Annotated in this window: 55 protein-coding genes and 2 pseudogenes (2 of these 57 running past the window's edge); 29 read left to right on the plus strand and 28 right to left on the minus strand. The window is 62.6% G+C overall.

Translation table 11 applies throughout. From position 1 onward, the window contains the following. The 12 genes and pseudogenes from nadD to KCG88_RS29485 all read left to right on the plus strand — a co-directional run. A protein-coding gene (nadD, locus tag KCG88_RS29430) for a nicotinate-nucleotide adenylyltransferase (protein ID WP_011063673.1) crosses the window boundary here: on the plus strand, positions 1–40 show its end. It extends 605 nt beyond the left edge of the window; only the last 40 of its 645 coding nucleotides appear in the window; the start codon falls outside the window, past its left edge; it ends in the stop codon at positions 38–40. A gap of 75 nt (positions 41–115) precedes the next feature. After that, a pseudogene (gene rsfS / locus KCG88_RS29435) lies at positions 116–523 on the plus strand (ribosome silencing factor); the annotation flags it as partial. A gap of 9 nt (positions 524–532) precedes the next feature. Then, positions 533–1,000: a 23S rRNA (pseudouridine(1915)-N(3))-methyltransferase RlmH gene (rlmH, locus tag KCG88_RS29440; RefSeq protein ID WP_011063671.1), complete on the plus strand. Its 468-nt coding sequence runs from the start codon at positions 533–535 to the stop codon at positions 998–1,000. 12 nt (positions 1,001–1,012) lie between these two features. Then, positions 1,013–2,908: a penicillin-binding protein 2 gene (gene mrdA, locus KCG88_RS29445; protein WP_047289464.1), complete on the plus strand. Its 1,896-nt coding sequence runs from the start codon at positions 1,013–1,015 to the stop codon at positions 2,906–2,908. A 31-nt stretch (positions 2,909–2,939) separates the two neighbouring features. Continuing rightward, a complete protein-coding gene (rodA, locus tag KCG88_RS29450) occupies positions 2,940–4,043 on the plus strand; it encodes a rod shape-determining protein RodA (RefSeq protein WP_015637169.1) in 1,104 nt (367 codons plus the stop codon). 17 nt (positions 4,044–4,060) lie between these two features. Further along, a complete protein-coding gene (gene mltB / locus KCG88_RS29455) occupies positions 4,061–5,071 on the plus strand; it encodes a lytic murein transglycosylase B (protein ID WP_011063668.1) in 1,011 nt (336 codons plus the stop codon). Further along, complete coding sequence (locus tag KCG88_RS29460) at positions 5,071–6,069, plus strand: septal ring lytic transglycosylase RlpA family protein (protein ID WP_047289461.1); 999 nt, start codon at positions 5,071–5,073, stop codon at positions 6,067–6,069. Before mltB ends, KCG88_RS29460 begins: the two co-directional genes overlap by 1 nt. A gap of 186 nt (positions 6,070–6,255) precedes the next feature. Continuing rightward, on the plus strand, positions 6,256–7,413 hold the full coding sequence (locus KCG88_RS29465) for a D-alanyl-D-alanine carboxypeptidase family protein (protein WP_047289459.1): 1,158 nt from the start codon (positions 6,256–6,258) through the stop codon (positions 7,411–7,413). An 81-nt stretch (positions 7,414–7,494) separates the two neighbouring features. Then, complete coding sequence (locus KCG88_RS29470) at positions 7,495–7,770, plus strand: DUF493 domain-containing protein (protein ID WP_011063665.1); 276 nt, start codon at positions 7,495–7,497, stop codon at positions 7,768–7,770. After that, on the plus strand, positions 7,770–8,417 hold the full coding sequence (gene lipB / locus KCG88_RS29475; RefSeq protein ID WP_011063664.1) for a lipoyl(octanoyl) transferase LipB: 648 nt from the start codon (positions 7,770–7,772) through the stop codon (positions 8,415–8,417). The genes KCG88_RS29470 and lipB overlap by 1 nt, the downstream gene beginning before the upstream one ends. 1 nt (position 8,418) lies before the next feature. Beyond that, entirely contained in the window at positions 8,419–9,441 is a 1,023-nt protein-coding gene (lipA, locus tag KCG88_RS29480; RefSeq protein WP_047289456.1) for a lipoyl synthase, read from the plus strand. A gap of 151 nt (positions 9,442–9,592) precedes the next feature. Further along, positions 9,593–10,540, plus strand: coding sequence for an LD-carboxypeptidase (locus KCG88_RS29485; RefSeq protein ID WP_047289454.1), 948 nt, complete (start codon positions 9,593–9,595; stop codon positions 10,538–10,540). Between the two features lie 46 nt (positions 10,541–10,586). Here the strand turns inward: KCG88_RS29485 and KCG88_RS29490 are convergent, their stop codons facing one another. From KCG88_RS29490 to leuS, 5 genes are all read right to left on the minus strand, one after another. Continuing rightward, a complete protein-coding gene (locus tag KCG88_RS29490; protein WP_047289452.1) occupies positions 10,587–11,909 on the minus strand; it encodes a lytic murein transglycosylase in 1,323 nt (440 codons plus the stop codon). Between the two features lie 63 nt (positions 11,910–11,972). Then, the gene (arfA, locus tag KCG88_RS29495; protein WP_015637164.1) at positions 11,973–12,134 is read right to left on the minus strand and encodes an alternative ribosome rescue factor ArfA; all 162 of its coding nucleotides are present in this window, start codon (positions 12,132–12,134) and stop codon (positions 11,973–11,975) included. A gap of 112 nt (positions 12,135–12,246) precedes the next feature. Continuing rightward, positions 12,247–13,284 carry a DNA polymerase III subunit delta gene (gene holA / locus KCG88_RS29500; RefSeq protein WP_011063659.1) on the minus strand — a complete coding sequence of 346 codons (1,038 nt, stop codon included), beginning with the start codon at positions 13,282–13,284 and terminating at the stop codon, positions 12,247–12,249. Between the two features lie 39 nt (positions 13,285–13,323). After that, the gene (gene lptE / locus KCG88_RS29505) at positions 13,324–13,929 is read right to left on the minus strand and encodes an LPS assembly lipoprotein LptE (RefSeq protein ID WP_210713669.1); all 606 of its coding nucleotides are present in this window, start codon (positions 13,927–13,929) and stop codon (positions 13,324–13,326) included. A gap of 89 nt (positions 13,930–14,018) precedes the next feature. After that, the gene (gene leuS / locus KCG88_RS29510; RefSeq protein WP_210713670.1) at positions 14,019–16,625 is read right to left on the minus strand and encodes a leucine--tRNA ligase; all 2,607 of its coding nucleotides are present in this window, start codon (positions 16,623–16,625) and stop codon (positions 14,019–14,021) included. A gap of 260 nt (positions 16,626–16,885) precedes the next feature. Between leuS and KCG88_RS29515 the strand changes: the two genes are divergently transcribed. Next, positions 16,886–17,206: a hypothetical protein gene (locus tag KCG88_RS29515; protein ID WP_210713671.1), complete on the plus strand. Its 321-nt coding sequence runs from the start codon at positions 16,886–16,888 to the stop codon at positions 17,204–17,206. Between the two features lie 126 nt (positions 17,207–17,332). After that, positions 17,333–18,094: a YdcF family protein gene (locus KCG88_RS29520; protein WP_019093820.1), complete on the plus strand. Its 762-nt coding sequence runs from the start codon at positions 17,333–17,335 to the stop codon at positions 18,092–18,094. 44 nt (positions 18,095–18,138) lie between these two features. On the opposite strand, the gene lnt is transcribed toward KCG88_RS29520, so the two are convergent. The 5 genes from lnt to miaB all read right to left on the minus strand — a co-directional run bounded on the left by lnt (position 18,139) and on the right by miaB (position 23,647). Next, entirely contained in the window at positions 18,139–19,662 is a 1,524-nt protein-coding gene (gene lnt, locus KCG88_RS29525; RefSeq protein ID WP_047289481.1) for an apolipoprotein N-acyltransferase, read from the minus strand. Between the two features lie 190 nt (positions 19,663–19,852). Beyond that, positions 19,853–20,692: an HlyC/CorC family transporter gene (locus KCG88_RS29530; protein ID WP_011063653.1), complete on the minus strand. Its 840-nt coding sequence runs from the start codon at positions 20,690–20,692 to the stop codon at positions 19,853–19,855. A gap of 42 nt (positions 20,693–20,734) precedes the next feature. Beyond that, complete coding sequence (ybeY, locus tag KCG88_RS29535) at positions 20,735–21,193, minus strand: rRNA maturation RNase YbeY (protein ID WP_011063652.1); 459 nt, start codon at positions 21,191–21,193, stop codon at positions 20,735–20,737. Further along, positions 21,186–22,205, minus strand: a complete 1,020-nt coding sequence (locus KCG88_RS29540; protein ID WP_011063651.1) for a PhoH family protein — start codon at positions 22,203–22,205, stop codon at positions 21,186–21,188. Before KCG88_RS29540 ends, ybeY begins: the two co-directional genes overlap by 8 nt. Positions 22,206–22,318: 113 nt before the next feature. Beyond that, a complete protein-coding gene (gene miaB, locus KCG88_RS29545) occupies positions 22,319–23,647 on the minus strand; it encodes a tRNA (N6-isopentenyl adenosine(37)-C2)-methylthiotransferase MiaB (RefSeq protein WP_011063650.1) in 1,329 nt (442 codons plus the stop codon). Positions 23,648–23,781: 134 nt separating this feature from the next. On the opposite strand from miaB, the gene KCG88_RS29550 reads away from it, so the two are divergent. Then, positions 23,782–24,108 carry a DUF1820 family protein gene (locus KCG88_RS29550; protein ID WP_007927079.1) on the plus strand — a complete coding sequence of 109 codons (327 nt, stop codon included), beginning with the start codon at positions 23,782–23,784 and terminating at the stop codon, positions 24,106–24,108. A gap of 77 nt (positions 24,109–24,185) precedes the next feature. Here the strand turns inward: KCG88_RS29550 and KCG88_RS29555 are convergent, their stop codons facing one another. The 4 genes from KCG88_RS29555 to KCG88_RS29570 all read right to left on the minus strand — a co-directional run bounded on the left by KCG88_RS29555 (position 24,186) and on the right by KCG88_RS29570 (position 27,699). Next, positions 24,186–24,740 carry a tetratricopeptide repeat protein gene (locus KCG88_RS29555; RefSeq protein ID WP_047289444.1) on the minus strand — a complete coding sequence of 185 codons (555 nt, stop codon included), beginning with the start codon at positions 24,738–24,740 and terminating at the stop codon, positions 24,186–24,188. 218 nt (positions 24,741–24,958) lie between these two features. Continuing rightward, entirely contained in the window at positions 24,959–26,242 is a 1,284-nt protein-coding gene (hemL, locus tag KCG88_RS29560; RefSeq protein WP_210713672.1) for a glutamate-1-semialdehyde 2,1-aminomutase, read from the minus strand. Positions 26,243–26,259: 17 nt separating this feature from the next. After that, positions 26,260–26,883: a thiamine phosphate synthase gene (thiE, locus tag KCG88_RS29565; RefSeq protein WP_047289442.1), complete on the minus strand. Its 624-nt coding sequence runs from the start codon at positions 26,881–26,883 to the stop codon at positions 26,260–26,262. Between the two features lie 18 nt (positions 26,884–26,901). Continuing rightward, positions 26,902–27,699, minus strand: coding sequence for a hydroxymethylpyrimidine/phosphomethylpyrimidine kinase (locus KCG88_RS29570; protein ID WP_210713673.1), 798 nt, complete (start codon positions 27,697–27,699; stop codon positions 26,902–26,904). A gap of 289 nt (positions 27,700–27,988) precedes the next feature. Here KCG88_RS29570 and KCG88_RS29575 point away from each other — a divergent pair, with 289 nt between their 5' ends. The 4 genes from KCG88_RS29575 to KCG88_RS29590 all read left to right on the plus strand — a co-directional run bounded on the left by KCG88_RS29575 (position 27,989) and on the right by KCG88_RS29590 (position 34,368). Continuing rightward, positions 27,989–30,355, plus strand: coding sequence for a 7TM diverse intracellular signaling domain-containing protein (locus tag KCG88_RS29575; RefSeq protein WP_210713674.1), 2,367 nt, complete (start codon positions 27,989–27,991; stop codon positions 30,353–30,355). A 74-nt stretch (positions 30,356–30,429) separates the two neighbouring features. Continuing rightward, the gene (locus tag KCG88_RS29580; protein ID WP_047289440.1) at positions 30,430–32,082 is read left to right on the plus strand and encodes an acyl-CoA dehydrogenase family protein; all 1,653 of its coding nucleotides are present in this window, start codon (positions 30,430–30,432) and stop codon (positions 32,080–32,082) included. A 100-nt stretch (positions 32,083–32,182) separates the two neighbouring features. Then, on the plus strand, positions 32,183–33,655 hold the full coding sequence (gene amn / locus KCG88_RS29585; RefSeq protein ID WP_015637154.1) for an AMP nucleosidase: 1,473 nt from the start codon (positions 32,183–32,185) through the stop codon (positions 33,653–33,655). A gap of 146 nt (positions 33,656–33,801) precedes the next feature. Continuing rightward, positions 33,802–34,368 (plus strand): pseudouridine synthase, encoded by a 567-nt coding sequence (locus KCG88_RS29590; protein WP_210713722.1) that lies wholly within the window; start codon positions 33,802–33,804, stop codon positions 34,366–34,368. Here the strand turns inward: KCG88_RS29590 and KCG88_RS29595 are convergent. Both KCG88_RS29595 and KCG88_RS29600 read right to left on the minus strand, forming a co-directional pair. Beyond that, positions 34,363–34,572, minus strand: coding sequence for a DUF2788 domain-containing protein (locus KCG88_RS29595; RefSeq protein ID WP_003228500.1), 210 nt, complete (start codon positions 34,570–34,572; stop codon positions 34,363–34,365). The genes KCG88_RS29590 and KCG88_RS29595 overlap by 6 nt on opposite strands. A 110-nt stretch (positions 34,573–34,682) precedes the next feature. After that, entirely contained in the window at positions 34,683–35,162 is a 480-nt protein-coding gene (locus KCG88_RS29600; RefSeq protein ID WP_011063640.1) for an Lrp/AsnC family transcriptional regulator, read from the minus strand. 416 nt (positions 35,163–35,578) lie between these two features. Between KCG88_RS29600 and KCG88_RS29605 the strand changes: the two genes are divergently transcribed. Further along, complete coding sequence (locus KCG88_RS29605) at positions 35,579–36,679, plus strand: DUF6515 family protein (RefSeq protein WP_210713675.1); 1,101 nt, start codon at positions 35,579–35,581, stop codon at positions 36,677–36,679. Here the strand turns inward: KCG88_RS29605 and KCG88_RS29610 are convergent. After that, positions 36,673–37,569 carry a cation diffusion facilitator family transporter gene (locus KCG88_RS29610; RefSeq protein WP_047289434.1) on the minus strand — a complete coding sequence of 299 codons (897 nt, stop codon included), beginning with the start codon at positions 37,567–37,569 and terminating at the stop codon, positions 36,673–36,675. The two genes, KCG88_RS29605 and KCG88_RS29610, sit on opposite strands and share 7 nt — an antisense overlap. A 27-nt stretch (positions 37,570–37,596) precedes the next feature. Next, a complete protein-coding gene (locus KCG88_RS29615) occupies positions 37,597–38,016 on the minus strand; it encodes a hypothetical protein (protein WP_011063637.1) in 420 nt (139 codons plus the stop codon). Positions 38,017–38,146: 130 nt separating this feature from the next. Here KCG88_RS29615 and hrpB point away from each other — a divergent pair, with 130 nt between their 5' ends. Next, on the plus strand, positions 38,147–40,666 hold the full coding sequence (gene hrpB / locus KCG88_RS29620) for an ATP-dependent helicase HrpB (RefSeq protein ID WP_210713676.1): 2,520 nt from the start codon (positions 38,147–38,149) through the stop codon (positions 40,664–40,666). A gap of 37 nt (positions 40,667–40,703) precedes the next feature. Here hrpB and KCG88_RS29625 read toward each other — a convergent pair whose 3' ends face one another. After that, positions 40,704–41,780 (minus strand): endonuclease/exonuclease/phosphatase family protein, encoded by a 1,077-nt coding sequence (locus KCG88_RS29625; protein WP_047337882.1) that lies wholly within the window; start codon positions 41,778–41,780, stop codon positions 40,704–40,706. An 88-nt stretch (positions 41,781–41,868) separates the two neighbouring features. Next, a complete protein-coding gene (locus KCG88_RS29630; RefSeq protein ID WP_019093827.1) occupies positions 41,869–42,531 on the minus strand; it encodes a YciC family protein in 663 nt (220 codons plus the stop codon). 181 nt (positions 42,532–42,712) lie between these two features. Here KCG88_RS29630 and KCG88_RS29635 point away from each other — a divergent pair, with 181 nt between their 5' ends. From KCG88_RS29635 to KCG88_RS29645, 3 genes are all read left to right on the plus strand, one after another. Next, positions 42,713–43,495 (plus strand): DUF2076 domain-containing protein, encoded by a 783-nt coding sequence (locus tag KCG88_RS29635; RefSeq protein ID WP_047337881.1) that lies wholly within the window; start codon positions 42,713–42,715, stop codon positions 43,493–43,495. A gap of 136 nt (positions 43,496–43,631) precedes the next feature. Further along, positions 43,632–44,111, plus strand: a complete 480-nt coding sequence (locus KCG88_RS29640) for an NYN domain-containing protein (protein WP_011063632.1) — start codon at positions 43,632–43,634, stop codon at positions 44,109–44,111. 27 nt (positions 44,112–44,138) lie between these two features. Then, a complete protein-coding gene (locus KCG88_RS29645; RefSeq protein WP_210713677.1) occupies positions 44,139–44,750 on the plus strand; it encodes a 3'-5' exonuclease in 612 nt (203 codons plus the stop codon). 10 nt (positions 44,751–44,760) lie between these two features. On the opposite strand, the gene KCG88_RS29650 is transcribed toward KCG88_RS29645, so the two are convergent. Further along, positions 44,761–45,207: an Lrp/AsnC family transcriptional regulator gene (locus KCG88_RS29650; protein WP_011063630.1), complete on the minus strand. Its 447-nt coding sequence runs from the start codon at positions 45,205–45,207 to the stop codon at positions 44,761–44,763. A gap of 161 nt (positions 45,208–45,368) precedes the next feature. Between KCG88_RS29650 and yedA the strand changes: the two genes are divergently transcribed. After that, positions 45,369–46,277 (plus strand): drug/metabolite exporter YedA, encoded by a 909-nt coding sequence (gene yedA / locus KCG88_RS29655; protein WP_047289426.1) that lies wholly within the window; start codon positions 45,369–45,371, stop codon positions 46,275–46,277. Here yedA and KCG88_RS29660 read toward each other — a convergent pair whose 3' ends face one another. After that, positions 46,278–47,327 carry an alpha/beta fold hydrolase gene (locus KCG88_RS29660; RefSeq protein ID WP_047289423.1) on the minus strand — a complete coding sequence of 350 codons (1,050 nt, stop codon included), beginning with the start codon at positions 47,325–47,327 and terminating at the stop codon, positions 46,278–46,280. Between the two features lie 77 nt (positions 47,328–47,404). Next, entirely contained in the window at positions 47,405–47,863 is a 459-nt protein-coding gene (locus KCG88_RS29665; RefSeq protein WP_041119988.1) for a hypothetical protein, read from the minus strand. Between the two features lie 215 nt (positions 47,864–48,078). Here KCG88_RS29665 and KCG88_RS29670 point away from each other — a divergent pair, with 215 nt between their 5' ends. Further along, a complete protein-coding gene (locus KCG88_RS29670; RefSeq protein WP_210713678.1) occupies positions 48,079–49,413 on the plus strand; it encodes a DEAD/DEAH box helicase in 1,335 nt (444 codons plus the stop codon). Positions 49,414–49,490: 77 nt separating this feature from the next. Here the strand turns inward: KCG88_RS29670 and KCG88_RS29675 are convergent, their stop codons facing one another. The 5 genes and pseudogenes from KCG88_RS29675 to KCG88_RS29685 form a co-directional block, all read right to left on the minus strand. After that, positions 49,491–50,723: a TIGR03862 family flavoprotein gene (locus tag KCG88_RS29675; protein WP_210713679.1), complete on the minus strand. Its 1,233-nt coding sequence runs from the start codon at positions 50,721–50,723 to the stop codon at positions 49,491–49,493. An 88-nt stretch (positions 50,724–50,811) separates the two neighbouring features. Continuing rightward, positions 50,812–51,834 (minus strand): UDP-glucose 4-epimerase GalE, encoded by a 1,023-nt coding sequence (gene galE / locus KCG88_RS29680; RefSeq protein WP_047289417.1) that lies wholly within the window; start codon positions 51,832–51,834, stop codon positions 50,812–50,814. A gap of 15 nt (positions 51,835–51,849) precedes the next feature. Next, positions 51,850–51,984, minus strand: a complete 135-nt coding sequence (locus tag KCG88_RS31175; RefSeq protein ID WP_263860858.1) for a hypothetical protein — start codon at positions 51,982–51,984, stop codon at positions 51,850–51,852. A gap of 152 nt (positions 51,985–52,136) precedes the next feature. Then, positions 52,137–52,382, minus strand: a pseudogene (locus KCG88_RS31055) (IS630 family transposase); the annotation flags it as partial. A 289-nt stretch (positions 52,383–52,671) separates the two neighbouring features. Beyond that, positions 52,672–53,592 carry a histone deacetylase gene (locus KCG88_RS29685; RefSeq protein ID WP_047337876.1) on the minus strand — a complete coding sequence of 307 codons (921 nt, stop codon included), beginning with the start codon at positions 53,590–53,592 and terminating at the stop codon, positions 52,672–52,674. Between the two features lie 75 nt (positions 53,593–53,667). Here KCG88_RS29685 and KCG88_RS29690 point away from each other — a divergent pair, with 75 nt between their 5' ends. The 3 genes from KCG88_RS29690 to KCG88_RS29700 form a co-directional block, all read left to right on the plus strand. After that, on the plus strand, positions 53,668–54,237 hold the full coding sequence (locus tag KCG88_RS29690) for a GNAT family N-acetyltransferase (protein WP_210713680.1): 570 nt from the start codon (positions 53,668–53,670) through the stop codon (positions 54,235–54,237). A gap of 101 nt (positions 54,238–54,338) precedes the next feature. After that, the gene (gene tesB, locus KCG88_RS29695) at positions 54,339–55,208 is read left to right on the plus strand and encodes an acyl-CoA thioesterase II (RefSeq protein ID WP_011063621.1); all 870 of its coding nucleotides are present in this window, start codon (positions 54,339–54,341) and stop codon (positions 55,206–55,208) included. Then, positions 55,205–55,287, plus strand: the 5' end (the start) of a protein-coding gene (locus tag KCG88_RS29700; protein ID WP_047289414.1) for an HAD family hydrolase. Its footprint extends 511 nt past the window's final position; only the first 83 of its 594 coding nucleotides appear in the window; its start codon is at positions 55,205–55,207; its stop codon lies beyond the right edge, outside the window. The genes tesB and KCG88_RS29700 overlap by 4 nt, the downstream gene beginning before the upstream one ends.

Consider the following 55,287-nt stretch of genomic DNA (forward strand, 5'->3'; position numbering starts at 1 on the left):
CTATATCGATGCACACGGGCTTTACCGTGCGCCGAACTGAAGGAGCGCTGCCGGCCTGTGCTGAGCGGCGTTCCAAACATACGAGCTAAACGAGTTTTATATGACTAACCAAGTAATGAAAGGCGAAGATCTGGTCAAGGTGGCTGTCGCCGCGCTGGAAGACGTCAAGGCCCAGGACGTCCTGGTGATCGATGTTCGCGACAAGCAGAGCATCACTGACTACATGATCATCGCTACCGGTACCTCCAACCGCCAGATCGGCGCGATGCTGGAAAAGGTCCGTGAAATGGTCAAGGCCCAGGGCGTGCGCCCATTGGGTGAAGAAGGCAAGGGCGACAGTGACTGGGTGCTGCTGGACCTGGACGACGTGATCGTGCACATGATGACCGCCTCGGCCCGCCAGTTCTACGACCTGGAACGTCTGTGGCAGGGCGCCGAGCAGAGCCGCGCGGCCGATGGCAAGCACCACAGCCCGGAGCATGGCCACGAGCACTTCACCAAGCTCAACAAAGACCAGCAATAAGGGACGGCTGTGCGCCTGCGTCTGATCGCTGTCGGTTCACGCATGCCCAAGTGGGTGGAAGAGGGTTGGCACGAGTATGCCAAGCGTCTGCCATCCGAGCTGGCGCTGGAACTGGTGGAAATTCCGCTCAATACCCGGGGCAAGAACGCCGACGTGGCTCGCTTTATCCGTCAGGAAGGCGAGGCCATGCTGGCCAAGGTCGGGCATAACGAGCGCATCGTCACCCTTGAGGTGCATGGCAAACCCTGGAGCACCGAGCAACTGGCGGTGGAACTGGATCGCTGGCGTCTCGATTCGCGCACCGTGAACTTCATGGTCGGCGGCCCGGAAGGGCTGGCGCCGGAAGTTTGTGCGCGGGCGGATCAGCGCTGGTCGCTGTCGCCGCTGACCCTGCCCCACCCCCTGGTGCGGATTCTCATCGGTGAACAGCTGTATCGCGCCTGGACCGTGCTGTCCGGGCACCCTTACCACAAGTAGCCCGCGCCCCTCATGTCCCAGCCGATCCGCATCAAGGACCACGAAAAAGACGCCCGTCTGGTGCGTGGCCGTGTCGTGTTCGGCGCCATCATGGTGGTTTGCCTGATCGGTGTGCTGATTGCCCGGCTGTATTACCTGCAGGTGATCCAGTACGACTATCACTCCACTCTTTCGGAGAACAACCGGGTCCACGTGCAGCCGATTCCACCGACTCGCGGGCTGATTTTCGACCGCAATGGCGTGGTGGTGGCGGACAACCGGCCCAGCTTTAGCCTGAGCATGACCCGCGAGCGTTCCGGCGACTGGCAGCAGGTGCTCGACGTGATCGTCGAGGTGCTGGAGCTGACTCCGGAAGACCGGGTGCTGTTTGAAAAGCGCATGAAGCAGGGGCGTCGGCCTTTCGAGCCGGTGCCGATCCTGTTCGAGTTGACGGAAGAGCAGATCGCCCGGATCGCGGTCAACCAGTTCCGCCTGCCCGGTGTGGAAGTGGTGGCCCAGCTGGTCCGGCATTACCCCCAGGGCGCGCACTTTGCCCACTCCGTGGGCTATATGGGGCGGATCAACGAGAAAGAGCTCAAGTCCCTCGATCCGGTGAACTACAGCGGCACCCACCATATCGGCAAGACCGGCATCGAGCGCTTCTACGAGCCTGAGCTGCACGGCCAGGTGGGTTACGAAGAGGTCGAGACCAACGCCCGCGGCCGGGTGCTGCGGGTGCTCAAGCGCACCGACCCGATTCCCGGCAAGGACATTGTCCTGAGCCTGGATATCAAGTTGCAGGAAGCCGCGGAACTGGCCCTGGGCGGGCGTCGTGGCGCGGTGGTAGCCCTGGACCCGAGTACCGGTGAAGTGCTGGCGATGGTCAGCCAGCCGAGCTTCGACCCCAACCTGTTCGTCACCGGCATCAGCTTCAAGGCCTATGCCGAGCTGCGCGATTCCATCGACCGGCCGCTGTTCAATCGGGTGCTGCGTGGCCTGTATCCGCCGGGTTCGACCATCAAGCCGGCGGTGGCCATTGCCGGGCTGGATGCCGGTGTGGTCACGGCTTCGACCCGGGTCTACGACCCGGGCTATTACCAGCTGCCCAACTACGACCACAAATACCGCAACTGGAACCGTACCGGTGACGGTTATGTCGACCTGGACACCGCGATCATGCGGTCCAACGACACCTATTTCTACGACCTGGCCCACAAGCTGGGGATCGACCGGCTGTCCGCCTACATGAGCAAGTTCGGTATCGGCCAGAAGGTCTCCCTGGACATGTTCGAGGAGTCGCCGGGCTTGATGCCGACCCGCGAATGGAAGCGCGCCACCCGGCGCCAGGCCTGGTTCCCGGGGGAGACCCTGATTCTCGGGATCGGCCAGGGATACATGCAGTCCACGCCGTTGCAACTGGCCCAGGCCACCGCCCTGGTCGCCAGCAAGGGCAAGTGGAACCGGCCACACCTGGCCAAGAGCATCGAGGGCGAGAAGCCGGTGGATCACAACCCGATGCCGGACATTGTCCTGCGTGACCCCTCGGACTGGATGAAGGTCAACCATGGCATGCAGCAGGTGATGCACGGTGCGCGAGGCACCGCGCGCAAGGCTGCGGTCGGTTCGCCGTACCGGATTGCCGGCAAGAGTGGTACCGCCCAGGTGGTGGCGATCAAGCAGGGCGAGAAGTACGACCGCTCCAAGGTCCAGGAGCGGCATCGCGACCACGCCTTGTTCGTCGGCTTCGCCCCGGCGGAAAACCCCAAGATCGTGGTCTCGGTCATGGTCGAGAACGGTGAGTCGGGCTCCGGTGTCGCGGCTCCCGTCGTGCGCCAGGTGATGGATGCCTGGCTTCTCGGCCAGGACGGCCAGCTCAAGCCTGAGTTCGCCAGCCCTATCAGCGCGGAGGCTACGGCCCGTGAAGAGTAATTTTGACCGCATCCTCTCCAGTGAGGATGTGATGCGCCGTCGCGCGACGCTGTTGCAGCGCCTGCATATCGATGGCCCGCTGCTGGTGCTGCTGCTGACCCTGGCCGCCGGCAGCCTGTTCGTGCTGTATTCCGCCAGCGGCAAGAGTTGGGACCTGCTGGCCAAGCAGGCCACTTCATTCGGTATCGGCCTGGTGTCGATGATCGTCATCGCCCAGTTCGAACCGCGCTTCATGGCCCGTTGGGTGCCGCTGGGCTACGTGTTCGGCGTGGTGCTGCTGGTGGTGGTAGATGTCATGGGCCACAACGCCATGGGGGCGACCCGCTGGATCAACATCCCCGGGGTGATCCGCTTCCAGCCTTCGGAGTTCATGAAGATCATCATGCCGGCGACCATCGCCTGGTACCTGTCCAAGCGCACCCTGCCACCCCATCTCAAGCATGTGGGGATCAGCCTGGTGCTGATTGGCATTCCGTTCATCCTGATCGTGCGCCAGCCCGACCTGGGTACGGCCTTGCTGATTCTGGCCGGCGGTACCTTCGTGCTGTTCATGGGCGGCCTGCGCTGGCGCTGGATTCTCAGCGTGTTGGCGGCTGCGGTTCCCGTGGCCATCGCCATGTGGTTCTTCATCATGCATGACTACCAGAAGCAGCGGATCCTGACGTTCCTTGACCCGGAGAGCGATCCGCTGGGCACCGGCTGGAACATCATCCAGTCCAAGGCCGCCATTGGCTCCGGTGGGGTGTTCGGCAAGGGCTGGCTGCTGGGCACCCAGTCGCACCTGGACTTTTTGCCGGAGAGCCACACCGACTTCATTATCGCTGTCATGGGCGAGGAGTTCGGCCTGGTGGGCATCTGTGCGCTGCTGCTGATCTACCTGCTGTTGATCGGGCGCGGGCTGGTGATCACCGCCCAGGCCCAGACACTGTTTGGCAAATTGCTCGCGGGCAGCCTGACCATGACGTTTTTTGTTTACGTTTTCGTCAACATCGGTATGGTCAGTGGCTTGTTGCCGGTCGTAGGGGTGCCGTTGCCGTTCATTAGCTACGGAGGAACTTCGCTGGTGACGCTACTGTCAGCGTTTGGGGTTTTGATGTCGATCCATACCCATCGCAAGTGGATCGCGCAGGTTTGATTAAGGTGAAGAATTCAATGCAAGCAATGCGTGGCTGGGCCGCTCGGCAAGCGCCGTGGGTCGGTCTGGTAAGCATCCTTGGTGCAGCGCAGCCCGCGTTCGCCGGTGATTACGAAGGTTCGCCCCAGGTGGCCGAATTCGTGGGCGAAATGACTCGGGACTATGGTTTTGCCGGGGAGCAGCTGATGGCTGTGTTCCGCGAGGCCGAGCGCAAGCAGTCGATTCTTGACGCCATTTCGCGGCCCGCCGAGCGGGTCAAGCAGTGGAAGGAATACCGGCCGATGTTCATCACCGACGCGCGCATTGCCCGCGGTGTGGATTTCTGGCGCCAGCATGAAGCGGTACTGGCCCGCGCCGAGCAGGAATATGGCGTACCGGCCCAGGTAATTGTCTCGATCATCGGCGTTGAAACCTTTTTCGGTCGAAATACCGGGAATTACCGGGTGATCGACGCATTGTCCACCTTGGGCTTCGATTATCCGCCCCGTGCCGAGTTCTTCCGCAAGGAACTGCGCGAGTTTCTATTGCTGGCGCGCGAGGAGCAGGTCGATCCATTGAGCCTCAAGGGTTCCTATGCCGGAGCCATGGGCCTACCGCAGTTCATGCCCAGCAGCTTTCGGGCTTATGCCGTGGACTTCGACGGTGATGGCCACATCAATATCTGGACCAACCCCGATGATGCCATCGGCAGTGTGGCCAGCTATTTCAAGCGCCACGGCTGGGTGGCCGGCGAGCCGGTGGTCAGTCGCGCCGATGTGCGTGGTGATCGAGTGGATGAAGGCTTGACCACCGGGATCGAGCCGACGAAAACCGTCGGGGAGTTGCGGGCCCTGGGCTGGTCGAGTCATGATGCGCTGCGCGATGATATGCCGGTCACCGCTTTTCGTCTGGAAGGTGACAATGGCCCGGAATACTGGATGGGCCTGAAGAATTTTTACGCGATCACTCGCTATAACCGCAGCGTGATGTACGCCATGGCCGTACATCAGTTGTCTGAACAGCTGGTCCAAGCACGGGGCGTCAAGTAATGCTGGCAATGCCAATTCGCAAACCCCTGAAACTGGTGGCTTTTGCCGCGTTGTCCTTGCTGGTGGTCAGTTGCTCGACGAGTCGCTCGCCGCAGCAGAAATCTTCCAACGCTGTGCGTTCCATGCCGGGCCTGGACGTCAACCGAGCCCACAAGGATGGCGCGCCGTGGTGGGATGTCGACGTTTCGCGCATCCCCGATGCGACCCCGACCCTGCATACCGGCCCGTACAAGGCCAACCCTTACACGGTACTGGGCAAGACCTATTTCCCCATCCAGGAATCGAAGAACTACGTGGCCTCCGGCACGGCGTCCTGGTATGGCACCAAGTTCCACGGCCAGAACACCGCCAATGGCGAGGTCTATGACCTGTACGGCATGAGTGCCGCGCACAAGACTCTGCCGCTGCCGAGTTATGTGCGGGTGACCAACCTGGACAACAATCGCAGCGTGATCCTGCGGGTCAATGACCGCGGTCCGTTCTATTCCGACCGCATCATCGACCTCTCCTACGCCGCGGCCAAGAAGCTCGGCTATGCCGAGACCGGCACCGCCCGGGTCAAGGTCGAGGGCATCGATCCGCAGCAGTGGTGGGCTCAGCGTGGCCGTCCGGCGCCGCTGATGCTCAACGAGCCGCAAGTGGCGCAGAATAGCGCGCCGGTGGTCACGGCCTCGGCCGGCACTGTCGAACAATGGACCCCGCCGCCCCAGCAGCACGCGGCGGCTGTGGTTCCCGTACAAGTGAAAAACACGGCAGTAGCTTCTGGCCAGTATCTGCAGGTGGGCGCCTTCGCCAACCCTGACGCTGCCGAGCTGTTGAGGTCGAAGTTGAGTGGCATGGTGAGCGCCCCGGTGTTCATCAGCTCGATCGTCCGCAATCAACAGACGCTGCATCGGGTCCGCCTGGGGCCATTCGGCACGCCGGGTGAGGCCCAGCAAGCACAGAACAGCGTGCGCCTGGCGAACCTTGGGCAGGCCAGCGTGGTCTCTGCCGAGTAAGAATACTGAAGATTGAAGGTCCGCTTGCGGTATTGGGGGGCGGGCCCTGGTTGTTGGCTCGTCGAACAACAAAAGCCCGGCAAGGGTCAGTGAGTGAACAACTGCACACGCGACAGCCCTCTAGAAGGCTGTCTGAAATAGTTTTGCCCGCAAGGGCAAGTTTCCATTAGCAACTTCGAGAGACGGATGAACATCACCACCTTTGCCAAACGCCTGTGCCTGCTTGTCCCGCTGATCATCACGCCCGCCGCCTGGGCGGTCGAAGCGATGCCGTCGCCACCGCAACTGGCCGCCAAATCCTATGTGCTCATGGATGCCAGCAGCGGTAACGTGCTGGTGGAGAACAATGGTGACCAGCGCCTGCCGCCGGCCAGCCTGACCAAGCTGATGACCGCCTATATCGCGACCCTGGAAATCCGTCGCGGCCAGATCGGCGAGAACGATCCGGTGACCGTCAGCGAGAACGCCTGGCGTACCGGCGGCTCGCGGATGTTCATCAAGGTGGGTTCGCAAGTCACCGTCAGCGACCTGCTGCACGGCATCATCATCCAGTCCGGCAACGACGCCAGCGTCGCGGTTTCCGAGCATATCGCCGGTAGCGAAGACGCATTCGCCGACATGATGAACAAGACGGCTGCCGACCTGGGCATGAGCAACAGCCACTTCATGAACCCTACCGGCCTGCCGAACCCAGAGCACTACTCGTCGGCCCACGACATGGCGGTGCTGGCTCGCGCGATCATCCACGAGGACCCGGCGCACTACGCGATCTACTCGCAGAAGGAGTTCTTCTGGAACGGCATCAAGCAGCCCAACCGCAACCTGCTGCTGTGGCGCGACAAGACTGTTGACGGCCTGAAGACCGGCCATACCGACGAAGCCGGCTATTGCATGGTGTCCTCGGCGGTGCGTGATGGCATGCGCCTGATCGCCGTGGTGTTCGGTACCAACAGCGAACAGGCTCGTGCTGCTGAAACCCAGAAGCTGCTGACTTACGGTTTCCGTTTCTTCGAAACCCAGACCTTCTACCAGAAGGGCACCGAGCTGGCCCAGGCCCAGGTCTGGAAGGGCACCACTCATCAGGTCAAGGCCGGTCTGGCCGAAGACCTGACCATGACTATGCCTAAAGGCCAGTTGAAAAAGCTCGCCGCCAGCATGACCATGAACCCGCAACTGGTCGCGCCGATCGCCAAGGGCGACGTGATTGGTAAAGTCGAAGTGAAACTGGACGACAAGGTGGTGCACAGCGCTGACCTGATCGCCCTGGAAGCGGTCGACGAAGGTGGTATCTTCCGTCGCATGTGGGATAGCATCCGTCTATTCTTCTACGGCTTGTTCAACTGATATTGTCGACCTGCGTGGCCCTCGCTCTCCAGTGGAGCGGGGGCCATGTCCGTCGTCCGGCTATACGAGGCCGTTACTGCCATGACAGACACTGACGTTAAGTCGCACAAGATTGAGTTTCCCGTCGATGACTATCCGATCAAGGTGATCGGTGACACGGTTGTCGGTTTCAAGGACACCGTGATCGAGATCCTTGCCAAGTACGCCAAGCTGGACATCAAGTCCCTGGCCGAGCGTCAAAGCAGCAACGGCAAGTACACCACCGTACAACTGCACATCACCGCCACTGGTGAAGACCAACTGCGTGATATCAATAGTGCCCTGCGTGCTACCGGTGTCGTCCACATGGTGCTGTGATGCCACAGACGCTGGGCTTTCGTGAGCTTGGCCAGATGGCTTACGAGCCGGTCTGGCAAGCGATGCAGCGCTTTACCAATGAACGCGGTACCGATGCACCGGATGAAGTCTGGCTGGTGCAGCATCCCCCGGTCTTCACCCAGGGCCAGGCCGGCAAGGCCGAGCACCTGTTGCTCCCGGGGGATATCCCCGTGGTGCAGGTGGACCGCGGCGGCCAGGTGACCTATCACGGCCCTGGCCAACTGGTGGCCTACCTGCTGCTGGATGTGCGCCGATTGGGTTTCGGTGTGCGGGACCTGGTCAACCGCATGGAGCACTGCCTGATCGAGCTGCTGGCCAGCTACGGCGTGCCGGCGGCGGCCAAGCCCGATGCACCGGGCGTCTACGTCAATGGGGCGAAAATCGCCTCGCTGGGCCTGCGTATCCGTCACGGATGCTCTTTTCACGGTCTGGCCTTGAACGTGGACATGGATTTGCAGCCGTTTCGACGGATTAACCCCTGTGGTTACGCCGGGTTGGCGATGACCCAACTGAGCGACCATGCAGGGCCGATTGAATTTGCCGAGGTAAGTGCCCGGCTGCGTGCGCAGCTCGTCAAACACCTCGACTATGCTGAGCAGACGACCCTAACGGGCGGAATCGACTGATATGACTACTGCGCAAGACGCTGTTCAAACCCTGATCCCGACGCTGGATATCTCCGAGCGAGCGGCCCGTCCGAAAGTTGAAACCGGCGTCAAATTGCGCGGTGCGGAAAAGGTCGCGCGCATTCCGGTGAAGATCATTCCGACTACCGAACTGCCGAAGAAACCGGACTGGATTCGCGTACGCATCCCCGTCTCCCCGGAAGTCGACCGGATCAAGCAGCTGCTGCGCAAGCACAAGCTGCACAGCGTCTGCGAAGAGGCATCCTGCCCGAACCTGGGCGAGTGCTTCTCCGGCGGCACCGCGACCTTCATGATCATGGGTGATATCTGCACCCGTCGCTGCCCCTTCTGTGACGTGGGTCATGGTCGTCCAAAGCCTCTGGATGTCGACGAGCCAATGAACCTGGCGGTGGCTATCGCCGATCTGCGCCTGAAATACGTGGTGATTACCTCGGTGGACCGCGATGACCTGCGTGACGGCGGTGCCCAGCACTTTGCCGACTGCATCCGCGAAATCCGCAAGTTGTCTCCAAACGTGCAGTTGGAAACCCTGGTTCCCGACTACCGTGGCCGCATGGATGTTGCCCTGGAAATCACCGCCGCCACGCCGCCGGACGTGTTCAACCACAACCTGGAAACCGTGCCGCGCCTGTACAAGGCCGCCCGTCCTGGCTCGGACTACCAGTGGTCGCTGACCCTGCTGCAGAAATTCAAGCAACTGGTGCCGCATGTGCCGACCAAGTCCGGGCTGATGCTGGGCCTGGGTGAAACCGATGAAGAAGTCATCGAGGTCATGAAGCGCATGCGCGAGCACGACATCGACATGCTGACCCTTGGCCAGTACCTGCAACCGTCGCGCAACCACCTGCCGGTCCAGCGCTTCGTGCACCCTGACACCTTCGCCTGGTTCGCCGAGGAAGGTTATCGGATGGGGTTCAAGAACGTTGCTTCCGGCCCGCTGGTGCGTTCTTCGTACCATGCCGACGAACAAGCGAAACTGGCCAAGGCAGGCCTGGTTTCCTGATCTGCCTGCCCGCAAGGCGCACGTCTTGCGGGCAGTTCCCCGGCTCTTTCGAGCACTTTCGCTGCGCCCGCCGCTTTTTAAATCCCGCCTCTTCTGTTTGACACCATTCATGGCTACTGTGCTTGAGTGAATTCACACAGGGAGAATCTGCATGCCTATCCAACCGACTGCTGCGCTGAACGCCCACCTACCGGTGCCGGCGCTGGCCGCAGAAGGCGTTATCGGCCTTATTGCACCTGCCGGTCCCGCAGCGCTGGATACTGAAAAAGCCCACCAATGGATGCGCTCCAGGGGATACAGCCTACGGATCTTCCCGGGTGTCGGGTTGCAGGAGGGGTACCTGGCCGGTAGCGACGAAGCGCGCCTCAAGGACCTGCATGAGGCCTTCGCCGATACGGATATAGACGCCATTCTGTGCTTGCGTGGCGGCTATGGCAGCCCCCGCCTGCTGGACAAGATCGATTTCGATCTGTTGCGGCGCAATCCCAAGCCCTTTGTCGGCTACAGCGATATCACCGCCCTGCACCTGGCGATCAACCGTTATGCCGGTTTCGTGAGTTTTCACGGGCCAATGCTCAACGCCGACCTGCTGGGTGACAAGCAGGCGCCCACCGAAGCCTCCTTTTTCAATCTGCTTCGAGGCCAGGCCCGAGCTGGCAGCCTGCTGCCCCATCCGGTGGCCTTCCCCCTGACTACCATCGAGCCGGGCATTGCGCTGGGTTCCCTGCTGGGCGGAAACCTGTCGCTGATCGCCAGCACCCTGGGCACCCCGTATGAGATCAATACAGACGGCATCATCCTGTTTATCGAGGACGTCAACGAGCCGCTGTACCGCATAGATCGCCTGCTCAATCACCTGCGCCTGGCCGGAAAGCTGGACAAGCTGCGTGGGGTATTGGTGGGGGATGTGGCCGGTGTGGATTTTGCGGCGCTGTGCGCTTTGCTCAAGCAGACCTTCGAACCGCTGCGGATTCCGGTGCTGGCGGGATGGCGCAGTGGTCACTGCGACCCCAACCTGACCTTGCCCATGGGCGCGCTGGTCAGGCTGGATGCGGGAGCCAGGGAGCTGACCCTGGCGCAGGATGTGGTCTTCAAGTAATCGCAGGGCCGGCGAGGGGAGGCTTTCCCCTGCGCCGGACCGGGTCCTAACGATTGCGCAGGCTTTCCAGCAGCTTGTGGGTCGGATAACCATCCGCGGGCCATCCCAGTGCCTGCTGGGCATTGCGAATGGCCTTGCGGGTGTTGGCACCGATGATGCCGTCGGGATTGCCGGCGTCATAGCTGTTGGCACTGAGCAGTGTCTGTAGCTCGATGCGCTCGGAGCGGCTCAGGGGCAGGTCGTCCTTGGGCCAGTTGCCGCTGATCTGGCCGGCTCCGCCGAAGCGTTCGGAGAGCAGGTTCACCGCCAGGGCATAGGACGATGAGTTGTTGTATTTGAGCACTGCCCGGAAGTTGTCCAGGATCAGGAATGCCGGGCCGCGGTAACCCGCTGGCAACAGCAGTGAGGCTGACAGGTGTTCCGAGCCATAGGGCAGGGCCTTGCCATTGGCAGGAGTCATGCCCAGGCGCATCCATTCGCCCACGGTCTTGCGGGTGGAGGCGTCGGCCAGGGCATAGTCGAAGCCACTGTTGAGCTGTACTTCAAGACCCCAGGGCTGCCCCTGCTGCCAGCCGGAACTCTGCAGATAGTGCGCCGTGGAGGCCAGTGCATCGGCCGGGCTGTTCCAGATATCCCGGCGGCCATCACCGTCGAAGTCCACGGCGTGGGTGTTGTAGGTGGTGGGAATGAACTGGGTCTGGCCCATGGCGCCGGCCCAGGAGCCGAGCATCTTCTCTGGCTGGATATCGCCATGCTGGATGATCTGCAACGCCGCGATCAGCTGGCTATTGGCGAAAGCCGGGCGGCGGCCTTCATAGGCCAGGGTGGCCAGGGAGCGAATGACTGATTTGTTGCCCTGGAAGTCGCCGAAATTGCTTTCCATGCCCCACACCGCCACCAATGCCTGGCGGTCGACGCCGTAGCGCTGTTCGATCCGTTGCAGGATGTCGCTGTACTGCACCAGCATTGCCTGGCCTTTGCGTACCCGTACCGGCGACAGTGCCCCTTCCAGGTATTCCCACACTGGGCGGCTGAACTCGGGCTGGCTGCGGTCGGCCTTGATCACGCTCATGTCCGGGGTCACGCCGGCAAAGGCGCGATCAAATACATCGGCACGGATACCGGCGCCCAAGGCTTCGGCGCGGAAGGCGTTCAACCATTGTTCGAAGGTCTGGGTGGGCTGGACATCCAGGTTGTCGACGGCCAGGGGCGCGACAGTGGCAGGTGCGGCAAGAGGGGCTGCCTGGAGGCTGGGCAGCGGCTGGGCGTCGGCGGCGGTGGGTTTTTCCGCGCAGGCGACTAGCAGAATAAGGCTGGAGGCAGCGATCAGTTGGCGCATGTGCCAACGACGGGAAAGACAAAAGGGCATGCACGGGTCCAGAGAGAATAACAATCAGGTGCAGACCTTATCATGCCGGCGGGGTTCTGGGCTTCAGGCAGCCAGAAAGTAAGAAGCCTCCCAGCTTTTAGACTGGAAGGCTTCGCGGCGGTAGCTGCCTTTGCCCTTGGCCGGGCGTTCCTGGCGGCTGCGGAACAGTGGCTGGGCGACGATGGATTTGGCCTTGTTGGGGCCATGCTTGGATGGCTTGCTCATGCTCAATACTCACTTTGGGAGGGAGGTGTTGCGGCGCAGATCATCGGCCAGAGTCGGGCCGCTGTCCAGCATCATGGATGCAGAAAATTGTAAGCGTGATGGGGTGGCTGCTTTACTCGGCCGCAAGTGCCAGGCGCTGGCCGGCCATTAGCAGCGATAAGCGGCTCAGGCTGCTCCAGGGCGAGCCACTGGCCTGTCCCTTGATCTGCGCATCAATGCGCTGGGCATCGAGCAGCAGTTGGCCCCAGCGTTGTGCGGAGTAGCGCTGCAGGGCTTTGCTCATCAGGGGTTTGCGTTTGTCCCAGACGGGCGGGCGGGCCTGGCTGAAGACCTTGTCCAATGGCACGCCCTGGCTGAACTGCAGGGCCAGGTTGGCCAGCAGGCGCAGTTCCCGGGACAGTGCCCAGAGAATCACCGGAGGTTCCACGCCTTCGCCGCGCAAGCCTTCCAGCATGCGCAGGGCATGGGCCGCTTCACCATTGAGGATGGCGTCCACCAGGCCGAATACGTCGAAGCGGGCACTGTCGGCCACCGCCGCCTGGACCGTTTCGACGGTGATCTGCCCGCCCTCGGCCATCAGCTTGAGTTTCTCGATTTCCTGGGCGGCAGCCAGCAGGTTGCCTTCGACCCGGGCGGCAATCAATTCGACGGCATCCTGGCTGGCGGACAAGCCGGCCTGGGACAGGCGCTGGCGAATCCACTGCGGCAACTGGTTGGCATCTACCGGCCAGATCTGTACGAATTGAGTCTGGGCACCCTCGACCAGTGCCTTGCCCCATTTGGTTTTCTGCGCGCTGCCATCGAGTTTGGGCAGGCTGATCAACAGCACTGTGTCTTCGGCAGGCCGCGAGCAGTATTCGATCAGCGCTGCTGCGCCCTTGTCACCGGGCTTGCCCGAGGGCAGGCGCAGTTCCAACAGGCGTTTTTCGGCGAACAGCGACATGCTGGCACCGGCTTGCAGCAGGGTGCCCCAGTCGAAACTGGCGTCGGCGCTGAATACCTGGCGCTCATCGAATCCCTGCTGGCGTACGGCAGAGCGAATGGCGTCGGCGGCTTCCTGGCAAAGCAGGGGATCATCGCCGCTGATCACATAGATCGGCGCGAGAGTGCCTTGCAGGTGTTTGCCGAGTTGGGCGGGGGCAAGTTTCATAGGCAGGTGGTCAGGGGGCGCCGGAGCGCCCCGCATGGCTTACTGGTTCGGCAGTTCCATAGGGGACTGTCGCGGGGTTTCCGCCTCAGCCTTGCGTGCGGCTTCCAGGGCTTCGGCTTCTGCCTTGGCCTTGGCTTCGGCTGTCGCCTGCAGTTGGGCAAGCTGTTCCGGGGTCAGCAATTGCAGACGGATCAGCATGCGCTGGATCAGGTCGCGACGCATTTCCTTGCGGGTTTCGGAAGACTCTTGGTCGGAACCAGTGATGTTGTTGCCGTCGTGCAGGAAGACTTTTTGCACTTCCAGTTTGTCGTCCAGCAGGTGCAGGTTGTCGTGAGTCAGGATCTCATACTTGAGAGTGGTACTGATCTCGTACTCAGCCGAGCTGCCGCCGCCGGTGTAGCTGAGGGTGCGCTGGGCATTTTCCTCGCTCAGCAGCACCAGTTTGTAAGGTGCGCCGGCATGGACTCGCACACCGCTGCTTTCAAGCTGTTGCTTGAGCATCTTGATGGTGTTGCCGTAGGCATCACGGGCGCTCAGGTCCAGCTCCTTGATGGTCAGCTCCTGGGTTCCAGTGCCGCGCAGCTGGAAGCCACAGGCGCTCAACAGCACGGCCAGGCCCATCACCAGCAGATTACGTTTGATCATGTATTGCTCCCCTTGAAACCAGATGGGCCAACCTTGTGGCCCTGGAGGTTTTATTCGGCGCCCGATCCCGGACCGGGCGCTTGATCCAATTAGCTGGCGACGATGTTGACCAGTTTGCCCGGCACGACGATGACCTTGCGAATCGTCAGGCCTTCAGTGAAGCGCAGTACGTTCTCGTTGCTGCGAGCGGCTGCTTCGACTTCTTCACGGCTGGCGCTGGCAGGCATTTCGATCTGGCCACGCAGTTTGCCGTTGACCTGGATCACCAGTTGCAGGCTGTCCTGCACCAGTGCGCTTTCGTCCAATGCTGGCCAGCCGGCATCGATGATCGCGCCGCTTTGACCCAGTTGGCCCCACAGCTCGTGGCTAATGTGCGGAGTGATCGGAGCGAGTAACAGGGCTACGGTCTGCAAGCCTTCCTGCAGCAGTGCACGGTCCTGTTCGCTGCCTTGCGGCGCTTTTTCCAGGACGTTCATCAGAGTCATCACCTGGGCGATGGCGGTGTTGAACTTGTGATGCTGGCCTACGTCCTGGCTGGCCTGCTTGATGGCCAGGTGGATCGCACGGCGAATGGCTTTCTGTTCGTCGCTCAGTGTCGCTACATCCAGAGCACCCGGCAGCCCCTGGCTGACGTGGGCCTGGGCCAGGCGCCAGACACGCTTGAGGAAGCGGTGCGCGCCTTCAACGCCAGAGTCGGACCATTCCAGGCTCATGTCGGGTGGCGAGGCGAACATCATGAACAGGCGGCAGGTATCAGCGCCGTATTGTTCGATCATCGATTGCGGGTCGACACCGTTGTTCTTCGACTTGGCCATCTTCTCGGTGCCACCGATCTCCACCGGCAGGCCGTCGGAGATGAGTTTGGCGCCAATGATCTTGGCCTTGCTGTCACGCTCCAGCTCGACATCCGCCGGGTTGTACCAGGTGTAGCTGCCATTGGCTTCGCGACGGTAGTAGGTCTCGGCAATCACCATGCCCTGGGTGAGCAGGTTCTTGAACGGCTCGTTGGAGCTCACCAGGCCTTCGTCACGCATCAGCTTGTGGAAGAAGCGCGCGTAGAGCAGGTGCAGGATGGCGTGTTCGATACCGCCGATGTACTGATCCACCGGCAACCAGTGGTTGGCCGCGGCCGGATCTACCAGGCCGCCTTCATAGTGCGGCGAGGCGTAACGGGCGTAGTACCACGAGGACTCGACGAAGGTGTCCATGGTGTCGGTTTCACGCTTGGCAGGTGCTCCGCATTTCGGGCAGTTGCACTCGTAGAACTCAGGCATGCGCGCCAGTGGCGAACCGGCGCCATCGGGAACCACGTCTTCCGGCAATACCACCGGCAACTGCTCTTGCGGGACGGGTACATCGCCGCAGTTGTCGCAGTGGATGATCGGGATTGGGCAACCCCAGTAGCGCTGGCGGCTGATGCCCCAGTCCCGCAGGCGGAACTGGGTACGCGATTGGCCGAGGTTCTTCTTCAGCAGCGCCACTTCGATCGCGTCGAACGCGCCAGGGAAGTCCAGGCCGTTGAATTCGCCGGAGTTGATCAGTTCGCCATGCTCGCCGTAAGCGTCCTGCCAGGGCGCCGGAGTTTCATCGCCGGCACTGGTACGTACCACGGCCTTGATCGGCAGGTTGTACTTGGTGGCGAACTCGAAGTCGCGCTCATCGTGGGCCGGTACGGCCATGACCGCGCCGTCGCCGTAGTGCATGAGCACGTAGTTGGCGACCCAGACCGGGAGTTTTTCACCGGTCAACGGGTGCTCGACGAACAGCGAAGTCGGCAGGCCTTTCTTCTCTTGGGTCGCCATATCGGCTTCCGCGACGCTGCCGCCTTTGCACTCGGCGATGAAGGCCTGCAACTGTGGGTCGTTCTGCGCGGCCAGGGTAGCCAGCGGGTGCTCGGCTGCCACGGCAACGTAAGTCGCGCCCATCAGGGTGTCTGGACGGGTGGTGAAGACCTTCAGGGTCCCGGCTTCGCCGATGGAGGCCTGATCGTAGGGGAACTGCACTTCCATGCCGCGCGACTTGCCGATCCAGTTGCGTTGCATGGTCTTGACCTGCTCGGGCCAGCCGGTCAGTTCGTCGAGACTCTCCAGCAGCTCATCCGCGTAGGCGGTGATCTTGAAGTAGTACATCGGAATTTCGCGCTTTTCGATCAGCGCGCCGGAACGCCAGCCACGGCCGTCGATCACCTGCTCGTTGGCCAGTACGGTCTGGTCGATGGGGTCCCAGTTAACGGTACCGTTCTTGCGGTAGATCACGCCCTTTTCGAACAGGCGGGTGAACAGCCACTGTTCCCAGCGGTAGTAATCCGGCTTGCAGGTAGTGACCTCGCGGGACCAGTCCACCGCCAGGCCCAGGCTGCGCAACTGAGTCTTCATGTAGGCGATGTTTTCGTAGGTCCACTTGGCGGGAGCCACGTTGTTCTTCATCGCGGCGTTTTCCGCCGGCATGCCGAAGGCGTCCCAACCCATGGGTTGCAGAACGTTCTTGCCTTGCATGCGCTGGTAACGGGAGATCACGTCGCCGATGGTGTAGTTGCGCACGTGCCCCATGTGTAGCTTGCCGCTGGGGTAAGGGAACATCGATAGGCAGTAGTAGGTTTCCTTGCCTGGCTGTTCACTGACTTCAAAGGACTTTTGCTCGTCCCAGAACGACTGGGCGGCGGCTTCGATTTCACGGGGCTGATAGTGTTCGTGCATGGCTACTTTTGTACTGAATAGGGGTGGCCTAGTCCTCTTCAACGCAACTTCGGGTGACGACGACGTCAAATGCGGCGTTTTTCAGTGCCCGATGGAGCTGGAAGTGGAGTTACAGGAAGCGCCGTAGCATACATGACCGCGCTCTGCCGAGGGAAACCCTGATTGCTCGGGCGGGCCGTTGGTCGCGGCGGCGCGTCGCTTTCGGCTGTCCGACTAAGCTCAAAAAGGGGAGTGAGTCTTATCTTCGATGAGGTGAACGGATGCTTGAATCGCAGCGAAAAGCAACAGAACCAGAGGTGTATGAAAGGCTGCTCAATCGACTGGCTCTGGCCCTGGATGCGGCAAAAACGGCGGATCGACTGCGCAACGAGCGGCCTATCGAGCTGGAACTGCGGGGGTTGAGCCGGGCGGAGTTTGAATTGATCAGGGCCTATCTGGCCCGCCATCAACGTGAAATGCAGATCAATCCAATGGGCAGTCTGCAACACCAGGAGGTGCCTCGATCGGCCAAGATCATTTGGCTCAAGGACCAGGCGCCCATCAAGGCATCGGTGAAAGTCCGATCTCAGCAGTTCAAGTAGGTCCCAGGCCCCTTGTCGGGTCGAACGAGGTCGCGGCCGAGGACCTCGGGAGCAAAAATACTTGGCATCGGTTGTTGCCGGACAGGTATCCCCTTTAGGCTTCGGGCATCTTGTTGGAGATGCTCGATGCCTTTTCGCTATTTCATCAAACAGTTGCTGCTGCCGCCCGGCATTCTATTGCTGTTGCTGCTGCTTGCCTGGGGCTTGCGCCGTTCCCGGCCAAGGCTGGCAGGCTGGTGTTTTGCCTTGGGGCTGGGTGGTTTCTGGCTGATGAGCCTGCCGGTCATGGTGGAGTGGGGCGCGCGCGGTCTGGAGCGCCTGCCGCCCTTGCCGCAAAGCCAATGGGCGAGCCTGGCCGAGCAGGCGGATGTGATTGTGGTATTGGGTTCGGGGCGTGAGCGGGGCGATCCGGCGTGGGGCTCCGATCAGCCCACCGGCGTGGGCCTGGAGCGCGAACGCTATGCCGCACGCCTGGCCAAGGCCTCCGGGCTGCCGGTGCTGACCAGTGGCGGCCTGCATTACGGTACGCCGCCCACTGAGGCTGCGTTGATGGCGCAATCCCTGCTCGATGACTTTGGCGTGACGGTGCGCTGGCAGGAAGGCCGCAGCCGCACCACCTGGGAGAATGCGCAGTTCAGCGCCGAGGTCCTGCTGCCGTTGGGGATCAAGCGTGTGGTGGTGGTGACCCAGGCCTGGCATATGCCCCGCTCAGTGTGGAGTTTCGAGCACGCCGGGTTTGAAGTGGTGCCTGCGCCAGTGGGGTTCCTGGGAATGGATAACGCCCGTCCGCTGGGAGGCTGGATGCCCGAGTTCAAGTCGATCTGGCAGAGTGGCCAGTTGCTCAATGAGGCAGTGGGCCAATTGGGCTACCGGTTGTTCTATCGCTGATGGCAATCCGGCTCCCTCGGGAGCCGGATTGCCAGCGAGGGCCCTCAAACGGTCTTGGCGATCCGGCTGGCCAGCAAGGCCCAGCCAAACAGCAGGGTGCAGAGCACCACCAGCGGCCAGGAGCGCCATTGCAGATACGGCGTCAGGTTGTGCATGGGCACGACCTCGCCATACAGAATGCCGCGTTCGAACTGGGGAATCTGCACCGTGATCCTGCCGAACGGGTCGATCAGCCCGGTGACGCCGTTGTTGGTCGCGCGGATCATCCAGCGCCCTGCTTCCAGGGCGCGCATCTGCGCCATCTGCAAGTGCTGCAGGGGGCCGATGGAGGTGCCGAACCAGGTGTCGTTACTGATGGTCAGCAACAGTTCGCTACGGGCCGAAAGGCCAGCTGCGAATTCGGGGTAGACCACTTCGTAGCAGATGAACGGCGCGATCTGATAGCCCTTGGCCTGTAGCAGCGGCTGGTCGGCCGGGCCGCGGGCGAAGTCCGACATCGGCAGGTTGAAGAAGTCGATCAGGCCGCGCAGCACTTCCTGCAGGGGCACGTACTCGCCAAAAGGCACCAGCTTCTGCTTGAGGTAGGTGCCGTCCCCTTCTCCGGTCACGGTGATGCCGTTGAAGTAGCGCTTTTCATGGTGTACCAGTTGGCGCACCGGAACGCCGGTAATCAGCGCGGAATGACGGTCGGCGGCAAAGTTGCCCATCATCGTCAGGTAGCCTTCGGCCGATTCCTTGAGCACCGGTACTGCGGTTTCCGGCCAGACCAGCAGGTCTACGCGCTTGCTGCGAAAGCTCATGTCGCGATACAGCGCCAGCTGGGCGTTGAGCTCGGCCGGGTCCCACTTCATGCTCTGTTCGATATTGCCCTGGATGGCGGCGACCGATAGCGGCTCTCCGGCGGGGCTGGTCCAGGCATGGCCTTTGAGGGCCAGGCCCACGACCCAGGGCGCTGCCAGCAGGAGCAGGCCCGCAACGATGAAGGCTTTGCGCCCGGCCTTGATCAGTCGCGGCAGGTTGTAGAGCAGCGCTGCGGTGAGGGCCAGGGAGAAGGAGATCAGCCAGATGCCGCCCAGCGGCGCGAGCCCGGCCAGTGGGCCGTCAAGCTGGCTGTAGCCGGAATACAGCCAGGGAAAACCGGTGAGGAACCAGCCCCGAAAGGCTTCCTGGCCCAGCCACAGGGCCGCAAATGCAAGGGCGTCCGCCAGCGGCGCTTCATTGCGTCGCAACCAACGGGCCCAGAGCCAGGCAGGCAGTGCGAAAAACCAGGCGATGGCAGCGATGAAGGCCAGCATCAGCAGGCCGGCAAGCAGGGCCGAGGCGCCGCCATAGGTGTGAATGCTGACGTAGATCCAACTGGTGCCGGCCCCGAACAGGCCGAAGCCGAAGCACCAGCCGCGGCCCAGGGCCTGGCGCGGTGTCAGCTCGCGCAGCCCGGCGTAGAACAGACCGACTGCCAGCAGCGCCAAAGGCCAGATGTTGTAGGGGGCCAGGGCCAGGGTGGTGATGGCGCCGGCGATCACGGCCAGCAGGTTGCCGGGCCAGCCGGGGCGGGTTGAGCGCTGCAAGAGGCGTTTCATCAGCTCTTTCCTGTGTCGTACCGGGCGGGGCACGAGGAGAATGGTTGGGTTGTTTCAGATGAGCATCGAGTCACGCAGCGCTGCTCGGCCGATGCGTCCCCGCCCTGTATCGCCTGAGGCCGGGCAAGTGGCCTCAAGACGATATCGCGGTGCGGGGGAGGGCGGATGACCCGTTTCCTCAGCGGGAAATGGGGGTCAGGCGCAGCAGATGAATCCGCCGGCTATCAGCGTTGAGCACGCGGAAGCGATAGGCGCCGATTTCAGTGATTTCGTTGCGTTTTGGCAAGTGGCCGAACGCACTCATGACCAGGCCGCCTACGGTGTCGAATTCGTCATCGGAAAAGTCGCTGTCGAAAAACTCGTTGAAGTTCTCGATGGGGGTCAGCGCCTTGATCAGGAAGTCGCCGCTGGGCAGTGGCTTGATGTAGCTGTCCTCCTCGACGTCATGCTCGTCCTCGATGTCGCCGACGATCTGTTCCAGCACGTCTTCGATGGTCACCAGGCCCGCCACGCCGCCGTACTCGTCGATGACGATGGCCATGTGGTTGTGGTTGGCGCGGAACTCGCGAAGCAGCACGTTCAGGCGCTTGGACTCGGGGACGAAGGTCGCCGGGCGCAGCAGGTCCTTGATGTTGAAGCTGTCGCCGTTCTCCTTGAGGATCAGCGGCAGCAGGTCCTTGGCCAGCAGGACGCCCATCACGTCGTCATGGCTTTCGCCGATCACCGGGTAGCGCGAGTGCGCCGAATCGATGACTGCGGGCAGGAACTCCCGAGGGGTTTGGGTCGCCTTGATGCTGATCATTTGCGAGCGCGGAACCATGATGTCCCGGACTTGCAGGTCAGCGACCTGGATGGCGCCTTCGACGATGGCCAGCGCTTCGCTGTCCAGCAACTTGTTCTGATGGGCTTCGCGCAGCAGCTCCAGCAGCTCCTGGCGGTTTTTCGGCTCATGGGCAAAAGCCTGGGTCAGTTTGCCCAGCCATGACTTTTGCCCGTTGCTCGATCGATCTTCGCTCATAGCGATTGCTCTGAATCCTTGGTTGTTACAGGGGGTTGTTGATCAGCTTTCGTCGTCTGCATAAGGGTCCGGATGACCCAGTTCTGCAAGCAACGTTCGTTCCAGCGCTTCCATTTCTTCGGCTTCGTCGTCATCTATATGGTCGTAGCCCAACAGATGCAAGCAGCCGTGAATCACCAGATGGGCCCAGTGGGCCTGGAGTTCCTTGCCTTGTTCAGCCGCTTCGCGCTCGACCACCGCAATGCAGATCACCAGGTCCCCCAGCAATGGGATATCCAGCAGTTCATCCGGTACATCGGCAGGAAATGACAGCACATTGGTGGCGTAATCTTTATGACGCCAGGTGTGGTTCAGCTCACGCCCTTCTGCTTCGTCCACCAGGCGGATGGTCAGTTCCGAATCGGCGGTGCGCTGGCGCAGGGCCAGCTCGCACCACTGGCGGAACTGTTCATCGCTGGGAGCCGGCTGTTGGCTGGCGCGCTGCAGGTCAAGCTCAAGCATCGTGGCGGTTGCCTCGGTCTGCGGCAGCCTTGGCGGCCTCGTCGGCAGCGTGCAGTTCGAAGCGCTCGTAGGCTTCGACGATGCGTTGCACCAGCGGATGGCGCACCACGTCCTTGGGCATGAAGTGAGTGAAGCTGATACCCGGCACATCCTTGAGCACGTTGATCACATGGGCCAGGCCGGACTTGGTGCCCTTGGGCAGGTCGACCTGGGTGATGTCGCCGGTGATCACCGCAGTGGAGCCGAAACCGATCCGTGTCAGGAACATCTTCATCTGTTCCACGGTGGTGTTCTGGCTTTCATCGAGGATGATGAAGCTGTTGTTCAAGGTACGACCGCGCATGTAGGCCAGGGGCGCGATCTCGATGACCTGGCGTTCGATGAGCTTGGCCACGTGTTCGAAGCCGAGCATTTCATACAGGGCGTCGTACAGCGGGCGCAGGTAGGGGTCGATCTTCTGGGCCAGGTCGCCGGGCAGGAAGCCGAGCTTTTCGCCGGCTTCCACGGCCGGGCGCACCAGCAGGATGCGTCGCACCTGCTCGCGTTCCAGGGCATCCACGGCGCAGGCCACGGCCAGGTAGGTCTTGCCGGTACCGGCCGGGCCAATGCCGAAGTTGATGTCGTTGCCGAGGATCTCTTTGACGTAGCGCTGCTGATTCAGGCCGCGGGGGCGAATCATGCCTTTCTTGGTGCGCAGGGCCACGGCGGCATCGGCTACCGAAGGGTTGTCCAGCTCTTGCACGGCAGACTCCTGCAAGAACAGGTGGACCAGGTCCGGCGACAGCTCGGTGCCCTTGGTTTCCCGGTAGAGACGGCGCAGAAGGTTTTCCGCGGAGGTGGTTTGCTTGGGTTCGCCGATCAGTTCGAACTGATTGCCGCGGTTGCGGATCTCGATCGTCAGGCGCTGTTCGATCAAGCGCAGATGCTCGTCGAATTGCCCGCACAGATTGGCGAAGCGGCGAGCCTCGAAGGGCTCGAGGATGAAACGATGAGGTTCTATGGGTGCGTTCAAGGTCGTTTTTAGCCGCCCAACGGCAATTAGGATGAATTCAAGGATAACGCCAGCAGCCTGGGTGCGAAAGCTCTTATGCGGAGCAAGGGCTGCTGGGGCTTTTCCCTGCCAGGTTATTGCAGCAGGGAGCCGCGCAGCGAGTGAGGCTGCGCCGAGTCGATGTACACGTCGGCGAACTGGCCGATCAGCGTGGGATTGTCGCAGCGGAAGTTGACGATGCGGTTGTTCTCGGTCCGTCCCTGCAGCTCGCCCGGGTCTTTCTTCGAGTAGTCGGTCACCAGGATGCGCTGGGTAGAGCCGACCATTTGTCGGCTGATTTCAAAACCTTGCTGATTGAGGCGGTGCTGCAAGGCGTTGAGGCGTTCCTTTTTCACCGCCTCCGGTGTTTCGTCGGCCAGGTCGGCGGCGGGTGTTCCCGGCCGTTGGCTGTAGACGAAGGAGTAGGAAAAGTCGAAACCGACGTCTTCGATCAGTTTCATGGTCTGCTGGAAATCCTTCTCCGTCTCGCCTGGGAAGCCGACGATAAAGTCCGAACTGATGCAGATTCCCGGAACAGCCGCCCTGAGCTTGCGCAGCTTGGACTTGTACTCCAGGGCGGTGTGATTGCGCTTCATGGCCGCGAGGATCCGGTCCGAACCCGATTGCACTGGCAGGTGCAGGTGCTTCACCAGCTCTGGTACTTCGGCATGCGCCTGGATCAGGCTGTCGGAGAACTCCAGCGGATGTGAGGTGGTGTAGCGGATCCGCTCGATGCCATCGATCGCAGCAACCACACGAATCAATTCGGCCAGGTCGGCCATGCGCCCGTCGTGGGTTTGGCCGCGATAGCCGTTGACGTTCTGGCCCAGCAGGGTCACCTCGCGGACGCCGTTTTCCGCCAGGTGGATGATCTCGGCGATCACATCGTCGAAGGGCCGGCTGACTTCTTCGCCGCGGGTGTAGGGCACGACGCAGAAGGTGCAGTACTTGCTGCAGCCTTCCATCACCGAGACATAGGCGCTGGGGCCATCGATCCGGGGCTCGGGCAGGTGGTCGAACTTTTCGATTTCCGGGAACGAGACGTCGACCTGCGGCAATTTGGTGATGCGCGCGACGTCGATCATTTCCGGCAGGCGGTGCAGGGTCTGCGGGCCGAAGACCACGTCCACATAGGGCGCGCGGTCGCGGATGGCCGCGCCCTCCTGGCTGGCCACGCAACCGCCTACGGCGATCACCATGTCCGGATTGGCCAGCTTGAGTTCACGCCAGCGCCCGAGCTGGGAGTACACCCGGTCCTGGGCGCGTTCGCGAATGGAGCAGGTGTTGAGCAGGATGACGTCCGCATCTTCGGCGCGTGCGGTGACTTCCAGGGCCTGATGTTCGCCCAGCAGGTCCACCATGCGCGAGCTGTCGTACTCGTTCATCTGGCAACCGTGGGTTTCGATGTAAAGCTTCTTGGCCATGGACGGGATCATCAAGTGATTCAAAGAACCGCGCATTATAGGGGCCATGCCCACAGGTTCCTAGGGTTGTGCATCGGGTAGCTATGCTATAGTTCGCGCCCTATTTTTGTCCCCCGATGTGTTACCCGCCCGCCATGACCAAACGTGAAGCTCCAATCTACAAGGTGATTTTCCTTAACCAGGGCCAGGTGTTCGAAATGTACGCCAAGCAGATCTATCAGAGTGATCTGTGGGGTTTCCTGGAAGTGGAAGAGTTCGTCTTTGGCGAGCGCACGCAAGTGGTCGTTGACCCGAGCGAGGAGAAGCTCAAGGCCCAGTTCGAAGGTGTAGTGCGCAGCTTCGTGCCGATGCATTCGATCGTGCGCATCGATGAAGTCGAGCGCCTGGGTACGCCGAAGATCAGCGAGGCCCGCGGGGTGAGCAATGTCATGCCCTTCCCGATGCCGATGCCGGAAAAATAAGCCTGGCCGATTCCGTTTTTCCGGAAGGGCGGTTGTCTGTGTGCAAGCCGTCTCACCGGCGACTGAGGCGCAAATGCTTACGGCAGGGGCGAGAAGGGTGAACGCCCATCGGCGCTCTGCAGTTCCATCAGGTATTTGCGGAAAATCTGCCCCAGCACCTGGGTCGCAACTTCCAGTTCGTCGCGCTGCATGTGCTCGGCGACTTCGTCTGCGGTGTCCAGGGCGTCTTCGGCGCCATTGACCGCAGCCATCTTCAGCACGATGTAAGCCTGAACGTTATTGGCCGGCACGCCTTCACCGTGGAAGAACATGGTGCCCAGTTTGAATTGCGCCTGGGCATGGCCTTGCAAGGAAGCCTTTTCGAAGTAGCTCAGGGCTTGATTGAAGTCTTGCGGCGCGCCTTTGCCCTCGTAGTAGAACTCACCCAACTCGTATTGCGCCTCGGCATCCCCCTCATCGGCGGCCTTCTGGCAAGCGGCGAGGGCCTCGGCCTGGTCCTGAGCCTGGGGATCGAGGGTGCAGCGACCCAGCGCCGGGATCAACAACGAGTTGCCGCCTGCTTGTGCATGAGCGAGCAGGGGCTGAAGGAGCAACAGGCAGCCCAGTGTCAGGGCGCGGCCGGTGCGGTTCATGGGAATCGACTTACCTCTGAGGGGCGCGGGGCCCAGCGTGGGGCCCAATAAGCGCGCATTATGAAATAAGCAGGGCCCACCTTACAAAGTCTTTACTCGTTTTTCTGCTGCGTGGGCGCTATATCCCAAGGATTCATCAGCATTTCCAGGTTTCACTGGAGAAAATTCAAGTAAAGACTACAACGGGCGTGATGTTTCACACGCCCGCCGTCCAGCGCTTACTTCAGGGCGGCGAATGCCCGCTCTGCCGCATCCAGCGTCAGTTGCAACTCGGCGTCGCCGTGGGCGATGGAGGTGAAGCCTGCTTCGAAGGCACTTGGCGCCAGGTACACGCCGCCTTCCAGCATCAGGTGGAAGAAGCGCTTGAACAGGTTGGCGTCGCTGGCCATCACATCGTCGAAGGTGACGATGTCATCGGCACCGCTGAAGTACAGGCCGAACATGCCGCCTGCCTGGGTGGTGACGAACGGAATGCCTGCTGCATCGGCGCGTTGTTGCAGGCCTTCGAGCAGACGGCTGGTGTAGTCGCTCAGTTCGGCGTGGAAGCCCGGGCGGCTGATCAGGCGCAAGGTGGTCAGGCCAGCGGCCATGGCCAGCGGGTTGCCGGACAGGGTGCCGGCCTGGTAGACCGGGCCCAGGGGCGCGATGTGCTCCATGATCTTGCGCTTGCCGCCGAAGCAACCTACCGGCATGCCACCGCCGATGATCTTGCCGAAGGTCGACAGGTCGGGTGTCACGCCGTAATGGGCCTGAGCGCCACCGAGGGCAACACGGAAACCGGTCATTACTTCGTCGAAGATCAGCACGACGCCGTGCTGATCGCAGAGGCGCCGCAGACCTTCGAGGAAGCCCGGTGCCGGCGGTACACAGTTCATGTTGCCGGCCACTGGTTCAATGATGATGCAGGCCACTTGCTGGCCTGCTTCGGCGAGCATTTTTTCCACCGCCGCCAGGTCGTTGAAGGGCAGGGTCAGGGTGTGCTTGGCGAAAGCCGCGGGCACACCAGCGGAGCTCGGCACGCCTTGGGTCAGGGCGCCGGAGCCAGCCTTGACCAGCAGGCTGTCGGAGTGGCCGTGGTAGCAGCCTTCGAACTTGATGATGCTGTCCCGGCCAGTGAAGCCACGGGCCAGGCGAATGGCGCTCATGGTGGCTTCGGTACCCGAACTGACCATGCGCACCATTTCCATGGACGGCACGATGGAGCACACCAGGTCGGCCATTTCGGTTTCCATGGCGGTCGGTGCGCCGTAGGACAGGCCGTGCTCCAGTTGCTTGCGCACGGCGTCCAGGACATCCGGGTGGCTGTGGCCAAGAATCATCGGGCCCCAGGAGCCGACGTAGTCGACATAGCGCTTGTCGTCCTCGTCTGTGACGTAGGCGCCTTCTGCATGTTTGAAGAACAGCGGGGTACCGCCCACGCTCTTGAAGGCGCGGACTGGCGAATTGACGCCACCCGGGATGTGTTTCTGGGCGTTGGCAAACAGGGTTTCGGAACGAGACATGATCGGGCTCTTAAGAATCAGCTGTTGAATAGGGCGTTGAAGGCGCGGGCGCGGCGGGTCACTTCTTCGGCGCTCTCGGCGCCGAACAGGCCGTGGACCACCGCCAGCAGGTCGGCGCCGTGGTTCACCAGTGGCGCGGCGTTGTCCAGGGTAATGCCGCCGATCACGCAGATCGGCAGGTGCAGGCTGGCCCGGGCTTGGTCCAGCAGTTCCAGGCTGGCCGTCGGCGCACCGGGCTTGGTGGTGGAATTGAAGAAACGGCCGAAGGCGACATAGCTGGCGCCTTCCTTGGCGGCTTGCTCGGCCAGTGGCAACTGGCTGTGGCAGGTGGCACCGATGATCGCCTGGCGGCCCAGCAAGGCCCGGGCCGGGGTCAATGGGCCATCGGTCTGGCCCAGGTGCACGCCGGCACCGATACGCGCCGCCAGCTCGGCATCATCGTTGATGATCAAGCGGGTCTTGTAGCGCTCGCACAGGGCCAGCAGCGTTTCGGCTTCCCGCAGTCGGCGGGCCTGGTCATCGCTTTTGTCGCGGTACTGCAACAGCGTGACCCCGCCTTCCAGCGCCGCCTCCACGTACTTCAGAAACTTTCCGGCCAACAGCTGGCTATCGGTGATGGCGTACAGACCACGTAGTTTCATTGAGCAGCCCTCATGACATTACGAGCAGAAATCCAGCGGCAAACGGCGCGGAACGAACTGGCCACGGCCAAGCTGCTCGGCATCGCGCAGGGTGCGCCAGGTGTAATCCAGGGCGGACTTCACCGCGCTGGCCAGGTGTTCACCTTGGGCCAGGCGGCCGGCCAGGGCGCTGGCCAGGGTGCAGCCGGAGCCGTGGTAGCTCCCCGGCAAGCGCTGGCAGGTATAGGTTTCGCGCAGGCCGTCACGGCTGTACAGGCGATTGTGGACTTCGTGTTCATCGCCGTGGCCGCCGGTGATCAGCAGGTGCTTGACGAAGTGCAGGAGTTTTTCGGCGCATTGGTCGGCGCTGCCTTCAGGCAGTTCCGCGAGAATTCGGGCTTCGGGAAGGTTGGGGGTGGCAATGGTTGCCAGGGGCAGGAGACGCTCGCGCATGGCGTAGCCGACTTCATCCTTGCCCAGCCGGCCACCGCCGCCGGCGCGCAACACCGGATCGCAGACCAGTGGCAAGTGCGGGTGAGCCTGGAGCAGCTCGACCACGGTTTCGACCATCTCCAGGGAACCGAGCATGCCCAGCTTGACCGCCGCTACCGTAGAGTCGTTGAGCACGGCATTGGCCTGGGCCAATACCCACTCGCGATCCAGGACGCGGAAGTCGCTGACATTGACCGTGTCTTGCACGGTCAAGGCGGTGACAGCCGGAGCTGCATGACAACCCTGAGCCAGCAGGGCTTCGATATCTGCCTGCAAGCCGGCGCCACCACTGGGGTCGTGGCCGGAGAGACAGAGGACAACGGGGCGAGAGCTGTAGATATTCATGGGCGGCGAGCTTACCACCAAACGTTTTTTTTCGCGGTGCTCGACATTGAAGAGGACAATGATCTGGCCCCGGCCAGCCTACTTGACCGAAGCAACAGCTCTAGCCCGCTGGATTGCGCTGAAAGCCCCGTTCTAGAGCCTTTAGACTAAAATTTACAATGGTGTTCAATGGCCATCAGCGGCTATGCTAGAGTGGATTCAAATCAATAACAGGTCATGCCGGTTCTACGTCTGCTCAAGGGAAATGGGGGACTTCCTGACACCACCGGACAAGCCACGCTGGGGCTTTATGCACTATTTGCTGATGTTGCTGTTGAGCTTGCCGATGCTGGCTGGCGCCGCCGAGTTCGACGAGTTCACTCAACGCCTGCCCTTGGGCCGAGTGATGCAAGTACTCGAAGACGTGGGGGGGAAGGCGACCATTGCCGATGTCAGTTCGGGGCCCCTGGCTGAACAATTCAAACCCCACGATAAAGACACTCTCAACGCCGGGTATTCGCGCTCGGCATTCTGGCTGAAGATCGACCTCGACTATCGCCCCGCCAACCCGAGCGCACAACGCAGCTGGTTGCTGGAATTGGCCTATCCGCCTCTGGACCACCTTGAACTGTATGTCCCTGACGAGTCAGGTGGTTATCGCCTGGCGGGTCGTACCGGAGATGCCCTGCCCTTCGACAGTCGAGAGATTCGCCAGAACAATTACCTGTTCAACCTGAATTTTTCTCCCCACGAGCACAAGACCATCTACCTGCGGCTGGCCAGCGAAGGTTCGATCCAGGCGCCGGTGAGCCTGTGGTCCAGCAGCGCTTACCTGGAAGCCCAGCCGGTGCGGTTATATGTGCTCGGGCTGATTTACGGCGTGCTGCTGGGGATGCTGGTGTACAACCTGTTCATCTACCTCAGCGTGCGTGACACCAGCTACCTCTACTACATCGTCTATATAGCTTCCTTCGGTCTCTATCAGCTGTCGGTCAACGGTGCCGCTGTGGAGTACTTCTGGCCCAACAGCCCCTGGTGGGCCAATGCCGCCACACCGTTCTTCATCGGATCTGCAGGTTTGTTCGGCAGCCAGTTCGCCCGCAGTTTCCTGCAGACTGCCCGCCACAGCCCCTGGGTCGACCGTGTACTACTGGCCTTGATGGCATTTGGCGCGCTGGTCATGGTGCTTTCACTGATGACCAGTTATGCCCTGGCATTGCGCCTGGCCACCACCCTGGCCCTGGTGTTCACCGTGGTGATCTACGTGGCCGGGATTGTCGCCTGGTGTCGAGGCCTGCGCGTGGCACGCTACTTCATCATCGCCTGGTCGGCCTTTTTGTTCGGAGGGGTGATCAACACCATGATGGTGCTGGGTTACCTGCCGAATGTGTTCCTGACCATGTACGCCAGCCAGATCGGCTCGGCGATCGAAGTGGCGTTGTTGTCCCTGGCCTTGGCCGATCGCATCAACGCCATGCGTGAACAACAGGCCCAGACCCTGCTCGAAGCCGGGCAGAAGCTTGAAGTGCTGAACCAGCAGCTGGCCCACAGCAACCGGCTCAAGGACGAATTTCTGGCCACCCTGACCCATGAGCTGCGGACCCCGATGAACGGCGTTATCGGTTCCCTGGAACTGATGCAGACCCTGGAGCTGGATCCGGAGCTGGAGCAATACCAGCAGACAGCGGCCGGCTCGGCGCGGGACATGATGCGCATGGTCAACGGCATTCTGACCCTGACCGAGCTGCAGGCCGGCAAGCTCAGTGCCCAGCGCCAGCCGTTCAGCCTGCGTTCCCTGCTGACGACGCTGCAGACCCAATACGGCGCCAGTGCCGCCGCCAAGTCGCTGGCTTTCCAGATCGACTTGAGCGCCGGGTTGCCCGACCGCTTGCAGGGCGACCGGTGCAAACTCAGCCATTGTCTGGAGTGCCTGCTGGACAACGCCATCAAGTTCACCCCTTCGGGCAGCGTGGTGTTGCGGGTGCTCACGCGTTCCGTGTCGGCGCAGCGAGTCAGCCTGAGTTTCGAGGTAATCGACAGCGGTATTGGTTTCGTCGATCTGAACGATGCGACCCTCTATCAGCGTTTCTTCCAGCTTGATGGTTCCATGACCCGTGAATATGGCGGCCTGGGCATCGGGCTGGCGATCTGTCGGCAACTGGTGGAGCTGCTGGGCGGGCAATTGACTCATGAGTCGACGCCAGGCCGGGGCAGTTGCTTCCGCTTGCAGGTGGAGTTCGATGCCCAGGAGCCGGTCCTGTGCTCGCCGGTGGCAGTTGCACGACGCTTGCCCCGCGACTGCACCGTGCTGCTGGTGGACGACAACGACGTCAATCAGTTGGTGGTCAGGGGCATGCTGCTCAAGCTGGGCTACCAGGTGCGTACCGCCGGTAGCCCTACTGATGCCCTGCAATTGCTCGGGCGTGAGCTGGTCAGTGCGGTGTTGATTGATGGCGAGATGTCCACGGCGCAACTGGGGGCGTTTCGCTTGCAGGCCCAGGCGCTGCCCGGCTATTCCCAATTGCCCATCCTGCTGGCCTGCGTGCCTGGTAAAGAGGGCTGCCCGGCGGGGGCCGGCTCCGACTATCTGGCCAAACCGGTGAAGTTCGAGGCCCTGCAAGCGGCGTTGTCGAGGTATGTGCTCGCTGTGGAGCAGGGCGAAAGCGCCGACATTTAGGCGGGTATGCCACTTTGTTCGGGGTGGGGGCGGTGCTTAACTGGGGGCTTGGCACACCCTGAAGGAGCCCCGCGATGAACCTCCACCAGTTCGCTGAAACCCACGAAGTCACCAACCAGCCGCCAGCCCTGGACGGCGCCAACCTGTATCGGATCGACCTGCCGCTGCAGCAATGGATGCGCCGTTTCGATGCCGGTTGGGCCGAGTCGCGGGTCGACGCCTATGGCGCCCTGGCCGGTGGCCCGTTGATGGAGGCGGGGTTCCTGGCCAATCAGAACAAGCCGGTATTTTCCAGCCACGACCGTTTTGGCCACCGGATCGATCTGGTGGAGTTTCATCCCGCTTATCACCAACTGATGCAGGCGGCGATCGAAGCCGGCCTGACTTCACTGCCCTGGACCGATCCGCAAGCGGGGGCCCACGTTGCCCGCGCCTCCATGACCTATCTGCACAGCCAGGCCGAGGCCGGCAGCGGATGCCCGCTGACCATGACCTTCGCCTGTGTACCAGCCTTGAAGCTGCAACCGGATATCGCCGAACAGTGGCTGCCCAAGATCCTTGCCACCCAGTACGACCCGCGCAATGTCGGCATGCAACACAAGGCCGGGCTGACCATCGGCATGGCCATGACCGAGAAACAGGGCGGCACCGATGTGCGCGCCAACACCACCCGGGCCTACCCGGTGGGGGCTGGCGGCCCCGGGCAGGCGTACGAGCTGGTGGGCCACAAATGGTTCTGTTCGGCGCCGATGTGCGATGCCTTCCTGACCCTGGCCCAGACCGACAAGGGCCTGACCTGCTTCCTCCTGCCCCGGCACCGCCCCGACGACACCCGCAACCAGTTCTATATTCAGCGACTGAAGAACAAGCTCGGTAACCTTTCCAACGCTTCCAGCGAAGTGGAGTTCCGCGGCGCCCTGGCCTGGATGATTGGCGAGGAAGGCCGCGGCGTGCCGACCATTATCGAGATGGTGGCCATGACCCGTTTCGATTGCATGGTCGGCTCCAGCTCCCTGATGCGCCAGGCCCTGACCCAGGCCAGCCATCACTGTGCCCATCGCACCGTGGGCGGGCGGGTGCTCAGCGAGCAGCCCTTGATGCAGAACGTGCTGGCCGACCTGGCCCTGGAAAGCGAAGCGGCCCTGGCCCTGAGCATGCGCATGGGGCGGGCCCTGGATCATCTGGACGATGCCCAGGAGGCGAAGTTTTCCCGGCTGGTGACGGCGGTGGGCAAGTACTGGATCTGCAAGCGGGCCCCGGCGATGATCAACGAGGCGGCGGAGTGCATGGGCGGTGCCGGTTACGTCGAGGACAGCATCCTGCCACGGCTGTACCGCGAGGCGCCGGTGAACTCCACCTGGGAAGGCTCCGGCAACGTGCAATGCCTGGATGTGCTGCGAGCCTTGTCGAAGGAGCCGGGCGTGCTGGACGCCTTGTTCGCCGAATTGGGCGATGGCCATGGTGACAAGCGCCTGGCCGCCCATATCACCGGGCTGAAGGAGAGCTTCAAGGACACTGGCGACATTCAATACCGGGCTCGTCAACTCACCGAGGACATCGCCCTGGGCCTGCAGGCCAAGCTCCTGCTGGAAGCCGGCAATCAGGAGGTCAGCGACGCCTTTATCGCCAGCCGCCTGGGCGGCCAGGGCGGGCGGGTATACGGCACCTTGCCGCGAGGCCTAAACGTGGCAGCCATTGTCGCCCGCTCTACCCCTCAGGGCTTCTGACCCTCCCCGGGCGCCGGCTTCCCGGCGCCTGCGTTGATTACGCTGTTCCCGTGGGACGGTCTTGCAGGCAAGATGAACGCCTGCAAGTTCAGAACACAGGATGCTTATCGTGACCGAAGCTTTTATTGTCGTTCAAACCGCCGAGCAAGCCGTGGACCGGCTTGCCGCCCTGCATGAGCGGGCCACCACGGCGTTGAGCCAGGCGCTCAAGCGTTATCTCAAGGACCGGGTCGAGCCGGATGCCGAGCAACGAGCACTGTTTCGCTACCCTGAGTTGCGCCTGACCTACCACTGCCACGGCGAAGTCCCACAGACCACAAGGGCCTATGCCAAGGTCCAGTTGCCAGGCACCTACAGTGTCACCGTGACCCATCCTGCCGCCTTCCGTAATTACCTGCTCGAACAATTGGTGCCGTTGATGCACGACTTCACCGTGACGGTGGAAGTGGGCGTCAGTGAGCAGAACATTCCTTATCCCTATGTCGTGGAGCAGGGCGACGAGCTGGCTGGTTCCGGCGTGACCGCTGCGGCGCTGGCGCGGGTGTTTCCGAGCACCGACCTGTCGGCCGCCACCGACGGCATCGCCGATGGCCTCTACGATTGGGAAAATACCCACCCGCTGCCCCTGGCGCTGTTCGATGCCGCGCGAGTGGATTTCTCCCTGCGGCGCCTGGTGCACTACACCGGTAGCGACTGGCGTCATGTGCAGCCGTGGATCCTGCTGACCAACTATCACCGCTATGTGGACCAGTTCATCGTTCATGGCCTGGAGCAGTTGCGCAGCGATCCGCGCTTTGTGCGCATGGTCCTGCCGGGCAACGTGATCATCGAGAAAAGCATGGATCACGGCGAGGCCTCGGCCATCGCCGCCGGTGTGGTCTGGCACCGCTACCAGATGCCGGCCTACCACTTGCAGGCCAGCGATGGCCACGGCGTGACCCTGGTGAATATCGGTGTCGGCCCGTCCAATGCCAAGAACATCACCGACCACCTGGCGGTGCTGCGTCCCCATTGCTGGCTGATGATCGGCCACTGCGGCGGCCTGCGGCAGTCCCAGACCATTGGCGACTACGTGCTGGCCCACGCTTATATGCGTCGCGACGGCATTCTCGACCGCGTGGTGCCGCCGAACATTCCGATTCCGGCCTTGGCCGAAGTCCAGCTGGCGTTGCAGCAGGCGGCGGCCAATGTCACCGGGGAAAAGGGCGAACAACTGAAGAAACGCCTGCGCACCGGCACCGTGCTGACTTACGACGACCGCAACTGGGAATTGCGTTGGGCCGAAGAACGTCCGCTGATCAACCTGTCCCGGGCCGTGGCGGTGGACATGGAAAGCGGCACCATCGCCGCCCAGGGGTATCGCCTGCGGGTGCCCTACGGCACCTTGTTGTGTGTGTCGGACAAGCCCCTGCACAGTGAAATCAAGTTGCCGGGCGCGGCCAACGCCTTTTATGAGCGTGCGGTCAGCCAGCATCTGAAGATCGGCATCGAAGCGGTGGACCTGATGCGCAGTGAGCTCAACTCCCTGCACTCGCGCAAACTGCGCAGCTTCGACGAGCCGCCTTTCCGCTAGGCGTTTAAGCCATGGTCATTTGGCGGTCAGGCCACTAGCATTGTCGGTCCTGATCGCTGAATGTTCCTGCTCCCATGTCCCGTCCGCCCCGTCCCGCTTCCCGCCGCCCTGGCGCCAAACCGTTTTCCTCCTCTCCCGCCAAGCGTGTGGCCAAGGCCGCGCCGGCCGAGCCGAAGCTGATCCTGTTCAACAAGCCTTTCGATGTGCTGACTCAATTCAGCGATGGCGAGGGGCGTGCCACGCTCAAGGACTTCATTGCGGTTCCCGGGGTCTACCCGGCCGGGCGTCTGGATCGCGACAGTGAAGGATTGCTGCTGTTGACCAATGACGGGCAGTTGCAGGCGCGCATCGCCGATCCCAAGCACAAGTTGGCCAAGACCTATTGGGTGCAGGTCGAGGGCGAGCCCAGTGCCGAACAGTTGCAGCGCTTGCGCGAGGGAGTGCAGTTGAATGACGGCATGACCCTGCCGGCCGAGGCGCGTCAGCTTGAAGAGCCGACGCTATGGCCGCGCAACCCGCCGGTGCGCTTTCGAAAGAGCGTGCCCACCAGTTGGCTGGAGCTGGTGATACGCGAGGGGCGCAACCGCCAGGTAAGGCGCATGACCGCTGCGGTGGGGTTACCGACCTTGCGCCTGGTGCGGGTCAGGATCGGCGACTGGACCCTGGACGGCCTGGAGCAGGGCCAGTGGAAAGAAGTGTCGGCGCGCTTATAAGGCGCCGGACTCGATCAGGCCGATCACCACGCTCTTGATGATGAAGGCTGCAACGCCCAGGCCCAGCACGAAGAACAGGATGAACGAGCCGAAGCGCCCGGCCTTGGACTTCTTGGCCAGGTCCCAGACGATGAAACCCATGAAAATGATCAGGATGCTGACCAGGCCGGTCATCATCCACTCTTCGAATACTGCTGGGTCCATCACTCATCTCCAGTGCAGGCAGGGCAAAAAATGCCGGGCGAGTATACGTCAACGCCCGCGGCCCAAGCATTGATCTGCATGCGTTATGTCGCCACAGCGGGGGCCGGGATTCAGTTGCGCAGGTGGGTCAGCGGCAGTTCGGTGCTGTTGAGCACCTGATTGAGCACAAAGCTCGAACGCACGCTGGTCACGCCCTCGATACGGGTCAGATGGCCGAGCAGCAGCTTCTGGTAATGGTCCATGTCCGGTACCACGACCTTGAGCTGGTAGTCGGCATCGACCCCGGTCACCAGGCTGCACTCCAGCACCTGGGGCAGGCTGCGGATCGCCGCTTCGAAATTCTCGAAGCGTTCCGGCGTGTGCCGGTCCATGCCGATCAGGACATAGGCGGTCAGGCTCAGACCGAGCATCTTGCGGTCCAGCAGGGCGACCTGGCGGGAAATGTAGCCATCGTCCTCCAGCTGCTTGACCCGGCGCGAGCAGGGCGAGGGCGACAGGCCGATGCGCTCGGCCAGTTCCTGGTTGGAGATACGGGCGTCGCGTTGCAACTCCGCCAAAATGCTGAGGTCGTAGCGGTCGAGTTTGCTCATCAATCAGGCCTTTATCGTAACTATTGCGTTGAATTATCTGTCTTGAGTTAAAAATTGCGCAAGTGGCGTTTTTGCAAGCAATCTTCGCAATCCTCTGTCTTCGCTGCGCGCCTATTCTTATCACCAGAATCACTGCCCGGACATAGAGTCCACTGCGGCCCGCCGAATCAGGCCTGCCGCGGCCGCCAATCCCACAGGGTTGAGCCGGCCCCCGGGCTACACACTGTCCAGAAGACGGAGTGAGGTGAGCCGGTGTCAAAAGCGCCGAGCACGGACAAAATCTCAAAGGGCGGCCGACGGGCCGCCCTTTTTTATTGCCTGCGAAATAAGTCTCGTGACTGATAACCTGATGCAGAACCGCCCAGGGCTTTTTCAGTCTTATGTACAGGCCCCCCCTATCCGCAGTGAGGAATAGCATGAAGTCGCGCATCTGGCGTATGGCAGGTGTTGGTGTGTTGTGCCTGAGCGTCAACGCTCAGTTGCTCGCCGATGAGCGAGACGAGAGTCGGCCGCCTGCTCAGCATGGCGCTCCCGGGGGCGAGCAGCGAGAGCATCAAGGCCAGGGCCATCCGGAAAATGCCCCGCCACGGCCCGCCAATGTTCCCAATCGTCCACAACCCAGTGCGCAGCCACAGCGGCCGCAGAATGAAATCATTCGCGGCGATAACAGCCGTCAGTTCGAGCACAACGGCCAGAACCCGGGAGGGCAGTGGCAGAACCGGCCTCAGCACGATCCCAATCAGCAGGCTCGCCCGGCCCCCGCGCCACAACCCCAGGTGCAGCAGCCGAACAACCTGCCGATCCAGGGCCGCCCCGACACCGTGCGCCAGACCCAGGAGCCACAGCGTGGCTACTATCAGGACATTCCCCGGCGCAACGACTACAACCAGCATTGGCAGGCTGGCGGCCCGGGCTCTCGGCCGGGCGGCGGCCATCCCAACGACTACCGCTGGCCGGGCCGCCCTGATGGCCATGGCAATGGCTGGGGCCCCGGGCCACAGTACCGCCCCGGGTATGTGATCGACCGTTTCCCCGGGCGCAATGACCGGGTCGCCTATCGCGGCCAGGATTACTTTTTCTCCGGTGGTTACTGGTACCGCCCGCAAGGCCCGCGCTACGTGGTGGTGCGCCCGCCTTATGGCATTCGCGTGACGTACCTGCCCGACTATGCGCGGGAAGTCTGGATCGGCAGCGCGCTGTTCTTTCTGGCGGCGGGGGCTTACTACACCTACGAAGCCAATACCCAGCAGTACGTGGTGGTCGAGCCCCCCGTCGGCGTGCCGGCCGAAGATCCGCAACAGGAGGGCAATGGCTACGACGTGCTGGCCTACCCGGTCAATGGCCAGTCGCCGCAGCAGATCGACCAGGACCGTTATGACTGCTATCGCTGGGCGGTGCAGCAGAGCGGCTTCGATCCTGCGAGCGTGACCTATCAGCCGGCCCCGCAAGTGGTCCAGGCCTACCGCCAGGCCCAGGGCAATTGCTTGAGCTCTCGGGGCTATCAGGTGACCTACTGAGCCCTGGCCGCCTTCACCACTTCCTGCGGGTCGGCGTGCACTAGCACTTCGGCCCGTGGATAGGCCTTCTGGATGGCATCGGCGGCCTGGTCGCTGATGCCATGGGCCACCGAAAGGGTCAGTTCCCCGGGTAGTTCCAGGTGCAGTTGGACGAACCAGTGGCTGCCGGAAATCCGTGTGCGCAGGTCATGGGCCCCCAGTACTCCTGGCACGCTGCACGCCAGCTCCAGCATGTGCTGGCTGACGTCCGGGGGCAGTTCCTGGTCCATCAGCACCGAGAAGCTCTCCCGGGCGATCTGGATCGCGCTCCAGAGAATGTAGACGGCAATCCCCAGGCCGAACCAGGCGTCCACCTGATGCAGGCCGAACGCCGCCAGTACCAGGGCTAGCAGGATGCTGCCGTTGAGCATCAGGTCGGAGCGGTAGTGCAGGGAATCGGCGCGCACTGCGTTGGAGCCGGTCGCCCGGATCACGCGATGCTGCAGGAGCAGCAGGGCGATGGTCAGCGCCAGCGACAGGACGATCACCCCGATGCTCAGCCAGGGCGCGCCTACCGGTTCCGGGTGTTGCAGGCGTTGCGCCGCCTGAAAGGCAATCAGTACCGCACTGCCGGCGATGAACAATGCCTGGGCCATGCCCGCCAGGGACTCGGCCTTGCCGTGGCCATAGCGGTGGTCGTCGTCTGCCGGGCGCAGGGCGTAGTGCACTGCCAGCAGATTGAGCAGCGAGGTGAAGCCGTCCAGCACCGAGTCGGTGAGCCCGGCGAGCATGCTCACCGAGCCACTGAGCCACCAGGCGACAGCCTTGGTCACGATCAGGATGCTAGCCACGGTGACCGAGGCGCGGGTGGCCAGGCGCAGGAGGCGGGCGTGTTCCGAGTTGGCGGTCATCGACGTGGGGTTCCTGAGTAAAGGGGGTCAGGCAGCAGGTTGCAGGCCGTATAGCGCCAGTTGCTGCACGCTGCCCTTGTGCTGGATCAGACGTGGGTCATCCAGGGGGAAGCTGCCCCCCAGTTCGCTTTCCAGAATGGCCTGCAGCTTGCGGTTGTCGACTTTACCGTCGGCGCCGATGGCCTGTTGCAGTTTTTCCGGCGCGATCTGCGCGGTCTTGCCCGGCTCCAGGTAGATGGCCCCGGTGGCGAAGTCGACGCCGAAGGCGATCAGCCCCGGAATCACGTAGAACAGCAGGCCAACGGCATCCAGCACAGCCACCAGGGGGTCGATCTTGCCGTCGATCTGGCCGCGCCGGTCGGGGAAGAAGATCGAGCCGCAGGCGGTGAGTTGGGTCAGCAGGGTGGCCACCAGAACGCCGCCGATGACACGGTGGGAAATACGCATGGAAATCTCCTAGCAAGCACGAAAGCAACGAGGAATGAAGCGGGGTGTTGAGTCTTGTCGATCAGCACTCAGACCATGATTAACCCCAGGCAGTTCGCCGTTATACTCGCGCCTCTGTTTTGGAGCCAGCATGAATTCTTTGCCAATTGATGAAGTTTTGCCTGCACTGCGTACCGCCCTGGCGACACGCCATGAAGCGGTGCTCGAAGCCCCGCCCGGTGCCGGCAAGACGACCCGCGTGCCTCTGGCGCTCCTGGACCAGGACTGGCTGGCCGGACAGACCATCCTCATGCTCGAACCGCGGCGGCTGGCCGCCCGGGCCGCCGCCGAGCGCCTGGCCAGCGAGCTGGGAGAGAAAGTCGGTGAGACCGTGGGTTATCGCATCCGCCTGGACAGCAAGGTCGGCCCGCGTACCCGCATCGAGGTGGTCACCGAAGGCATCCTCACCCGGCGCCTGCAGGATGACCCGGCCCTGGAAGGCGTCGGCCTGCTGATCTTCGATGAATTCCACGAACGCAGCTTGGACGCCGATCTGGCCCTGGCCCTGAGCCTCAATGGCCGCGAGCTGTTTCGTGACGAGCAACCACTGAAGATCCTGCTGATGTCGGCGACGCTGGAAGGCGAGCGCCTGTCGACGCTGCTCGGCGATGCGCCGATCCTGCGCAGTGAAGGGCGCATGTACCCGGTGGCCCAGCGCTGGGGCCGACCCTTCCAGCCCGGTGAATTCATCGAGCCAAGGGTGGTGCAGACCGTGCTCGAGGCCCTCAACGATGAAAGTGGCAGCCTGCTGGTGTTCCTCCCCGGCCAGGCGGAGATCCGCCGGGTGCACCAGCAGTTGGCCGAAGCCCTGGGCGAGCGCAGCGAGATCCTGCTCTGCCCGTTGCATGGCGAGCTGGACCTGGCAGCCCAGCGCGCAGCCATCGACCCGGCGCCGTCGGGCAAGCGCAAAGTGGTGCTGGCCACCAACATTGCCGAAACCAGCCTGACCATCGATGGCGTGCGGGTGGTGGTGGATGCCGGGCTGGCGCGGGTGCCGCGCTTCGACCCCGGCAGCGGCATGACCCGCCTCGATACCCAGCGTATCTCCCGGGCCAGCGCCACCCAGCGCGCCGGGCGTGCCGGGCGTCTGGAGCCCGGTGTGTGCTACCGCTTGTGGTCGGCCGATCAACAGGAGCAACTGGCCGCCTATGCCAGTGCGGAAATCCTCCAGGCGGACCTGGCCGGATTGGCCCTGCAACTGGCGCGCTGGGGCGTGACGCCAAATCAACTGGCATGGCTGGACGCTCCCCCCAGTGCCGCTTATGCCCAGGCCCAGGACTTGCTGGTGCGCCTGGGGGCGTTGAATGACGATGGCAGCCTGACCCGCCACGGTCAGGCCATGGCCGAGTTGCCGGCTCACCCGCGCATCGCCCATCTGCTGTTGCGCGGCCAGGCCCTGGGGTTGGCGCCGATGGCTTGCGATGTCGCGGCGCTGCTGGGGGAGCGGGATATCCTGCGCGGCGCTGGCGCCGACCTGCACAGCCGCCTGGTGCTGCTTGGCGGGGAAGAACGTGCCGCTCGCGGAGCCCAGGGCGGGGTGCAGCGTGCCCGACAACTGGCGCGCCAGTACCGCGGCTATCTGCGCGGGCAGCCCGAGGCCGCGGTGGCCGACCCCGAGCATCCGCGCTGGCTCGGCGCCCTGTTGGCCCTGGCCTATCCCGACCGGGTGGCCCAGCAGCGGCGCCCCGGCGGCGCCGAATACCGCCTGGCCAACGGCCGCGCGGCGCTGTTCAGCGAAACCGACAGCCTGATGAAGCAACCCTGGCTGGTGATCGCCGACCTGGGCAGCCGCCAGGGGCAGCGCGAGGAACGCATCTACCTGGCGGCGGATTTCGATCCGGCGCTGTTCGATTCGGTACTGGCGGAGCAGGTGCGGCAAGTCGATCAGCTGGAGTGGGACGAACGCGAAGGCGTGCTGCGGGCCGAACGCCAGCGCAAGGTTGGCGAGCTGGTGCTCAGCCGCGAGCCGCTGAGCGGGCTCGACGAGTCCGCCCGCACCCTGGCCCTGGTCAATCTGGTCCGGCGCAAAGGCCTGGAGCTGCTGCCCTGGACCCCGGAGCTGCGTCAGTGGCAGGCCCGGGTAGCGTTGCTGCGCCAGCTGGACCTGGAGGCCACGGGCACCAGCCAATGGCCGGATGTCAGTGACGGGGCCTTGCTCAAGGGGCTGGAGCAGTGGCTGCAGCCTTACTTGGGCAAGGTCTCGCGGCTCAGCCACTTCGCCAACCTGGAACTGGCCGGAATTATCCACAACCTGCTGCCCTGGCCATTGCCGCAGCGCCTGGATGAGCTGGCGCCCCATCATCTGACGGTGCCTTCCGGCTCGTCGATTCGACTGGACTACAGCGAGTACCCACCGATCCTGGCGGTACGCCTGCAGGAGCTGTTCGGCCTGGCGCAGACACCGCGCATTGCCGGTGGCCGCCAGGTGGTCAAATTGCACCTGTTGTCTCCGGCACGACGTCCGGTACAGGTCACCCAGGATCTGGCGAACTTCTGGCGCAGCACCTACGCCGAGGTGAAAAAGGACCTCAAGGGCCGTTACCCCAAGCACTATTGGCCGGATGACCCGCTGATCGCCGAAGCCACGGCGCGGGTCAAACCGCGCAAATAACCCGAACTCCCGTACTGCCCTGTAGCCGCTCTGGGGTTTATTGCGCCGGCAAGAGGAACCGGGCCAGCACCGGCAGGTGGTCGGAGATGCGCAAGGTGTCGTCCTGGCGCACCCGGGATTCGACTCGCTTGAGCCGCGGGCTGTAGAACAGGTAGTCCACCGTGCGATCCGGGCCGTCGAGGCTCGGGTCGTTGGGGTAGTGGGTCAGCCAATGCGCGCGGTCGACGCCGCTGGCCTGGGTGTTGCTGGGGATCATCGGGTATTTGTCCCACAGCAGGTGCAGCGGGCTGTCGGCACTGTAGGGCGCCCGTTGCACGTCGCTCAGTCGCTGGTACTGGCCCAGGGGCAACAGGTTGAAATCCCCGCCAATCAGCCAGGGCGTGCCGCGGCCTTCGAGTTTATCCAGGACTTTGCCAATGGCTGCGACCTGCCTTGATTGCGTCTGGCCAGGCGTGCGAGCACGTTCCAGATGGGTATTGAGCACCGCCACCTGGCCGCCGTCGCTCAGGGGCAGGTAGCTCAGCAGCAGGGCCTCCCTGGGCTGGAACTGCCGGCCGATGAGGCCGTGTTCGGCTGTGGGCAGTTGCAGGCGTTCGGCGTGATCGATGCGATAGCGGCTGAGGGTGGCCAGTTGCCGGCCGACACTGCCGAAAATATGCGGCGAAGGTACGAAATCGGCTTTCCAGTCGTAAGCCTGGGTGCTGCAAGGGTAGAGATCGGTGAGGCGTTCCTGCAGGAGTTTGAGCTGGTCCTGGTAGGCGCTGGCCTTGGCGCCATTGTCCACTTCCTGCAGCAGCACCAGGTCCGGTTGTTCGTCGCGGATCACGCGAGCCACTTCGTCGAGGCTGAAGGCCATGTCCTCCAGGGTCGGCTGCTCGTCCTCGCCCTGTGCCTGGTCGTTCCAGAACACATAGCGCTTGCCCGCCAGGTACTGCAGGTTCCAGGTCATCACTTTCAGGGCCTGGCCCGGCACCAGCGGCGCGGCCTGGGCACTGCAACTGACAGCGAGGCTTTCCTTGGCTTCCGGGCGCCAGGTCAGGCTGTAGACCAGCCCGGCCAGCACCAGACCGATCAACAACAGGCTCAACAGGGTGATGCGAAGTAGACGGATCATCGGCTCGGCTTATGGCGTTGCAGGATGGCCCCGGAGCATAACCGAGAGCACGGCCGTCACCCAAGGGGCAGAGCGGCCGGGGGAGGATTCAGCGCTTGTCCGGCTGCTCGCTGATCAGCATGAACAGGCGGAACAGCACCACGCTGGTGAACAGCTGCAGGAAGCTGTAGGCGCTGTCGATGGCCAGGGACAGCAACGGGTTCAGCGGTTCGGAATAGGCTGCTTCACTGGCACCCTTGAGCAGCCACAGCGGGGTCATTACCGCCAGGATGCACACCAGGATCCGTAGGAAGTGCCCACGGCTGAGGCGGAAGCTTTCACTGATGGCCGCCAGCGGCGCCATGCCCTTGAGCACCAGCAGGTACTCGGCGAAAGCCAGTACCACCATCAGCCACAGCCCCGGCAGGAAATACAGCGACAACCCCAGCAGGATCAGCAGGGTACTGACCGCCGTCAGCAAGGCAAAACGCGGCCACAGGGTCAGGGCCATGGCCAGCAGGTCCCGGGTACGCGGCGACTCGCCCCGGGTGCGGGCGTCGAGAAACAGGATCAGCGCACCGGTGTACAACGGATACACCAGAAGGCCCACCACCACGCTGTAGCCCGGGAAGGTATCGGGGCCCAGGGCACTATTGACCCCTTGTTGCAGCAAGGCTTCGAGGATCACCAGCGGCAGGCACAGCTGGGCGATCTGCCCGAGGTTGCGCTGGAAGAAATACAGAGAGTCGCGCAGTACATCTAACGGATTCATTCGATGAGATCGCAGTTGAAGAAGCGGTTGCACACTTTAACCGATGCAGGCCCCGCCCGAGCAAACGTAAACCTTCGGTAAAGACCATTGAAAGTCGTCGCACCAGCCCCATAACTGGTGCGTACCGCCGCTCTGTCCGAGGGGCGGACCAGATTTCTACCGGCAATCTAAAGAGGTCGCCATGAACAACCAAGAGCAAACCCTGATCGATGGACTGTTTTCACGGTTGCAGCAAGCCGAAACGGATTCAGCCCCGCGCGACGCCCAGGCAGAGGCGCGGATCAAGGAGCATCTGACCCGCCAGCCTGCGGCCGGGTATTTCATGACCCAGGCGATCCTGGTGCAGGAGGCCGCACTCAAGAGCCTCAACGAGCAGAACCAGCAACTGACCCAGCAAGTCCAGCAATTGCAGGCTGACCTGCAAGAGGCCCGGGCCCAGGCCAGTGCTCCGGCACCGGCGGCCAGTGGCGGTTTCCTGTCGAGCATCTTCGGTGGTTCCCGCGAGCCACAGCCGGCACCGAGCCAGAGCGCGCCGCCGCCGTCGTCCGGGGGGGGCTGGCGTGAGCCGGCGCGTTCTTCCTTTGGCGCCCCCGCGCAACAGAACTTCGGCGCGCCGCAGCAGAATTACGCCGCACCGCCACAGAACTATGCACCGCAGCAGGCACCGGCGGCGGGTAGCAGTTTCCTGGGCGGCGCCTTGAAAACTGCCGCCGGTGTTGCGGGCGGGGTCATGCTGGCCCAGGGCATCAGCAGCCTGTTCCACAACAACCAGCAGCCCCAGGAAATTGTCGAGGTCATCAAGGAAGAACCGGCGCCGGCCAGCGACAACAGCGGCTGGGGCAATGACGACCAGCGCCTGGCCAACAACGATTCCTGGGGCAACAACGACCAGGGTGGCTTCAGCAACGCCGACTACGACAACGACGACAGCTCGTTCTTCTCCGACGACGACTCCTTCGTCTGACCTGCGTCGGTCCGGGGCAGACACCTGCCCTGGACCGATTATTCGCGGAACAATCCCTGTGACTGGCATACTGGGCGACTTTTCGGGGCCTGAGGCCCGATCCAGCCCCTGGGCTGCTGCGCCATGAGGATTAGCGGTGAAGAAAATCGCTGTGTTCGCCGATGTCCAGAACCTCTACTACACCGTTCGTCAGGCCTATGGTTGCCACTTCAACTATGCGGCGCTGTGGGCCGATATCAGCAAGCAAGGGCAGATTGTCGAAGCCTATGCCTATGCCATCGACCGTGGTGACAGCAAGCAACAGCAGTTCCAGCAGATCCTGCGCAACCTGGGCTTCACGGTAAAACTCAAGCCCTACATCCAGCGCAGCGACGGCTCGGCCAAGGGCGACTGGGACGTGGGCATCACCATCGACATCATGGACGCTGCGGCCCATGTCGACGAAGTGGTGCTGGCTTCCGGCGACGGTGATTTCGACCTGCTGCTGGAGCGCATCATCCACAAGCACGGGGTCAGCGCGGTGGCCTATGGCGTGCCGGGGCTGACCGCCAATTCGCTGATTCGCGCGGCTACGCGCTATGTGCCGATCGAAGGCGCCTTGCTGCTCAAAAGCTGATCAATTTTCATACGGAGCAGGACAGGTTTGGAACGCATTGCCGTCATCGACTTTGAAACCACCGGGATCTCCCCGAGCAGCAGTTGCCGGGCCACGGAAATCGCCGTGGTGATCCTTGAGCAGGGGCGCATCGTCGAGCGTTACCAGAGCCTGATGAATGCCGGCGTGCGGGTGCCGGCGTTTATTGAGCAACTGACCGGCATCAGCAATGCCATGTTGCGCAGCGCACCCCCGGCAGAGCAGGTGATGAACGAGGTCAACGAGTTCGTCGGCATCACGCCATTGCTGGCGCACAACGCGGCCTTCGACCAGAAGTTCTGGGATTTCGAGCTGGGCCGGATCAAGCGCACCCGCCTGCAGAACTTCGCCTGTTCCCTGCTGCTGGCGCGGCGCCTGATGCCGGCGGCGCCTAATCACAAGCTGGGCACCCTGACCTCATTCGCCGGCCTGCCGCACACCGGCCAGGCTCACCGGGCCATGGCCGATGCGGAAATGGCAGCCAACCTGGTGGCCCACTTGGCCGGCGAACTGAGGCACAAGCATGGCCTGCGCGAGCTGTCCCATGACTTCCTGTGCAAGCTGCAGAAGGTTCCCGCGGCCAAAGTACCCGAACACCTCAAGCGCCACCGCGGGGGCTGAGCCCCGAGGTTCATTTGCTTTCCAATTGCCCCAGGGGCACGCGCCGTTCAATGGCGCTGGAGAGCACGATGGAAGTCTTGCTGAAACCGAACTGGGCCACGCGGTTGATCAACTCCTCCAACTCCGGCATCGATCCCACTGCCGCCTGCATGATCACGCAGGGGTCGCCAGTGACCCGATGGCACTCGGTGAGCTGGGGAATCTTGATCAGTTCGTCGTAGGCCTTCTGGTTGCCGTGCTGGGCCAGGCGCAGTTCGATCACGCATTGGATCGGCAAGCCGACCTTGGCCATGTCGACTTTGGCCTGGTAGCCGGTGATCACTCCGCTGGCCTCCAGCTTGGCCACGCGCTCGGCCACCGCCGGTGCCGAGAGATTCACCTTGCGTGCCAGCTCGGCGTAACTCGCCCGGCCGTTTTCCAGCAGGCTGGCCAGGAGCATGCGGTCGTACTTGTCCATGGAAGGCACTCGATCTATCCGGCTTTCGAAAGCACGGTATATAGCCCTTATCTCCATCTTTTGGAAAGTGTACGGGCGTTATAAACAGGTTTTGTAACTTAAGTTCCCTGGGCCGAGTTTCTAGAATAGACCTCCCCCTGCCTGCCTCAGAGCCGCCTCCCATGCCTGGCCAAAGCCGTTTTCCGCTGCCGTTGATCGCCGCCTTTTTTGCCCTCTACGTGATCTGGGGCTCGACGTACCTGGTGATTCGCATCGGCGTCGAATACTGGCCACCACTGATGCTCGGCGGCATTCGCTTCATCATCGCCGGTAGCCTGATGTACGCCTTTCTGCGCTGGCGCGGAGTACCGGCGCCGACCTGGGCGCAATGGAAGGCCGCAGGAATCATCGGTGTGCTGCTGTTGAGCTGTGGCAATGGTGCGGTAACGCTGGCCGAACACTCCGGGGTGACCTCCGGCGTCGCGGCGCTGGCGGTGGCCACGGTGCCTTTGTTCACCCTGCTCTGCGGGTATTTCTGGGGCGCACGCAACACGCGCCTGGAATGGGCCGGGATCGTCCTCGGGATGATAGGCATCGGCATGCTCAACCTGGGGTCCAACCTGCAGTCCAGTCCGTTGGGCGCCGCCTTGCTGCTGTTCGCTGCGGCGGCCTGGGCTTTCGGCTCGGTATGGAGCAAGCATTTGCCGCTGCCCCAGGGGGCCATGGCCAGTGCCGCGGAAATGCTCGTCGGTGGCGTGGTGCTGATGATCGGCAGTGCCCTGAGCGGTGAACACCTGGACGCCCTGCCTCCGATGGAAGGCTGGCTGGCCCTGGCCTACCTGGCCGGTTTCGGTTCGATCATCGCCTTCAACGCCTACATGTACCTGCTCAAGCACGTGCGCCCAGCCGCGGCCACCAGCTACGCCTATGTCAACCCGGCGGTGGCGGTGCTGCTGGGCATCGTCTTCGTCGGCGAAACCATTGGCATCGAGGAGGCCATGGCCATGCTGGTAATCATCAGTGCCGTAGTGCTGATCGGCCTGCCCCAATGGCGCAAGCCCAAGGCCGCGGCCCAGGAAGAGGCGGCCTGATCACTGTCCCGGTGGCAGGCCGGCCAGGCTCCGTTGGAGAAAGTCGCCGATGACCTGGCTCGCTTGCTGGTGAATCGCTTCGCGGCTGCGCTGGCCGCCGTCCCGGCAGATGATTTCATCCTCGGGGTTCTCTTCCCGGAGCAGGGCCGTGGCGCCTGGCTTGCAGATTTGCATGAAGCTGAAATGGCTGGCATCGGCGATCACCAGCAGGCTGGAGGTGGCCGACGGCAGGTGGGTTTCCAGGTAGCCCGACTCCTGCTCCACCGGCATGCTGGCAATATCGACTCCTGCTCCCAGGATCAGGGTCGGCGTTTGCACCGCTGACAAGCTTTGCGGGGTGAACCCACGGACCAGCCCCGGGTCCAGGGAGACGACCGCCTTGACTCGCGGATCCCGCAGGTCGGTGCCCAGAGAGCCTTGGTTTTGCGGTGCAATCCCCAGTTCCGGAGCCAGCCCGCACAGACGCGGGTTGGGATGCAGCCGACATTCCTCAAGGAAGCGTTGCGGGCTATAGCGGGCGCCGGCCAATGCGGTGACCGTCCAGCCGCCCAGCGAATGGCCGATGGCGGCGATGCGCTGCGGCTCGACCGCGCCTGCCAGGGACTGGTCTGCGCTGAGGGCGTCGATGACCCGGCTCAGGTCCCGCGGCCGCTCCCAGAGCCTTGCGGCTTGCACCGGGCGCTTGTCGAAGGTGCTGGTGCCCGGATGATCAGGTGCCGCCACTATATAGCCCTGGCTGACCAGTGACGGTACCAGCCAACTGAGGTTGCGCCAGTTGCCGCCATAGCCATGGGACAGCACCACCAATGGATGGGCGGGGGAGGTGGGGTGGGCATCCTTGATCGCCGGCACCCCCTGGAAAACCGGATTTTCCGAGGAGGTGGCAGGCGTTGCCCCGCCCTCGGTGGGGTACCAGAGGCCGACATGCAGCTCACGGTTGTGGCTGGAATCCCCTAGCTGGATTTCACGAAAGCCGATGGATTCGGCTGCATAGGCGTGTGGCAGGCAAAGCCCCACTAGCATTGAGGTGTACAGGACAAGATTGCGCATCGCTCACTCCATTGAGCCAGGCCGCAAGAGGCTGCCCGGTGGGGGCTTGTGGCGGCCGAAAGGGCCGCCAGGGTGCCTTACTCGAACCCGCTCAGCAGGACGAGGGCGAATAACACTGCCGCCAGGGCCAGGGAAAACAGCAGGCTGATTCCCGCCACTCGCCATAGCGAGAAGAAGCGCCCGTTGCCGGCCTTGTGCTCTATCACCTGGGGGCCGAACAGTTGGCGTGCGTAGGCGTTCATCCCGTAGATCGGCGGCAGGATGAACACCACCGCAGGGATACTTTCCGGAAGAAAAAAGCCTGCCACGCTCATGGCAATGAAAAGGCCGATGCCCATGGCCCAGACTTTGTTCACTTCGCTCTCGCGGCCCATGGCCTTGAGGTTCTGGCTGATGAAATAGGCGCCGGCCACGGAGGTGCCGATGAAGGTGCTCAGGCCAATGGCCGCCACGCTGTAGAGGCACAGGCTCTGATCGGTTGGCTTGCTGGCCAGGAGTTCGGCGGCAGGGGCCTGGAAGGGGTTTTGGTTGTCCATGCGCGGTGAGGCTCCTTGGGAAGGGCAAAGGGGCGGTTGAGTGCCAGCTCGGGTGTTGCGCTGCCCTTGTGCACGACCCGTGGCAAACAGTGGGGCGAGCATACACTCACCGGGGCGGGCTTGGCAGGCCTGGGGCGGCCCGGGAGCGAGCCCCTGAATTAGGGTAAACTGCCGCCCATTGCGTCCCTGTGCTGACTTTTTCCTACGGTACCCCCATGACATTCGCCACTCTTGGCCTGATCGAACCCCTGCTGCGCGCCCTCGAAACCCTCGGCTACCAGACCCCGACCCCGGTGCAGGCGCAAGCCATTCCGGCAATGCTGGGCGGGCGTGACCTGATGGCCGCGGCCCAGACCGGCACCGGCAAGACCGCCGGTTTCGCTCTGCCGCTGTTGCAGTTGCTGACCCTGGAAGGGCCGAAAGTCGATAGCAACTCGGTACGCGCGCTGATCCTGGTGCCGACCCGGGAACTGGCCGAGCAGGTCCACGAAAGCGTGCGCCAGTACGCCGAACACCTGCCGCTGCGCACCTATGCGGTGTACGGCGGGGTCAGCATCAACCCGCAAATGATGAAGCTGCGCAAAGGCGTGGACCTGCTGGTGGCGACTCCGGGGCGTCTGCTGGACCTGTTCCGTCAGAATGCGGTGAAGTTCAGCCAGTTGCAGACCCTGGTGCTGGATGAGGCCGACCGCATGCTCGACCTGGGGTTCTCCGAAGAGCTCAAGAGCATCTACGCGGCCCTGCCGAAGAAACGCCAGACCCTGTTGTTCTCCGCCACCTTCTCCGACGCCATCCGCCAGCTGGCCGGGCAGATGCTCAACGACCCACTGAGCATCGAGGTCAGTCCGCGCAACGTGGCCGCCAATACGGTCAAGCAATGGGTGGTGCCGGTGGACAAGAAGCGCAAGCCGGAGCTGTTCAGCCACCTGCTGCGCAAGAATCGCTGGAAGCAGGTGCTGGTGTTCGCCAAGACCCGCAACGGTGTGGATGCGCTGGTGGAGAAACTCCAGGGCCAGGGCGTGAATGCCGACGGCATCCATGGCGACAAGCCACAGGCCACGCGCCAGCGCGCCCTGGACCGGTTCAAGGCCAGTGAGATCCAGATCCTGGTGGCCACCGATGTGGCGGCCCGCGGCCTGGACATCGAAGACCTGCCGCTGGTGGTCAACTTCGACCTGCCGATCGTGGCCGAGGACTACATCCACCGTATCGGGCGTACCGGCCGTGCCGGTTCCACCGGCGAGGCGATCTCCCTGGTGTGCGCCGACGAGGTGAACCTGCTCTCGGCGATCGAGATGCTCACCCGCCAGACCCTCAAGCGCCATGAAGAACAGGATTTCGAACCCGAGCACCGGGTGCCGGAAACCGACGCCAGCGGCCAGGTGGTGAAAAAGCCGAAGAAGCCCAAGAAGCCGAAAACCTCCGGCGGTGGCGGCAAGCGCAACCTGGGCAAGTGGGTGGACAGCGGCGAAGTGGCCGAAGCTCCTGCGGTGAAACCGGTGCGCAAGGTGCCGGCTTTCAACACCGGGCCGCGCAAGCGCAAACCTTGATCTGACATCGCGCCGGGCCCTTCGCCGGCAAGCCGGCTCCTACCCTTGCGTAGGTGCCGACTTGCCGGCGAAGCTGTTTATGGCTGGTGCCGCAACCACTTCAGCATCCCCAGCCCCGCCTGGCGCCCGCTGGCAAAGCAGGCGGTCAGCAGGTAGCCGCCGGTGGGGGCTTCCCAGTCGAGCATTTCCCCGGCGCAAAAGACCCCAGGCATCTGTTGCAGCATCAAGTTTTCGTCCAGGGCTTCAAAAGGCACGCCGCCGGCGCTGCTGATGGCTTCGTCCAGCGGCCGGGGCCTGACCAGCGTCAACGGCAGCGCCTTGATCGCAGCGGCCAGCAGCGCCGGATCGTTGAAGCTCTCTGCCAGGGTCAGCTCCCGCAGCAACGCCGCTTTCACCCCCTCGATCCCCAACTGGCTCTGCAAGTGCTTGGCCATGGAGCGCGAGCCGCGTGGCTTGGAAAGGGCGGCCTGGACCTTGTCCAGGGGCTTGTTCGGTAGCAGGTCGATATGGATCGTCGCCTGCCCGTGCTGGTTGATGGATTCGCGAATCGGCGCCGACAGCGCATAGATCAGGCTGCCCTCGATGCCGCTGGCGGTGATCACGCATTCACCCAGCCGTGGTGCGTCGTCATCAAGGCCGATGGCCACGTTCTTCAGCGGCGCGCCGGCGAATTTGCTGCGCAGCAGCTCGCTCCAGGCGCTGACCTCAAAACCGCAATTGCTCGGTTGCAAGGGGGCGAGCTGCACACCGCGCTGTTCCAGCAGGGGCAGCCAAGCCCCGTCGGAACCCAGGCGTGCCCAACTGCCGCCGCCCAATGCCAGCAGGACCCCATCCGCCCGTACCGCACTTTCACCCTCGGCATGCCGGATGCGCAGGCTGCCGTCGGCATTCCAGCCCAGCCAGCGGTGCCGAGTGTGGATAACGACTCCGGCATCGCGCAGGCGCTTGAGCCAGGCGCGCAGCAGCGGCGCAGCCTTCATGTCGGTAGGAAACACCCGGCCGGAGCTGCCGACAAACGTCTGGATACCCAGCTCATGAATCCACTGGCACAGCGCCTCGGCGCCAAATTCCCGCAGCAACGGGGCGATGTGCGGCGCACGCTCGGCGTAGCGCGAGAGGAAGGCCGGATAGGCTTCGGAGTGGGTGATATTCATGCCACCCACCCCGGCCAGGAGGAATTTTCGGCCCACCGATGGCATGCCGTCGTACAGGTCAACCTGAATCCCGGCCTGGCTCAGTACCTCGGCGGCCATCAGGCCGGCGGGGCCGCCGCCGATAATCGCGACGCGGGAAGTAAGGGTGGGGGACATCAAAAAGCCTAGAAAATGGAAGGGGCGGTTATTGTAAGCAATGCTCGGGAACAGCGCCTGCTGGATGAGTTGCCGGCCAGTGCCGTCTTCATTCAAACGACCTGTACCCATCCGGGTTATTCGACTGCCAACGCCACGTATCCTCCATCATCTCCTTCAAACCGCGTTCTGCCTTCCAGCCCAGGTCGTGCAGTGCCTTGGACGGATCCGACCAGCATTGCGCAATGTCGCCCTGACGGCGTGGGGAGAGGGTGTAGGGAATGGTGCAGCCAGAGGCATCCTCGAATGCCCGGATCATTTCCAGTACTGAGTAACCCACCCCAGTCCCGAGGTTCCAGGCATTTATACCGGTATGCCGGCAAATGTAGTTCACGGCTGCTATGTGCCCTTTGGCAAGATCAACTACATGAATGTAGTCGCGAACACCGGTTCCATCGGGGGTCGGATAGTCGTTGCCATAGATGGAAAGTCTTTCGAGCTTTCCCACAGCGACACGGCTTATGTAGGGCAATAGGTTTTCCGGCAGGCCGTTTGGGTCTTCGCCCATCAGTCCACTCTGATGGGCGCCCACCGGATTGAAGTAGCGCAACAGGGCGACTGACCAGCGTGGATCGGCGGCTGCCATATCCTGCAGCATCTTCTCTACCATCAACTTGGAGGTGCCATAGGCGTTGGTAGGTGTTCCCAGCGGGCAGCTCTCGACCAGCGGCATCTGCACCGGGTCGCCGTACACTGTGGCAGAGGAACTGAACACCAGGCGGTAGACGCCTGCTGTGGCCATGGCCTGGCACAAGGTGATGCTGCCACTGACGTTGTTCTGATAGTAGGACAAGGGGTGTTTTACGCTCTCTCCGACGGCTTTCAGGCCTGCGAAGTGCAATACCCCATCGATCTCGTACTGGCTGAAAATACGGTCAAGGATGGTGCGGTCGCAAACATCACCTTGAACAAATACAGGGGCGACACCGGTTATTTGTTGCACGCGCTTCAGCGAGAGCATGGAACTATTGCACAGGTTATCCAGAACCACCGCCTCATGGCCGGCCTGAAGCAATTCCAGCACCGTGTGTGAGCCGATATACCCTGCACCGCCAGTTATTAAGAACCGCATAGTTATGAGCCTGTTTCAAGTGAGTGCTGACAGTCCGGTCGCAATGCTATCTGGAACTGATGGTGGAAATTGAAGAAATGATACAGCACTGCCAACAGTTTTCTGTGTGAGTTCGTTGCGGGCTCTTTGCTTGAGCAGCACTTCATCCATGTTTTCCAGCTCATAACCAACTACTTGAGCTCTACCCGAAGATAGTAATCTCAGGGTTTAAGGCGAAGTTGTATTCGTCGGTTTTGATCATCACTGTTTTCAATAAACTGTGGTGTTATGGAAAGGTGGTTTTTATATCTGGGTAACTTTTCTGTGTGGGTGCCTTCATGCAAATACACGGTGATGTGCCGGTAAAAAGCGCTCGACCATGTTCATCCACGTGTTGAAAGTTGAGCTAAACGTTTATGCCTTTCCTGAAACGCTTTCATATTGGGGGGGCGTGCTTGTCGGCGATCAGGTGCAGTCGGAGATGCTTAGGCGGTTCTCGATTGATCTTCTTGAGCAACTCCAGCCCCTGCTGATGTTGTCATTCAATACTCCCCATCCCCCTGAAGCCAGCCCGGGACTGCGAAAAACGCCGGGGAAGCGGGTCTGCGCCCTGATCAAAAAACAGGCACCGCTCTGCAAGCCTTGCAGAGCAAGGGGCCTAGCGTCTTTCACGCAGGTTATCCACAGGCGGCTCCACAGGGATTGGGGGTAAGACGCTCACAACTGTTTGACCGTCTGATGTCACTGATCAAAAAACAGACGATGGCCTTGAGGGCCCGTGGGGCAAGGGCTGCAGAGGCTTTCTCCCAGCTTATCCACAAGCGGTTCCACAGTGGATGTGGGTAAGGCCTGGGGATGTCAGTAGCACCCTGACGATTCCCAGACCTTTTGGGCACTGTGGTGAAGAATGCCGTGGCGCCGGGCCAGGGCCTGGCGGTCCTTGCTGTAGCCGCCGCCGATCACGCCGACCACCGGGATGTCGCGGCCCAGGCAGTGGCGCATGACCCGTTCGTCGCGTTCGGCCACGCCGGCATCGGTGAGTTTGAGGTAGCCCAGGGCGTCGTCCTGATGCACGTCGACCCCGGCGTCGTACAGCACCAGGTCCGGCTGGTACAGGGGCAGCAGGTAGTTGAGGGTGTCGTCCACCACGTTAAGGTAGTCGGCGTCGCCCATGCCCATGGGCAGCGGGATATCCCAGTCGCTCTGGGCCTTGCGCGCGGGGAAGTTCTTTTCACAGTGCAACGAGACGGTCACCGCGTCGGCGGTATGTTGCAGGATCCGCGCGGTGCCATCGCCCTGGTGCACATCGCAGTCGAATATCAGCACCCGGCCCACGCGCCCGCTTTCCAGCAGGTAATGGCTGATCACCGCCAGGTCGTTGAAGATGCAGAACCCCGCCGGGTAGTCATAGTGGGCGTGGTGGGTGCCGCCGGCCAGGTGGCAGGCCAGGCCATGTTCCAGCGCCTGTTCGGCGGCCAGCAAGGAGCCGCCGACGGCACGCACCGTGCGCCGGGCCAAGGCTTCGCTCCAGGGCAGGCCAAGGCGCCGCTGGTCTTCCCGGGACAACTCGCCGCTCATGTAGCGTTCGATATAGGCCGGGTCGTGGGCCAAGGCGAGGATGTCTGCCGGGCACAGCTCGGGACGCAGCAGGTCGGCGTCGCGGGTCAGGCCGCTGGCCACCAGGTGATCGCGCAGCAGGCGGAACTTGTCCATGGGAAAGCGGTGCTCCGGCGGGAACTCGGGGCTGTAGTCGTCGTGATAGATCAATGGCAATGGCATGGCATTTTCTTAGAGGAACCCGTGAAGGATCCTACCAGCGATGTAGACTTGCACCCACGGAAACGGAGGGCACTGATGGAGCCGATACTGCAACTCGAAAGCGCGCGCCTGCTGCTGCGTCAATGGCGCGACGATGATTTGCCGGCATTTGCGGCGATGTGTGCCGATCCGCAGGTCATGCGCTACTTTCCGGCGCCCTTGAGCCGTCTGGAAAGTGCCGCACTGATCGGCCGGGTGCGTGGGCATTTCGCCGAACATGGCTTCGGACTCTGGGCCCTGGAGCGTAAGGATAGCGGTGAGTTCATCGGTTTTACCGGTCTGGGCGTCGTGGGTTTCGAAGCGCCCTTCACGCCGGCGGTGGAAATCGGCTGGCGCCTGGCTCGCGAGCACTGGGGCCTGGGTTACGCCAGTGAGGCTGCCTGGACCGCCCTGCGCTGCGCCTTCGATCGTCTGGCGCTGGAGGAGGTGGTGGCGTTCACGACCCGGACCAATCTGCCGTCGCAGAAGGTGATGCAGGCCATTGGTATGCATCACGCTGCCGAGGATGACTTCGAACACCCGAACCTCGCTGGCGATCACCCGCTGCGCGAGCATGTGCTGTACCGCATTACCCGCGAACAATGGTTGGAAACCTTGCATGGATAGCAAGCGCGCACGTTTAGAATGTGCCGATGAGGTGCGACCCCAATTGATTTGACCGCCGCAGCCGAGATTGCGCGGTTTTGCTCTGTGTGAGGAGAGTCTGAATGAGTCATGTGCTGGATGATCTGGTCGATCTGTTGACCCTGGAAGCCATCGAAGAAAACCTGTTTCGCGGTCGCAGCCAGGACCTCGGTTTTCGCCAGCTGTTTGGCGGCCAGGTGCTCGGCCAGTCGTTGTCCGCGGCCAGTCAGACGGTGGAAGAGGCGCGCCATGTGCATTCCATGCACGGCTATTTCCTGCGCCCCGGGGATGCCGCGCTGCCGGTGGTCTACCAGGTGGACCGGGTGCGCGACGGCGGCAGCTTCAGCACCCGGCGAGTGACGGCGATCCAGAAGGGCAACCCGATCTTCACCTGCAGCGCCTCGTTCCAGTACGACGAACAGGGTTTCGAGCACCAGAACAGCATGCCCCAGGTGGTCGGGCCGGAAAACCTGCCATCGGAACTGGAGATCACCACTCAGCGCGCGCACCTGATTCCCGAGCACATGCGCGAGAAGCTGTTGTGCCCCAAGCCGATCGAAGTGCGCCCGGTGACCGAGAAGGACCCCTATAATCCGCAGCCCATGGATCCGGTGAAGTACGTCTGGTTCCGCGCCGACGGCGCCCTGGCCGACAGCCCGGCGCTGCACAAGTACCTGCTGGCCTACGCTTCGGATTTCGGCCTGCTGACCACCTCGATGCTGCCCCACGGCAAGTCGGTGTGGCAGAAGGACATGCAGGTCGCCAGCCTCGACCACGCTCTGTGGTTTCACGCCGACCTGCGCGCTGACGACTGGCTGCTGTATGCCATGGACAGCCCCTGGGCCGGAAACTCCCGGGGCTTTTCCCGGGGCAGCGTGTTCAACCGTGCCGGGCAGTTAGTGGCCTCGGTGACTCAGGAAGGGTTGATCCGCCATCGCAAGGATTGGGCATGAGTCTTTCAGAGATAAAACATTGGGTGTTCGACATGGACGGCACCCTGACCATCGCTGTGCATGATTTCGCGGCGATCCG

This window comes from Pseudomonas sp. MWU349 (assembly GCF_017947325.1).
GTDB lineage: Bacteria > Pseudomonadota > Gammaproteobacteria > Pseudomonadales > Pseudomonadaceae > Aquipseudomonas > Aquipseudomonas protegens.

What these genes read in the sequence shown, in the direction of transcription:
- mrdA (WP_047289464.1), top strand. Translation starts at nt 1,013, where the DNA reads ATGTCCCAGCCGATCCGCATCAAGGACCACGAAAAAGACGCCCGTCTG.
- rodA (WP_015637169.1), top strand. Translation starts at nt 2,940, where the DNA reads ATGCGCCGTCGCGCGACGCTGTTGCAGCGCCTGCATATCGATGGCCCG.
- mltB (WP_011063668.1), top strand. Translation starts at nt 4,061, where the DNA reads ATGCAAGCAATGCGTGGCTGGGCCGCTCGGCAAGCGCCGTGGGTCGGT.
- KCG88_RS29460 (WP_047289461.1), top strand. Translation starts at nt 5,071, where the DNA reads ATGCTGGCAATGCCAATTCGCAAACCCCTGAAACTGGTGGCTTTTGCC.
- KCG88_RS29465 (WP_047289459.1), top strand. Translation starts at nt 6,256, where the DNA reads ATGAACATCACCACCTTTGCCAAACGCCTGTGCCTGCTTGTCCCGCTG.
- KCG88_RS29470 (WP_011063665.1), top strand. Translation starts at nt 7,495, where the DNA reads ATGACAGACACTGACGTTAAGTCGCACAAGATTGAGTTTCCCGTCGAT.
- lipB (WP_011063664.1), top strand. Translation starts at nt 7,770, where the DNA reads ATGCCACAGACGCTGGGCTTTCGTGAGCTTGGCCAGATGGCTTACGAG.
- lipA (WP_047289456.1), top strand. Translation starts at nt 8,419, where the DNA reads ATGACTACTGCGCAAGACGCTGTTCAAACCCTGATCCCGACGCTGGAT.
- KCG88_RS29485 (WP_047289454.1), top strand. Translation starts at nt 9,593, where the DNA reads ATGCCTATCCAACCGACTGCTGCGCTGAACGCCCACCTACCGGTGCCG.
- KCG88_RS29490 (WP_047289452.1), bottom strand. Translation starts at nt 11,909, where the DNA reads ATGCCCTTTTGTCTTTCCCGTCGTTGGCACATGCGCCAACTGATCGCT.
- arfA (WP_015637164.1), bottom strand. Translation starts at nt 12,134, where the DNA reads ATGAGCAAGCCATCCAAGCATGGCCCCAACAAGGCCAAATCCATCGTC.
- holA (WP_011063659.1), bottom strand. Translation starts at nt 13,284, where the DNA reads ATGAAACTTGCCCCCGCCCAACTCGGCAAACACCTGCAAGGCACTCTC.
- lptE (WP_210713669.1), bottom strand. Translation starts at nt 13,929, where the DNA reads ATGATCAAACGTAATCTGCTGGTGATGGGCCTGGCCGTGCTGTTGAGC.
- leuS (WP_210713670.1), bottom strand. Translation starts at nt 16,625, where the DNA reads ATGCACGAACACTATCAGCCCCGTGAAATCGAAGCCGCCGCCCAGTCG.
- KCG88_RS29515 (WP_210713671.1), top strand. Translation starts at nt 16,886, where the DNA reads ATGCTTGAATCGCAGCGAAAAGCAACAGAACCAGAGGTGTATGAAAGG.
- KCG88_RS29520 (WP_019093820.1), top strand. Translation starts at nt 17,333, where the DNA reads ATGCCTTTTCGCTATTTCATCAAACAGTTGCTGCTGCCGCCCGGCATT.
- KCG88_RS29530 (WP_011063653.1), bottom strand. Translation starts at nt 20,692, where the DNA reads ATGAGCGAAGATCGATCGAGCAACGGGCAAAAGTCATGGCTGGGCAAA.
- ybeY (WP_011063652.1), bottom strand. Translation starts at nt 21,193, where the DNA reads ATGCTTGAGCTTGACCTGCAGCGCGCCAGCCAACAGCCGGCTCCCAGC.
- miaB (WP_011063650.1), bottom strand. Translation starts at nt 23,647, where the DNA reads ATGGCCAAGAAGCTTTACATCGAAACCCACGGTTGCCAGATGAACGAG.
- KCG88_RS29550 (WP_007927079.1), top strand. Translation starts at nt 23,782, where the DNA reads ATGACCAAACGTGAAGCTCCAATCTACAAGGTGATTTTCCTTAACCAG.
- KCG88_RS29555 (WP_047289444.1), bottom strand. Translation starts at nt 24,740, where the DNA reads ATGAACCGCACCGGCCGCGCCCTGACACTGGGCTGCCTGTTGCTCCTT.
- hemL (WP_210713672.1), bottom strand. Translation starts at nt 26,242, where the DNA reads ATGTCTCGTTCCGAAACCCTGTTTGCCAACGCCCAGAAACACATCCCG.
- thiE (WP_047289442.1), bottom strand. Translation starts at nt 26,883, where the DNA reads ATGAAACTACGTGGTCTGTACGCCATCACCGATAGCCAGCTGTTGGCC.
- KCG88_RS29570 (WP_210713673.1), bottom strand. Translation starts at nt 27,699, where the DNA reads ATGAATATCTACAGCTCTCGCCCCGTTGTCCTCTGTCTCTCCGGCCAC.
- KCG88_RS29575 (WP_210713674.1), top strand. Translation starts at nt 27,989, where the DNA reads ATGCACTATTTGCTGATGTTGCTGTTGAGCTTGCCGATGCTGGCTGGC.
- KCG88_RS29580 (WP_047289440.1), top strand. Translation starts at nt 30,430, where the DNA reads ATGAACCTCCACCAGTTCGCTGAAACCCACGAAGTCACCAACCAGCCG.
- amn (WP_015637154.1), top strand. Translation starts at nt 32,183, where the DNA reads ATGCTTATCGTGACCGAAGCTTTTATTGTCGTTCAAACCGCCGAGCAA.
- KCG88_RS29595 (WP_003228500.1), bottom strand. Translation starts at nt 34,572, where the DNA reads ATGGACCCAGCAGTATTCGAAGAGTGGATGATGACCGGCCTGGTCAGC.
- KCG88_RS29600 (WP_011063640.1), bottom strand. Translation starts at nt 35,162, where the DNA reads ATGAGCAAACTCGACCGCTACGACCTCAGCATTTTGGCGGAGTTGCAA.
- KCG88_RS29605 (WP_210713675.1), top strand. Translation starts at nt 35,579, where the DNA reads ATGAAGTCGCGCATCTGGCGTATGGCAGGTGTTGGTGTGTTGTGCCTG.
- KCG88_RS29610 (WP_047289434.1), bottom strand. Translation starts at nt 37,569, where the DNA reads ATGACCGCCAACTCGGAACACGCCCGCCTCCTGCGCCTGGCCACCCGC.
- KCG88_RS29615 (WP_011063637.1), bottom strand. Translation starts at nt 38,016, where the DNA reads ATGCGTATTTCCCACCGTGTCATCGGCGGCGTTCTGGTGGCCACCCTG.
- hrpB (WP_210713676.1), top strand. Translation starts at nt 38,147, where the DNA reads ATGAATTCTTTGCCAATTGATGAAGTTTTGCCTGCACTGCGTACCGCC.
- KCG88_RS29625 (WP_047337882.1), bottom strand. Translation starts at nt 41,780, where the DNA reads ATGATCCGTCTACTTCGCATCACCCTGTTGAGCCTGTTGTTGATCGGT.
- KCG88_RS29630 (WP_019093827.1), bottom strand. Translation starts at nt 42,531, where the DNA reads ATGAATCCGTTAGATGTACTGCGCGACTCTCTGTATTTCTTCCAGCGC.
- KCG88_RS29635 (WP_047337881.1), top strand. Translation starts at nt 42,713, where the DNA reads ATGAACAACCAAGAGCAAACCCTGATCGATGGACTGTTTTCACGGTTG.
- KCG88_RS29650 (WP_011063630.1), bottom strand. Translation starts at nt 45,207, where the DNA reads ATGGACAAGTACGACCGCATGCTCCTGGCCAGCCTGCTGGAAAACGGC.
- yedA (WP_047289426.1), top strand. Translation starts at nt 45,369, where the DNA reads ATGCCTGGCCAAAGCCGTTTTCCGCTGCCGTTGATCGCCGCCTTTTTT.
- KCG88_RS29660 (WP_047289423.1), bottom strand. Translation starts at nt 47,327, where the DNA reads ATGCGCAATCTTGTCCTGTACACCTCAATGCTAGTGGGGCTTTGCCTG.
- KCG88_RS29665 (WP_041119988.1), bottom strand. Translation starts at nt 47,863, where the DNA reads ATGGACAACCAAAACCCCTTCCAGGCCCCTGCCGCCGAACTCCTGGCC.
- KCG88_RS29670 (WP_210713678.1), top strand. Translation starts at nt 48,079, where the DNA reads ATGACATTCGCCACTCTTGGCCTGATCGAACCCCTGCTGCGCGCCCTC.
- KCG88_RS29675 (WP_210713679.1), bottom strand. Translation starts at nt 50,723, where the DNA reads ATGTCCCCCACCCTTACTTCCCGCGTCGCGATTATCGGCGGCGGCCCC.
- galE (WP_047289417.1), bottom strand. Translation starts at nt 51,834, where the DNA reads ATGCGGTTCTTAATAACTGGCGGTGCAGGGTATATCGGCTCACACACG.
- KCG88_RS31175 (WP_263860858.1), bottom strand. Translation starts at nt 51,984, where the DNA reads ATGGATGAAGTGCTGCTCAAGCAAAGAGCCCGCAACGAACTCACACAG.
- KCG88_RS29685 (WP_047337876.1), bottom strand. Translation starts at nt 53,592, where the DNA reads ATGCCATTGCCATTGATCTATCACGACGACTACAGCCCCGAGTTCCCG.
- KCG88_RS29690 (WP_210713680.1), top strand. Translation starts at nt 53,668, where the DNA reads ATGGAGCCGATACTGCAACTCGAAAGCGCGCGCCTGCTGCTGCGTCAA.
- tesB (WP_011063621.1), top strand. Translation starts at nt 54,339, where the DNA reads ATGAGTCATGTGCTGGATGATCTGGTCGATCTGTTGACCCTGGAAGCC.